A 54,922-nucleotide genomic window follows, 5' to 3' on the forward strand; every position below is an offset into this window, starting at 1 on the left:
CCGCCGCGACGAGGAGCACGGAACCGGCGACGGCGGCGATGCGCCCCCGGCGGAGGGGTTTCCTGGGCTTCTTGACGGGGGCGATGGATTCGGGCGCGACGGGTTCGGGCGCGATGGATTCGGGCGCGGGCTGCTGAACCGGCTTCTCCTCGCGCTCCTGAACAAGCTCCTCGACGCGTTCCTGGACGGGCTGCTCGCTCATCGGTTGCTCGTCGGTCACAGCCGCTCCATCTGCCGCTCGGCCAGGTCCATGATCTTGGCCTTGGGAATCGGCTTGGTGTCGTAGATCCAGATCTCCATGGCGATGTCACCGCGCCAGGCGTGCGCCTCGGCCTCGTACATCGGGAGGTAACCGGGCTTCGTGTCCGGCTTGGTGTGGACGTAGGCCATGCCGTCGCCCGTCCCCGGGACGGCCCAGACATGGGTGCCGCTCTTCGTGTTCGCCCAGTAGCGGCCCTCGGCGGCGGCGTCGGAGGCGCCGAGTTTCTCCTCCTGCCGGTACTGGATGAGGCGGACCTCCACGCTGTACGTGCTGCCCACCATCCAGCCGGTGGCAGTCGCACGCCGGAACTCGGCGCTGATCAGGTCGCCGAAGGCGTTGGCCGGCTTGGTGTACTCCTCCGCGTAATCGGCGATGCCCATCCAGCCCTTGTCGCCCGGCACGTACGCGGCGTCCCTCGTCCCCTTCGGCCGCTTGACCAGCAGCTTGCGCAGGTCGTCGTCGGTCTTCACCCGGCGGTCCTGTGCGGCGGACAGGGGTTCGGGACCGGCGCCCCTGGCCTGGGCGACCACGGGCTGCGAGAGCGACGGCAGCTTGGTCGGCTCCCGGTCGGCCTGGATCAGAAAGCCGGCACAGGTACCCCCGACCAGCCCCAGCACGGCGGCCGTGGCGATCAACAGGGCCGTACGCCCCCGCCGACGCACGCGAGGCGCTTCCTCCCGGATCTCCTCCTGGAGCTCCTCCTGGGTCTCCCCCTGGGTCTCCTCACGGATTTCCTCAGGGATCTCCTCGCGGATCTCCTCATCCATCTCTTCGACTTCCACGACATCCCCCCACGGAACGCGACGCACGGATTCCGTATCCGCGCGCACAGGAGACCCATGGGAATCTCACGGGGTTGTAAGGGGCATGATCACGATTCGGACTCTCCCCGAACGCTCCCGGACTACCATGCGGCCATGGCGAAGAAGCTCGTGATCAAGGTGACGGCGGGGGCCGATGCCCCCGAGCGCTGCTCGCAGGCGTTCACGGTCGCGGCGGTGGCCGTGGCGAGCGGGGTCGAGGTCTCCCTGTGGCTGACCGGCGAGTCCTCGTGGTTCGCGCTGCCGGGCCGGGCCGCCGAGTTCGAGCTGCCGCACGCGGCGCCGCTGCCCGATCTGATCGACTCGGTCCTGGCCGCGGGCCGGCTCACCCTGTGCACCCAGTGCGCGGCGCGCCGGGACATCACGGAGAAGGACGTCATCGACGGCGTACGCATCGCGGGCGCCCAGGTGTTCGTCCAGGAGGCGATGGCGGACGAGACCCAGGCGCTCGTCTACTGAAGGAGCCGCGCGCGCCCTCCTACGGGCGGCGCTTCTTGCCGTCGAGCTCGTCCCACCACTCGTCGGACTTCTGATCCCCGGACGGGTCGTCCCACCAGCGGTCCTCGGGCCCCCGCCGGTTGGCGACCACCGCGGCGAACGGCGGAATCACCATCGCCACCACACACATCCCCACGGCCACGGGAATCGACCAGATCCTTACGACTCCCCAGGCCAGGACGAAAAGACCGATGCACGTCCCCATCATGGCGAAGTAGACGTGTCGCCGTCGTGCGTACATACCTCAAGCGTAGGCCCGTACATGCCGAAGGGCCGCACCCCGAGCGTCCAACCCTGGGGTGCGGCCCTTCGGCCACTCAGAGGTGCCGTCAGACGGCGATCGCGACCTCGGCGAGGCCGCCCGTCTGGGCGACGACCGTGCGGTCCGCGGTGCCACCGGGGACCAGGGCGCGTACGGTCCAGGTGCCCTCGGCCGCGTAGAAGCGGAACTGGCCCGTCGCGGAGGTGGGGACCTCCGCCGTGAACTCGCCGGTCGAGTCCAGCAGGCGCACGTAACCGGTGACGGGCTCGCCGTCGCGGGTCACCTGGCCCTGGATGGTGGTCTCACCGGGCTTGATCGTCGAGGCGTCGGGGCCGCCGGCCTTCGCTCCACACATATTTCGATTCCGTCCTTCAGGCCTTGAGGGTTACTTGTTGGCGCCGAGCTCGATCGGGACGCCGACCAGGGAGCCGTACTCGGTCCAGGAACCGTCGTAGTTCTTGACGTTCTCCACGCCGAGCAGCTCGTGCAGCACGAACCAGGTGAGCGCGGAACGCTCACCGATACGGCAGTACGCGATGGTGTCCTTGGCGAGGTCGACCTGCTCGTCGGCGTAGAGCTCCTTTAGCTCGTCGTCCGACTTGAAGGTGCCGTCGTCGTTGGCGTTCTTCGACCACGGGATGTTGCGGGCGCTCGGGACGTGGCCCGGACGCTGCGACTGCTCCTGCGGAAGGTGCGCCGGGGCGAGCAGCTTGCCGCTGAACTCGTCGGGCGAGCGGACGTCGACCAGGTTCTGCGAACCGATGGCCGCCACGACGTCGTCACGGAAGGCGCGGATCGCGGTGTTCTGGGCCTTGGCCTTGTAGTCGGTCGCGGCGCGCTTCGGGACCTCGACGACCAGGTCGCGGGAGTCGAGCTCCCACTTCTTGCGGCCACCGTCGAGGAGCTTGACGTTCTCGTGGCCGTACAGCTTGAAGTACCAGTAGGCGTAGGACGCGAACCAGTTGTTGTTGCCGCCGTAGAGGACCACCAGCGTGTCGTTGGCGATGCCCTTCTCCGACAGGAGCTTCTCGAAGCCCTCCTGGTCGATGAAGTCACGGCGGACCGGGTCCTGGAGGTCCTTGGTCCAGTCGATCCGGATCGCGTTCTTGATGTGGTTCTTCTCGTACGCGGACGTGTCCTCGTCGACCTCGACGATGGCCACGCTCGGGTCGTCCAGGTGGTCCTGGACCCAGTCGGCGTCGACCAGGACGTCGCTGCGGCTCATGCTGTTTCTCCTCCGGGGCAGTTGCGGCGGGGCGGTGCGTTAGACAGAGGGTGCGCGGTCATGCCTGTCGAGGCTGCGCGGCGCGCACGGGGTCCCTGACGAAGAGAGGCCAGGGGAGGGCGGACGGACGAATGTCCCGCTCAGAAGGTGCGACAGAGCATGGCGGCGACGCGGCACAGGTCTACTGCCCGCCGCTTCGTGAGATCCGCCTGTCGCTTCATGGGTCCGATCGTAGGGACGGACAGGCGGGCATGTCACCGGTGTGTCGGATGCTGAGATGCGATCGTCCGGGATGTGAGACGCCTTCACTACCGGGGCGGCCCCCGCGGGGATTCCGGGTGCCCGTGTCCGTCATGACGCCGACCGCACATCTGCGGTACGGACGGGCACGTCTCGCCCCTCGGACAGCGCCCCGGCCGCGGTCTCCCTGCCCTCCGGCCTCTGCCGTCTGCCCTCCGGCCGCTGGCCCTTCTACCCGACCAGCTTGACGTTCGAACCCTTCACGGAGACGTCCACGCCGTTCGCCGCCGCCTGGACCGTGTCGAGCTGGATGCCGCCCGGCAGCTCGCCGATCTTCTGCTCGAAGTCGGTGATCGCGCGCACCCGGTTCTCGGCGAGGGCGACGCCCAGCTTGGGGAGGGAGTCGGCGTGCACCTTGACCGTGTTGCCGCCGACCACCGTGACGGTGCTGAGCACGGAGACCGGCTGGGGCACCTTGGTGCCGCCGATGCTGACCTCGACCGCCACCTTGATCTTGCCGTTGCCGCCGTCGGAGAGGCCGACGACGCGGGCGGTGACCTCGGGACCGACCTGCGTGGGCTGGGACTTGGCGGTCTTGAGCAGCTCGGCGTACCCGATGGACGCGGAGCCGGTGGCGCTGTCGGCGGTGGCGGAGCTGTAGTCGCCGTTGAAGGTGACGCCGTGCATCTCGGCGTTCAGGTCGTCGATACGGATGGTGCCGGTGCCGCCCGCACTGCCCGCGCCGCTCGTCGACGCCTCGTAGTCCTTGATGCCGATCTTCACGTCGTCGAGTTCGCCACCGACGACCTGGGTGAGGAAGGGGAAGCCCTCGATGGACACGTCCGGCGTGCCGGCCAGGCCCTCGGTGCTCTTGATCCGGTCCGCAGCCTTGTTCTCCGCGAAACCGACCGCCACCCGGTCCGCGATCACGAACAGGCCGCCCAGAATGACGGTGACGATCAGGATTATTCGCAGTGCACGCATGCGCGGTGTTCCCCACCTCGAACGGATCCGGACGACCGAGTGGCCCTCCCTCGCGAACGTAACCCCGAAGGGCCCCGCGACGGGGGCCCTCCGAAGTAGTTGTAGATCACCTGTGACGAACAGCCACCGGCCCGGTTTCTAGCCGAGCGCGCGGCCCAGCAGGTACACCGCGGGGGCCGCGGCGGCCAGCGGCAGGGCCACGCCCGCGGTGAAGTGGACGAAGCGGGACGGGTAGTCGTAGCTGGCGACCCGGTGGCCGATCAGCGCGCAGACCCCGGCGCCGAGGCCGAGGAAGGCCCCCTTGCTGCCCAGGTCCGTCATCCCGCCGATCGCGATACCGGCGCCCGCGGCGGCCAGCAGCGCCACCACCACGGAGGCCGCGGTGGGCAGCGGCAGGGCGCGGGCGAGGATCGCGACGGCGACCGCGGCGGCGCCCACCGTGACGGCGTCCGGCTCGGCCGCGAGGTGCCCGGTCGCGATGATCGCGAGCGCCGCCGAGGTGACGGTCGCCATCAGGCCGTACATCCGGGTGTCCGGGTCGGCGTGGCTGCGCAGTTGCAGGACGAGGGTGAGCAGGACCCACACGCCGAGGGTGCCGAGGATCGCGGCGGGCGCGTTCTCCCGGCCCGCCGCGAGGAGCGCGACGTCCGCGGTGACCGCGCCGAGGAACGCCAGCGCGATGCCCTGACGGGCCGGCCACATCCCGTTCAGGCGGAACCAGCCCGCCGCGGTGACGGCCTGGAGGAGGACGAGGGGGACGACGAGGGCGTACTGCCCCATCGCCGCCGTCCCGGAGAGCAGCAGCCCGAGCACCGCGGTGAGCGCGGCGGGCTGGATGCCGGGTTCGATGATCGGGGAGCGGCCCTCGGCGCGGGCGCGCTGGGCGTCGGTGACGCGGGCGTTGCCGGTGATGGTCGGGGGGCCGTAGCCGGAGGCGGTGTCAGGGGTGACCGCGCCGGTGCCGGTGCCTGTGCTGGTACTGGTGCCGGGCGCCTGTTGGACGGGGGGCTGGTACGCGGGAGTCCACTCCGGTGCCGGTGCGGGTGCCGGCGTCGGCGTCGGTGCCTCCTGCGGCAGCGGCTGCCCGACCGTGCCGTACGTCTGCGGCTCGGGGTACGCCTGGTAGCCCTGCGGCGGCAGATACGTCGTGTCCGCCGTCGGCATCGGAGGCTGCACCTGGGTCTCCCAGGTCTGCCCCTCCCACTGCTGGGTGTGCTGCTGCCACTCGGGCTGCTGCGGCGGCTGTTGCTGCTGAGGCTGCCCCTGCCCCTGCCGCTGTTGCTGCTGAGGCTGTGGATACGGGTCGTACCCCTCGTAGGGACCCTCGTACCGGCCCTCGTACGGCTGGTCGCTCATCGTCTCGCTCACCCTCCTGCGAACGGCGGGAGCACCTCGACCGTGCCGCCCTCGGCCAGCCGTACGGTCTCATGTTCGCGCGTGCCCACGGGGTCACCGTCGATGAGGAAGGAGCATCGCCGCAGCACGCGGACGAGTTCGCCGGGGTGTCGCACGCGGGCCGCGTCGAGCGCCTCGGCGAGCGTGCCCGCGTCGTACGGCTCCTCCGCGACACCCGCCGCGGCCTTGGCGGCGGCCCAGTAACGCACCGTGCCCTTTGCCATCTCTTTCCTCAATCGGTGTTTTCCGTGACCACGGATCAGTCATCGGTGGTTGGTCATCAGTGGTTTCTGTGAACACGGTCAGGCTAGCCCGCCGCCGCGACGGCCCACGCCCCGATACGGCCGAGCAGCTCGTCGTCGGCCGCGTGCTCGGCGTGGCCCATACCGTGCTCGATCCACAGTTCGGCGTGGCCGCCGGAGGCGGCGGCGAGCATCCGCGGGTGGTCGACCGGGAAGTAGCCGTCCTGGTCGCCGTGGACGATCAGCAGCGGAGTGGGCGCGATGAGCGGGACCGACTCGACCGGGGAGGTCGGCACCGGGTCCCAGTCACGGTGGTGGATCCGGGTGCGCAGGCCGTATCGGCCGACCGCGCGGCCCACCGGCCGGGTTACCAGCCAGTGCAGCCGCCGCATAGGGGCCGTACCCCGGTAGTACCAACGGGCGGGTGCGCTCACCGAAACCACGGCGTCCGTACGCGCCCCGGTGCGCCCCTCGTGCTCCATCTCCGCGCCCCGGTCCGGGCCCCCCTCGGAGTCACCGTCCGGGCCGCGGTGCAGCGCCGCGTGCCGCAGCACCACCGAACCGCCCATCGAGAAGCCGACGGTGGCCACACGCGTGTGCCCGAGTTCGCGGGCCCAGGCCACCGCGGCGGCCAGATCGTGGACCTCGCGGTCACCGACCGTGGAGCTGCCGCCGGAGGCGCCGTGACCACGGAAGGAGAAGGTGACCACCGCCGCGTGCCGGGCGAGAACGGCCGCGGCGTGACGCACGTGCGGACGGTCCAGATCGCCCGTGAAGCCGTGCGCGACGACAATGACCACATCGTTCAAGCCAGTGGCCGAGTCACCAGAAGGCCGCGTTCCAGGGTCGTACGCCGCGTCGATCGTCACCCCGTCGACCGTGTGCAGAAACCTCCGCAAAGGGGCGCGCGCGGGCGTCTCAAGGGGTGGACGATCGGAAGATCCCGTCGCTTGACCTGCCGGACCTGAGCTCATGTGGGCTATTCTGCTGGGCAGAGGACTCGGGCAGCGAAGCCCCCGGGTCCTTTTGTGCTTTCTGAAGCGTTGTATACGAAGCGGGAAACCGCAGGTGTACGAAGCCCACGAACGCACAGAACGTGCGGCGACCCCCCGTGGGCCGTCCGGCGACTCCCAGGGGCGCGGGAGCCGCACCGTAGGAAGCAGTGCCGCAAACGTCCTCGCAGGGACCGAGGAGGAACCAGACGTTATGGGCGAGCGAACCTTGCATGACCGTAGGACGACCCAGGCAGGTGGGGCGCGATGAGTTCTCTGCTGCTCCTGACCAATGCTCTTCAGCCGTCGACGGAGGTGCTTCCCGCTCTCGGCCTGCTCCTGCACAACGTGCGAGTGGCTCCGGCGGAAGGCCCCGCTCTCGTCGACACCCCCGGCGCCGACGTCATCCTGATCGACGGCCGGCGCGACCTCCCGCAGGTGCGCAGCCTGTGCCAGCTGCTGCGCTCGACCGGGCCCGGCTGTCCGCTGATCCTCGTCGTGACGGAGGGCGGCCTCGCGGCCGTCACCGCCGACTGGGGCATCGACGACGTGCTCCTGGACACCGCGGGACCGGCGGAGGTCGAGGCGCGGCTGCGGCTGGCCATGGGCCGCCAGCAGATCGTCAACGACGACTCCCCGATGGAGATCCGCAACGGCGACCTCTCGGTCGACGAGGCGACGTACAGCGCCAAGCTCAAGGGCCGGGTCCTCGACCTGACCTTCAAGGAGTTCGAGCTCCTCAAGTACCTCGCGCAGCACCCGGGCCGTGTCTTCACGCGCGCCCAGCTGCTCCAGGAAGTCTGGGGCTACGACTACTTCGGCGGTACGCGGACGGTCGACGTCCACGTGCGACGGCTGCGCGCGAAGCTCGGACCCGAGCACGAGTCGCTGATCGGTACCGTCCGGAACGTCGGTTATCGATTCGTTACACCTGAGAAGGTGGACCGCGCCGCGGACGAGGCGAGGGCCAGGGCGGCCCAGCCAAAGCCGGAGGATGCGGACGAGACGGCGCACCTGGACGCCGTCGAGGTGGTCGAGGCGGCGGCGGAGGCGCAGTAGGCGATAACGGAGGCGCAGCAAGCCTCCGTACGCCCTGCCCAGCGGCGGGTCCATCCGCGTAGACTCCGCGCGTGGCCAAGGTGACGAGGGACGATGTAGCGCGACTGGCGGGTACGTCCACCGCTGTTGTCAGCTATGTCATCAACAACGGACCGAGGCCGGTTGCCCCGGCCACGCGCGAGCGCGTTCTCGCCGCGATCAAGGAACTGGGGTACCGGCCCGACCGGGTCGCCCAGGCCATGGCCTCGCGGCGGACCGAGCTCATAGGCCTGATCGTGCCGGACGCGCGCCAGCCCTTCTTCGGGGAGATGGCGCACGCGGTCGAGCAGGCCGCCGCCGAGCGCGGAAAAATGGTGCTCGTCGGCAACTCCGACTACATCGCCGAGCGCGAGGTCCACTACCTGCGCGCCTTCCTCGGTATGCGGGTCTCCGGGCTGATCCTCGTCAGCCACGCGCTCAATGACAACGCTGCCGCGGAGATCGACGCGTGGGACGCCCGCGTGGTGCTGCTGCACGAGCGCCCCGAGGCCATCGACGACGTCGCCGTCGTCACGGACGACATCGGCGGCGCCCAGCTCGCCACCCGCCACCTCATCGAACATGGCTACGAATATGTGGCCTGTCTCGGCGGCCTCGCGGAGACCCCGACCGTCGGCGACCCGGTCTCCGACCACGTCGAGGGCTGGCGGCGCGCGATGCAGGAAGCCGGGATCCCCACCGAGGGGCGCCTCTTCGAAGCGCCGTACAACCGCTACGACGCCTATCAGGTCGGCCTCCAGATCCTCGGCGGTCCCGACCGTCCGCCCGCCATCTTCTGCTCCACCGACGACCAGGCGATCGGCGTGCTGCGCGCCGCGCGTGAGCTGCGCATCGACGTGCCGGGGCAGCTGGCCGTGGCCGGTTTCGACGACGTCAAGGAAGCCGCGCTGACGGATCCGCCGATGACGACGATCGCCTCCGACCGGTCGGCGATGGCGCGGGCCGCGGTGGATCTCGTACTGGATGACGGGTTGCGGGTCGCGGGGTCGCGGCGCGAGCGGCTGAAGGTGTTTCCGTCGCGGTTGGTCGTCCGGCGTTCTTGCGGGTGCGAGTAGCTCCGCTGGTGGGGCGGATTTTGCAGGTCGTTTTCAGAGTGCAGATGAGCGGGGGCTGAGCGCGCCCACGCGGCGGAGCCGCATATGTCACGGCCCCGCGCCCCTGAAAACCTGAAAGCAAGCACGCGCCGGCCCCGCGGGTTGCGGGGCCGGCGCGCTTTTTTGTGATCGCTCAGAACAGCAGGTTGTACTGGTTGAAGCCGCTGCCCAGGCCGATCCGTGAGCCGAAGAGGCTGCTGGAGGCCTTGTTCGTGCCGGGGTAGAGCCAGAGCTTGCCGGCGGAGTCGCGGGTGATGAGGTCCGCGATGCCGTCGCCCGTGACGTCGCCGTTGGCGACGTACGAGGTGAAGGTGAAGCCCGTACGCGCCTGGATCCGCGCCGCGAACGGGGTCTTCTCGACCTGCGTGCCCCGGTAGAGGTACAGGACGCCGGAGCTGTTGCGGACCAGCAGGTCGGCCCTGCCGTCGCCGGACAGGTCGCCGTGGCCGAAGATCTTCACGTTCTTCCAGGCCCTGTCCACGACCTTGACCTTGCCGTAGAACTGGCCGTTGCCCTTGCCCGGGTAGAGGTAGACCGAGCCGTCGGCGTCCACCGCGACCAGGTCGGGGCGGGCGTCACCCGTCATGTCGCCGGGGATGGCGTACGACTTGTAGCCGCCCCACACCGTGCTGATCTGCATCCAGTCGTACTCGCCGGACGTGTGGTTCAGGTAGCTGCGGTACAGCTTGCCGTCGCCCTTGTCCCGCATGATCAGGTCCTGGTAGAAGTCCCGGTCCAGGTCGGCCTGGAGGACCCAGCTGGCGTTCTGCCAGCCGCTGCCCTGGTAGGCGCGGGTGGCGAGCGAGGTGCCCTTGCTGTCCTGCTGGAAGAGGCCGCCGGACGGCGTGCGCTCCAGCAGGTCAGCCTTGCCGTCGAAGGTCATGTCCGCGTCGTCGATGCGCGGCTGGGCGGCCCAGGTGTACGAGGACACCTTGGTGAACACCGGGTAGGCGCCCTTCGCGGTGCAGCCCGCGACGCCCCACGAGACGATGCCGACGACCTTGCCGCCGACGATGACGGGACCGCCGGAGTCACCGTTGCAGGGGCTCTTGGTGCCCTCGTCGGTGCCGGTGGCCGGGGTGCCCGCACAGAACATCGCGCCCTCGACGAAGTCGTCCTCGCCGAGGACCGACTGCATCGCGGAGTTGCAGGTGGAGTCGGCGACCAGCGGCAGGGTCACCTTGCGCAGGTTCGCCGACAGGTCGGCTCCGTCGGCGCCGGAGGTCAGGCCCCAGCCGTAGACGGTGGCGGAGTTGCCGGCCTTGTAGGAGGCGCTGTCACCGGCGGCCACCAGCCGCTGCCACTGCTGGTCCAGCGGGCGGTCGAGCGTGAGGACCGCGATGTCGTTCTGGACGGTCGCGGAGTTGTAGCGCGGGTGGTTCCACTGGCGGTAGACGCCCGCGACCGTGCCGCTGGTGTCGTCCAGCAGTCCGGTGGCGCCGGCCACCACCGCGCCGTTCTTCACCCAGTCCAGGCCCGCGACGCAGTGGGCCGCCGTCAGGACCTTGTTCGGGGCGACGAGGGTGCCGCCGCAGAAGTAGCCGACGCCGGCCGTGCTGTCGTAGTAGGAGAGCTGGACCATCCACGGCGCGGAGGAGATCGTCGTCTCGGTGCCGCCGATGATGAAGGGTGTCTTCTTGGGGGTCGTGTCCGGGGTCGCCCGGTCCTTGACGGCCGCGGCGACCCGGCCGCGCAGCTCCTTGTCGGAGACGGTCGGCTTCGCGGGCTGGGACTGGTTCACCTCCGGCAGCGAGGGTCCGTCCGCCGCGGTGGCGGGCTGCGCCGCGAAGGCGCCGGCGCAGGTCAGCGCCAGCGCAAGAGCGGCCGTCGGCAACGCCGTGGCGGGGCGTCTCCAGCGGTCGCGCAGGGCACGTATCACTCAGGGCTCCTGGTGTGGGTGCGTGTGGATTCCATGACGTAGGAGGCCCGAGAAGGGCGTACGACGCACCGGCCCGATCGACGGCGGCGGTCGACGGCCCATGGCCGGCAACCGCCTGCATCGATCCAGGCACACCGCGGAGCCCCCCTCCGGCGCGGAGATCGTAGGCCTCATCCGCCCCAGAACACATGTACTACACAGCAGACAGACAAGTATTCGTCCGTCGCCTTCCGTGACATCACCCCCACGCAACCCGCTGTTTCCCGGATTTCAGCGGGCCCGGGCGCCTTTATATCGGGCATACGAGGTTCTGTCGGGCTTCTCAGCGGGCACTCAGGGAGCTCTCATGATCGGGGGACAAGCTTTTTCCATGACCGAGAGCTTCCGCCGCAGCGGCGAGTACCCCCAGGGCGACGACCACCAGGCGACCGACCCCATGCGGGCGGCGTACCCCCAGCAGCAGCCCGTCTCTTCCTCTCCCGTGAACCCCGAGTGGCCCCCGCCGCCGGCGTACGAGCCGGTCGCTCCGGTCGCCGTCGAGCCGGGTACCACCGTGTGGCCGGGCTCCGGTCAGGGTGGCGACGGCGGTCACGGCGGAGGCGGCGCCTACGCCGGCTACCCCGAGCCGGACGCCGTCTCCTCCACCGCGGTACTCCAGGCGCAGCCGCTCCCGGCCGCGCCGGCCCCCGCGCCGAAGAAGCGCGCGAAGGGCACGATCGCCCTGCTCGCCGCCGTGGCGATAGTCGCGGCCGCCATCGGAGGCGGCACCGCGTACGGCATACAGGAGCTGACCGGCAAGGACACCGCGTCGAGCAGCACCAGCACCACCGTGGTGCCCGCCGCCAAGAAGGGCACCGTCGCCGGTGTCGCCCAGGCGGTCAGCCCGAGTATCGTCGAGATCAGCGCGACCTCGAACGCGGGTTCGTCCACCGGCGCGGGTGTGGTCATCACGTCCAGCGGCGAGATCATCACCAACAACCACGTCATCTCGGGCGCCTCCGAGATCAAGGTGCAGCTGAGCAGCGGCAAGTCGTACACCGCGAAGGTGGTCGGCACCGACAGCAAGAAGGACCTCGCGCTCATCAAGCTCGAGAACGCGCCCTCCGGCCTGAAGGTCGCCACGCTCGGCAACTCCGACGGCGTCCAGGTCGGCGACGACGTCGTAGCGATCGGCTCCCCCGAAGGACTGACCGGCACCGTCACCAGCGGCATCGTCTCGGCGCTCAACCGTGACGTCACCGTCTCCACGGACGAGAGCCAGGGCCAGCAACAGCAGCAGGGCGGCGGCAGCGGCCAGTGGCCGTTCTCCTTCGGCGGCCAGCAGTTCAACGGCGACACCGGTTCCTCGACGACCACGTACAAGGCCATCCAGACCGACGCGTCCTTGAACCCCGGCAACTCCGGCGGCGCCCTCATCGACATGAACGGCAACATCGTCGGCATCAACTCCGCGATGTACTCGGCCGCCAACTCCTCGTCCAGCTCGTCGAGCGCGGGCAGCGTCGGCCTCGGTTTCGCCATCCCGATCAACACCGTCAAGTCGGACCTCGCGAGCCTGCGGGCCGGCGGTTCCGACAGCTGAGTCCTTCTCGGCCAAGTCCTTCTCGGAGGTTGAAATGATCACTCGCGTCTCCCACGGCATCGAAGGCACCGACCCCGCCGGTCTCGACCTGGCCCTCTCCGTCGCCCGTGAACTGCACCGACCGGCGCCCCGGGCTCCGGAAGTGACGGTCCCGCAGCCGCAGATGACGGTCCCACAGCCGCAGATGATGGGCCTGCACACCTCCGCCGATCACCCGCACCGCCGCAAGGTCCCGCTGAGCCGCCTCAGCCGCCTCAGCCAGCTGAGCACGCTGGGGGTCTGAGCCGACGAGCGCTCCGCGTTGCCTGAGCCGGGCCGAGGAGGCTGAGCGGACCAAACAGGCCGAGGAGGCTGAGCGGGCCGAGCAGACCGAGGAGGCTGAGAAGGCCGAGCAGGCCGAGCAGGCCGAACGCGCTGCAAGCCTGAGCCGTCGAACAGATCCGGCCGATCACTGCCGATCTCGCCGATCCACGTCGATCCTCGTTGATCCCACCCGATCCCCGCCGATCCTCGTTGATCCCACCGATCCCGACCGATCCACGTCGATCTCCGTCGATCTCCGTCGATCCCGACCGATCCCCGCCGATCTCCGCCGATCTCCGCTGATCCTTTCTGCCTCGGTCGGAACGTGCGAGGCTGAAAGCGTCCGGCCCCGTCCCACCGCACCCCTAGGAACCCACGCCCATGAGCCCCGCCGAAGGCGACCGTGAAACCCAGCGCATCCTGATCGTCGACGACGAGCCGGCCGTGCGCGAAGCACTTCAGCGCAGCCTCGCCTTCGAGGGATACGACACCCAGGTCGCGGTCGACGGAGCGGACGCGCTGGAGAAGGCGACCGCGTACCAGCCCGACCTGGTCGTCCTGGACATCCAGATGCCCCGGATGGACGGCCTGACGGCCGCCCGCCGGATGCGCGGGGCGGGCACGACGACCCCCATCCTCATGCTGACGGCCCGCGACACCGTGGGCGACCGCGTGACCGGCCTCGACGCGGGTGCCGACGACTACCTGGTCAAGCCGTTCGAGCTGGACGAGCTGTTCGCCCGGGTCCGGGCACTGCTGCGACGCAGTTCCTACGCGACCGCGACGGTCGGCACCCCGGACGACGACGCGCTGACCTTCGGCGACCTGCGGATGGACCTCGCGACGCGCGAGGTCACACGCGCGGGCCGGGCGGTCGAACTGACCCGCACCGAGTTCACCCTGCTGGAGATGTTCCTGGCCCACCCGCGCCAGGTCCTCACCCGCGAGCAGATCCTCAAGGCGGTCTGGGGCTTCGACTTCGAGCCCTCCTCCAACTCCCTCGACGTCTACGTCATGTACCTGCGCCGCAAGACCGAGGCGGGCGGCGAGCCGCGCCTCGTGCACACGGTGCGGGGTGTGGGGTACGTCCTGCGGTCGGGCGGTGCCGAGTGATGAGGGTGGTACGCCGGTACCGGTCACTGCCGATCCGGTCACGCTTGGCGCTGTTGGTGGCGGCGGCGGTGGCGTTCGCGGTGGCGGCGGTTTCGGTGACGTGCTGGTTCATCGTGGAGAAGAAGCTGTACGCCCAGGTCGACGACTCTCTCTGGTCTCAGCGAAAGTCCCTGCCGTACCCCGTGGTTCAGAGCGCCCTCAAGAACTGCGGCCAGGCCCCGAAAGCCAACAGCACTGACTACCGCGGACAGTCCGATTCGTACGCTCAGGTGGTCCAGGCAGACGGCACTGTCTGCGTCTTCAACGGCTCTGCGGGCACGGTGAACATCACCAGCAGCGACAAGGACCTGGCCAAGAACGCGAAGTTCGGCGCCGTCACGATCCGGAACGGCACCGACAGTGACGGCAACGACGTACGAGTGCTGACGACGGCACTCGTTGTCAACGGTGATCCCCAGGCACTGCCCGACACCCGCGTGTTGTACGGAAATGCCGCCTTCATCGTCGCCGTACCTCTGAAGAGCACCGAGGCCACCCTCAACGACCTCGCCCTCGTCCTCCTCCTCGTCTCCGGCATCGGAGTCGTCGGTGCCGGAGCCGCAGGGCTGGCGGTCGCCCGCGCCGGCCTGCGCCCGGTCGACAAGCTCACCGAGGCCGTGGAGCACGTGGCGCGCACGGAGGACCTCTCCATCCGTATCCCCGTCGAGGACGACAGCGAGGACGAGGTCGCCCGTCTCTCCCGCTCCTTCAACTCGATGACGTCCGCCCTCGCCAACTCCCGCGAGCTGCAACAGCAGCTGATCGCCGACGCAGGCCACGAGCTGCGTACGCCGCTCACGTCGCTGCGTACGAACATAGAGCTCCTCACCCGCAGCGAGGAGACGGGCCGCCCGATCCCCCCGGCGGACCGCAAGGCACTGCTGGCGTCGGTGAAGGCGCAGATGACGGAGCTGGCGTCGCTGATCGGCGACCTGCAGACGCTGTCGCGTTCGGACGCGGGCCAGTCGGGCGACCGCATCCAGGTCGTCGACCTCCAGGAAACGGTCGAGGCGGCCCTGCAGCGGGCCCGCCTGCGCGGCCCCGAGCTGACGATCACGGCGGACCTCCAGCCCTGGTTCGTACGGGCGGAGCCGTCCGCGCTGGAGCGGGCGATCGTGAACATCCTCGACAACGCGGTGAAGTTCAGCCCCGAGGGCGAGGCCATCGACGTCATCCTCAAGGCCGGCGAACTGACCGTCCGCGACCACGGCCCCGGCATCCCCTCCGAGGAACTCCCGCACGTCTTCGACCGCTTCTGGCGCTCCCCGAGCGCGAGGGCCCTCCCGGGCTCGGGCCTGGGCCTGTCGATCGTCGCCCGTACCGTGCAGCAGTCGGGCGGCGAGGTGTCCCTGCAACCGGCCCAGGGCGGCGGCACGGTGGCGACGCTACGACTGCCGGGCGCGCCCACACCTCCGCCCGAGCTGGCTCAGGGCGGGGCCGGGGATCAGTAGAAGCCGAGCATTCCTGGTGAGTCGATGTCGATGGCGAGGAATCCTGGCGGGTAGTCGTCCTCCCGGCCCGTCAGGATGATGGACATGCCGCCGGTCTCCAGATGCGGCGTCGCGACGTAGATGGCATGACAGGTGTCCGCGCCGCCCCATCCATCGCGAACCATCCCTCCGACCAGGGTGGCCGCCGTCTGGCCCAGCGGGTCGACGAGGACCCCCGGCAGCGCGAGCAGCTTGCTCGCGGCTCCTGCGTCAGCCTCTTCCGCTCGCATGAGGCACAGGGCTGGGATGTGGAGCCAGTCGCCAGGCGTGTGCGCAACGTTGTCCACCAAGCGGTGCAGCGCGACGTGCCCCTGCGTGAGTGCCGTGGCCGCGCTGGTGTCGAGGATGATCACGCAACGTGCCCTCGGAGGGCGTGGGCCTTCTCCGCCGCCATCGCGTACACATTGGCCAGCACGTCCGGCCCGTTGTCGAACTCCTCGTCGGTAAGGGTGCAGCCCATGCGCTCCCGCAGGACTTTGCGCGTGGCCGCCACGCGTTCGGCGATCTGCTCAGCGGTCGGCTGCTCGGCCGCGAGTTGCTCGACGAGCTGCCCAAGGGTCACACCGCGGTCCTTGGCAACCTGAGCCAGGTGGTCGCGGACTTCCTTGGTCACCTGGATGGTCGTGTGCTCCGCCATGGAATCACCATAGCCCCACCATTATCGACCGACAGCCCGCCTCACTCGAACGAGACGCCGCCAAACGCGTCTACGTTTTTGACCGCCCCCACGAAAGGCGCCCACGCCCCGCCCCCGAGCACCAGCACGGGGCCCTGCGGGGCTTTACTGTCACGGACGGGCACGAGACCGGGGTAGCCGTCGGCGACCTCGACGCAGTTGTTGGCTCCCCCCTCGCTGTAGCTCGACTTGCGCCACGCGGCGGTGCTGAGGTCGGGGGTGTACTTCATGATCTGTGCTCCTCCAGTACGTCCCTGATGAACGTCAGCGAGTCCGACGGGGACAGCGCCAGATCCCGGAGCCGATCGTAGGACAAACGGTGGCTCAGGACAGCCTCCGGATCGTCGGTCAGCACACCACCGGCGTTGCCTTCCTTGTAGGCAACGGCACTTCCGTCCTTCTGCCACAGCAACGTCACCGAGCCGTCCATGTGGAGGTGTGCCCCGGTGGCGAAGGGAAGCACCTGAAGGGCGACGTTGGGCCACATCGCCACGGCCTCGATACGAAGCAGTTGGTCGTCCCAGGTCTTCGCGGTGGCCGCGGGGCGACGGAACGCGTACTCGTCGATGATGAAGCGGACGTAGGGTGCTGGGTCCCGGTGGAGCAGCAACTGCCGCCCCATGCGCGCGGCCACCTGCTCCTCGATCGCCTCGTCCCGCTCCTCCGTTGTCTGGGGCCCGGACACCACCTCGCGGGCGAAGTCCTCGGTCTGCAGCAGTCCGGGCACGCCCGGTGTGAACGCGTGCATGACCCGAGCCGCCGCCTCCAGCCGCATGAACTCCTTGTACTTGTCCAAGAAGGCGTCGTACCGCGCCACCTTCCACAGCTGAACCAGCAGGTCACCCGACCCGTAGTAGCGGTCGAGATCCTCCATGACGACCATCTTGGACAGCCGCTTACCCGACTCCAGACGGCTCAGATAGCTCTTGTCGTACCCCGTCACGTCGGCCAGCTGCCCCAGCGACTTCCCGTCCTTCTCCCGCAGATACCGAAGCGTCCGCCCCAGCCCCGCAAGCCCCGATTCCCCATCCCCGTCAACGCGTTCGCCCACGTCACCCCTCCCCGTTGCCTGGGCGCCCGGACAACGCCCATCCCCTTCCGCAGCGTACGCGTCGACTGTGACGATGAGGACACGAACGGTAATCACCGCTCGTCAGGATGACCGTCACGACAAACCCCCGCAGCCGATAGCAGGTCGGCCCGGGGGCGTGGCCGACGCCGCAAAGGAGCGCCGACATGACTGAACGTATCGCGGGGTTCTGCGAGTTACTACTTCTCGCACTCGTGCACGCATTGCTTCCCGCCCGAGGCCGCCACCGAGCGGTTCCGACCCAACTGCCGGACGCAGGCAGGCCTCCGGCCCCCTCCACCCCCGTACACCGCCCCGTCGACGTATGGCCCTTCGAGCGGGACACCCACCTCGTACGCCCGTATCTCCTCACGCCGGAAGAGCGCCGTGCGCGGCGATCGCAGCGGGAGCGCCGACGTGCCCTCTGGCTGGCCGTGCACGGAATCGACGCCGGACCTCGCCGTATTCACGGAGTGGAGGTGTCCGCGTGAACAGCGCTGCGGGAACGCCCGAACGGCTGCGACTCCTGCCGTGGACGACCCCCGAAGGCAAGCCCTGCTACCTGAGCACCGACAGCGACGGCAGCCGCCTGTCCCTGCTCGCCGACGACATCGAAGCGGCCCAGCTGGACTCCGGCGAGCAGGTACTGGCCGGAGCCAAGGCCGTCCTCGCCGACCCCAAGGCCGGCGAGCGCGCGCTGCGCTTCGCGCTCACCCGGGCGACGGAGTCCCTGACGGACGTCCTACGCGTCGCGGTCAGCCGGGGCGAACGCATCACGGGGACGAACCATGACCAGAGCGGCAAGGTCGTACTGGAGCGCGTTCACCATGTGTCGACGCTGGAAGGCGAGGTCGAACACGTGGGTGAGCAGCACCTCGCGCCCGTGGCAGGAGACCCAGGCCGATAACACCTGCGCCACTGATCACCTCCCCGCCGCCCCTCCTCCCCCTTTTGCCCCCGGAGGGCCGCCGCGGCAACCTTTTCTCCCTCGGTGGCGACTGCCTCGTGACGGACCCCCTCCACAGCACTCGAACGGGACCACCACGTGACTGAGATCCGCAAGGCGCGCCACCGCAGACGCAGAACCGCCCTCGTCGTCGGTGTGCCGCTGGCCCTGACCGCCGCCGGGGCGATGGCGTACGGCACGGTGTTCGGACTCTTCGGCGACGACGCCCAGCCGAAGGCGTCCGCCGCGACGAACACGCCGGCCTGGGCCACCGAGGCCGCCGACGGTTTCGCCTCCGTCCACGCCATGGGGCAGAACGGGACCTATGGCGGACGCGACGGCAGGACCGTCACCGTAAGAACCCTCGCCGACCTGGAGAAGTACGCGACCGCCGCCGACCCGTACGTCATCGTCGTCGCCACGGCGATCACGATGGACCCGGTCGGCAAGGAGATCAAGGTCGCGAGCAACAAGACGATCATCGGCTCCGGCACCTCCGGCCAGATCGTCGGCGGCGGCTTCTTCCTCGGTCAGGGCGTGCACAACGTCATCATCCGGAACCTGACCATCCGCGACGCGTACCAGGGCATCTGGAACGACAAGGAGCACGACTTCGACGGTGTCCAGATGGACGGCGCCCACCATGTGTGGATCGACCACAACGACATCCGGCACATGGCCGACGGGCTCATCGACAGCCGCAAGGACACCACGTACCTGACGGTCTCGTACAACAGGCTGAGCAACGAGAACAAGGCCTTCGGCATCGGCTGGACCGCCAACACCACCGCGGACATCACGATCCACCACAACTGGATCCGCGAGACCGAGCAGCGCAACCCGTCCACGGACAACGTCGCCCACGCCCACCTCTACAACAACTACCTGGAGGACCACGCGGGCACCGCCATCACGTCCTCGTACGGCAACTACGCGCGCGGCAAAACCACCATGGTCCTGGAGAACAGCTACTTCCAGGGCATGAACAACCCGGTCATCCGGGACAGCACCGCGACCCTCGTGCAGCGCGGCAACGTCTTCTCCGGCACCACCGGCCGCAACGAGAGCGGCGGCAGCGGTACGCCGTTCGACCCGAAGACGTACTACAGCTACACGCTCGACAAGGCCGCCGACGTGCCGGCACTGCTCAAGGCCGGGGCCGGGCCGCGGAGTTCGCTCGGTACCACCGCTCCCGCTACCGCCGCCACCGGCAAGACCCTCACCGTCGCCCAGGACGGCTCCGGGCAGTACAGGACCGTGCAGGCCGCCGTCGACGCCGTACCCGTGAACAACACCGCGCGCGTCACGATCTCCGTCAAGCCGGGCACGTACCGCGAGACGGTGAAGGTCCCCTCGAACAAGCCGCACCTCACCCTCCAGGGCTCGGGCGGCAGCCGCAAGGACACGGTGATCACCTTCGCCAACGCGGCCGGTACGAAGAAGGCCGACGGCTCCACGTACGGGACCACCGGCAGCGCCACCGTCGCCGTCGAGGGCGACGACTTCCAGGCCCGCAACCTCACCATCGCCAACGACTTCGACGAGGCGAGGAACCAGAGCGTGCTCGGGCACCAGGCCGTGGCCCTGCGCACCGGTGCCGACAAGGTCGTGCTCGACGGTGTCATCGTCAGCGGTGACCAGGACACCCTGGAGATGGAGACCCCCGGCTCGGACAAGCTCGGCCGGGTCTACATCACCAACTCCTACATCACCGGCAACGTCGACTTCGTCTTCGGCCGCGCCACCGCCGTGATCAACAAGTCGGTCATCAACCTGAAGAAGCGCTGGGACGGCTCGTCCGCCGGTTTCGTCACCGCGCCCAGCACCCAGGCGAACCGCAAGGGCTTCCTGATCACCCACTCCACGGTGACCGGCGATGTCGCCGCGGGCTCCTTCTCCCTCGGCCGCAACTGGCACGCGGGCGGCGACGCCACCCTCAGGCCGCAGACGACCGTCCGCGACTCCACCCTCAGCGCCGCGATCCGGTCGAACCCGTGGTCCGACATGGGCGGCTTCTCCTGGAAGAACGACCGCTTCACCGAGTACGGGAACACCGGTGCCGGCGCGGGCGCCGCGAGCGGTGAGCGGCCGCAGCTGACGGACGCGCAGGCCGCCGGACAAACGGTGAAGGCCTGGCTCGGCGACTGGACGCCCGCCGCCTCCTGACGACCACCGGGACTTCGTGACGTCCATCGCTGCTTCGTGACGTCCATCGCTGCCTCTTGACGTCCATCGTTGCTTCTTGACTCCCCGGGAGGCCGGGGGGCCTCCTGGGGAAGGCCGGGTCTTCCCGGCCGGGGAGGCTGGGCGCGGACACCGCCCAGCCTCCCCACACCCCTCTCCAAGCCCTCCCACAGCACCCCGTTACACGTTGGAGGGATGGCGCGGAAGATCCTGCTGGCCGATGACGACGAGGCCGTACGTGAGGGGCTCGACCGGTTGCTCAGGTTCGAGGGATACGAGACCGTCCTCACCGGGGACGGCCGCGAGGCCCTCGAACTCGTGGCCGGGGTGGACGACCGGCCCGACCTGGTGCTGATGGACGTCACCATGCCCGGCCTCGACGGGCTGGCCGCGACGCGCCGGATCAGAGCCTCCGGGTCCACGGTCCCCATCCTCATGATCACCGGCCGGGACGCGGTCGGCGACCGTATCGTCGCCCTCGACAACGGCGCCGACGACTACCTCATGAAACCCTTCGCCACCGAGGAACTCCTCGCCCGGGTCAGGGCCTTGCTGCGCCGCAGCCCGCAGCCGAAACAGCGCGCTCCCCGTCTCGACGACCGGCTCGCCTTCGCGGACCTCGCCATGGACCGGCCCACCCGCACCGTCACCCGCCGCGACCGCCCCCTCGACCTGACCAGGACCGAGTACGCCCTGCTGGAGTATCTGCTCCGGCATCCCGCCAGGGTCCTCAGCCGCGCCCAGATCCTCAAGGAGGTCTGGGGCTTCGACTTCGAGCCGACGTCGAACACGCTGGACGTGTACGTGATGTACCTGCGCCGGAAACTGGAGAGCCGCGGCGAACCGCGGCTCATCCACACCGTGCGGGGGCTCGGCTACACGCTCCGCGCCGCCAAGTAGTCGAGTTCCGGCGTCGCGAGCCGGGCGTACGCTCCGCCCCACGCCATCAGCTCGTCGTGCGTGCCCGCCTCCACCAGCCGGCCGCCGTCCACCACCAGGATCCGGTCTGCGTCGGGGGCGAGGCTCAGATCGTGCGTGATCATGATGGTCGTACGGCCCGCCATCAGGCGCCGCAGCGGCTGCACCACCCGGCGTGCGGCGATCGAGTCGAGCCCGGCGGTCGGCTCGTCGAGGACCAGGACGGGCGCGGCGCGCAGCATCGCGCGGGCGATCGCGATCCGCTGGAGCTGGCCGCCGGACAGGGTGGCCGTGCCGGGCGCGATCTCGGTGTCGTACCCGTCGGGCAGCGCGCTGATGAAGTCGTGCGCGACCGCGTCCGTCGCCGCCCGCTCGATGTCCACCTGGGACGCGCCCGGCCTGCCGCACTCGATGTTCTCGCGGATCGTGCCGTGCAGGATCAGCGTCTCCTGGGGCAGTAGCGCCACGTTCTCGCGCAGGAACTCCAGGGACATGTCGGGCAGCGGGACGCCGTCCAGGCAGACCACGCCGGCCGTGGGGTCGTAGAAGCGGGTGAGGAGTTTGGAGAGCGTCGACTTTCCGGCGCCGCTCGGGCCGGTGACGATGACGAGTTCGCCGGGTCCCGCGGTGAAGGTCACGTCGTGCAGGGACTCGCGGTCGGCGCCGGGGTAGCGGAACGACGCGCCGTGGAAGCTGACCCAGCCGTGTACGGGCCAGTCCCGGACGGGGTCAGCGGGTTCGGTGACGGCGGGTTCGGTGTCCAGGATCTCCTGGATGCGTTCCGCGCCGGCGGTGGCGGCGGTGAGGGTGAGGCCGAGCTGGCCAAGATTGCGGATCGGCGGATACAGGTACCCGAGGAACGCGGCGAAGGCGAGCAACTGGCCCAGCGACATGCGCCCCTTCGAGATCTCCCAGGCTCCGAGACCGATCACCGCGAGCACGCACAGCGTCTCGACGACCTCGACGAACTGCTCGTACATCTCGCTCGCCCGTGCCCCGCGCACCGACGCCCGCATCCAGGCGCGCGCCTCGCGGTCGAGCCGCTTCTCCTCGGCGCGGCGGCGGTTGTAGGCCTGAGTGAGGACCACGTTGCCGAGGGACTCCTCGACGACCGAGGTGATCGCGCCGTCGGCGGCCCGCTCCTCCTGGGAGGCGGTCTTGATGCGGCCGGCGAACCGGCGGGCGGAGACGAGGAAGAGGGGGGCGAGGAGGAAGGTGACGAGGGCGAGGTCCCAGCGCAGCCAGAGCGCGGCGGTGGCGTAGAAGACGGCGGAGAAGGCGGCGGAGACCGTGCCGACGACACCCGACACGACCATCTGCTCGATGGCCTCGACATCGCCGGTGAGCCGTTCGACCAGGTCGCCCTGGCGGTGCTTCTGGAAGAAGTCGGGCGGCAGGTCCTGGACGTGCCGGAAGACACTCGCCCGCAGGCGCAGGACGAATCTCTCCGCGGTCCACACGGCGAGCGAATTGCCGAGGTAGCCGACGATCGCGCCGATCACAGCGACACCCAGCCAGGCTCCGGCCGGCCCCCAGAACGCGGAGAGCGAACCGGCCTTCAGGGCGTGGTCCGTGAGCTGTGCGAAGAGCAGGATCGAGGCCGTCTCGGCGAGCGCGGCCACGACCACGCAGCCGATGATCAGCAGCAGCCATGTGCGGTCGCCGCGTGTCAGCGGCCAGAAGCGTGCGAATGCCTCCCGTACTTCCCGCATATCAAATCAACTTCCCTTTCAGGTCCGGAACATGGCCGAGGCGGGGCCACCGGAAACCGATAATTCCCGGGGACCCCGCCTCACGCGGACTGCTACTGGCCCTGACGGCTGACCGGGCGCTTCTTCGGAGCGACGGCCTTCTTCGCCACCGGAGCCGACTCGGCGGGCTGACGCTTCGCGACCGGGGCGGCCTTGTGGTGCTTCTTGACGGGGGCGATCTTGTGGAAGCTCATGGGTTTCCCTCTCGTAGCTTTGACTGATCCGCTGGTCGCGGGTGGATCTGTTGATCGGGGGTGGATCTTGCTTACTTGTTGCCGACAGGGCGGCGCCCGGGCTTCTGCGCCACCGGGGCCGGCTTGGCGGGCTGGCGCTTCGCGGGCTTCTTCGGGGCCGGGGCCGGCTTGTGGTGCTTCTTGACCGGGGCGATCTTGTGGAAGCTCATGGGTGTCTCCTTGTTCCCTGCGGGTGAATTCCCTTTGCCGTTTGCGCTGTTCGCTTTCGACATGGAAAACACTACGGGACCCCGGACCCTGAAATCGCCAATTCGACTGAGACCTCAATGAATTACGGCTGAAACAAATTTTCAGATGGACCGTGGAACCAATCCTCTACTCACACAGAATTTAGGCCGATCACACAGAATTTAGGCCGCAAAAAAGCGGGGCCGGTACGCATCCGCGTACCGGCCCCGCCCGTTCCGTGAGGGACTACCGCACGACCGTGATCCGGTCCGCCGTCGGCACCGGGTACGGCGCCGCGGCCGAGGAGTTGGCCGTCAGGTAGGACTCGAAGGCCGCCAGGTCGTCACCGCCGACCAGGACGTTCGTGCCCTTGCCGAGCTCGGCGAAGCCGTCGCCGCCGCCCGCGAGGAAGGAGTTCATCGCGACGCGGTAGGTGGCGGCGGGGTCGATCGCCGCGCCGTTGAGCTTGACCGAGTCGGCGACCACCCGCGCCGCGCCCGTCTTCGTCAGGTCCAGCGTGTAGGTCAGGCCCTTGGAGATCTGCAGGATCTTCGGCGCGGCCTCGTTGGCCCCGCTGACCTGCTGCTGGAGTGCCGTGATCACCTGAGCGCCGGTGAGGTTCACCAGGTTGACGGTGTTGGCGAACGGCTGGACCGTGTACGCCTCCCCGTACGTCACCACTCCGTCGCCCTCACTGCCGCTCGCCGCGTAGGTGAGCCCGGCGCGGATGCCGCCCGGGTTCATCACCGCGAGGTCGGCCTCGGGATCGACGGACTTGGCGTACGCGAGCTGCGCGTCGGCGATCATGTCGCCGAGCGGGGACTCGTTACCGGTGTTGCCGATCTCGCCCGCGATGTAACCGATGGGACGCGAGGCGATCGGAGCGGAGAGCGTCTTCCACTTGCTGATCAGGGACGTCATGTCGGCGGCCTTCGCCACGTCACGGGTGACCACGTGGTTCGCCGACTTCACCGCCGTACGCGCGATGTCGCCCGTCCAGCGGTCGTACGTGAGCGTCGTGTCCGTGTAGAGGCGCCCGAAGGACGAGGCCGACGTCACCATGCGGGGCTTGCCCGACGGGTCCGGGATGGTGCACGCGTACGCCTGGTGGGTGTGGCCGGTGACCAGGGCGTCCACGGCCGGCGTGACGTTCTTGGCGATGTCGACGATCGGCCCGGAGATGCCGTCACCGGCGCCGGGGCTGTCGCAGTCGTAGTTGTACGCCGTCGACGCGGGCGCGCCGCCCTCGTGGATCAGCGCGACGATCGACTTCACGCCCTGGCGCTGGAGCACCTTGGCGTACTTGTTGATCGTCTCGACCTCGTCGCCGAACTTCAGTCCCTTGACCCCGTCGGCCGACACGATGTTCGGGGTGCCTTCCAGCGTCACGCCGATGAAGCCGACCTTGACGCCGTTCTTCTTCCACACCCAGTAGGGCTTGAGAATCGGCTTGCCGGTCTTCTCGTCGGTGACGTTCGCCGCGAGGTACGGGAAGTCGGCGCCCCGGAACTTCGCCTTCTTGTCGTAGCAGCCGTCCGTAGGGTGGCAGCCGCCGTTCTGCAGGCGGGCCAGCTCCTTGGCGCCCTCGTCGAACTCGTGGTTGCCGACGCTCGTCACATCCAGGTCGAGCTTGTTCAGCGCGTCGATCGTCGGCTCGTCGTGGAAGAGCCCGGAGATCAGCGGGGAGGCGCCGACCATGTCTCCGGCGGCGGCCGTGATGGAGTACTTGTTGCCCTTGCGGGCCTCGCGCAGATGCGTGGCGAGGTACTCGACACCGCCCGCGTCGATCGACTTCGTCGTACCGTCCGCCTGAAGCTCCGTGACCCGGCCGGACGACCCGGCCGGCGGCTCCAGGTTGCCGTGCAGGTCATTGAAGGACAGCAGCTGTACGTCCTGGTAGCGGCCGCTGCCGGGGTGGTGGTGCGGGGTCGACCTGTCCTGCCCTGCGCTCGCGGGCATCGCGGCGGCCAGGGCGCCGACGGTGGCCAGCCCAGCGGCGGCGGCGAGGATGCGATGGGTACGTCTGTGCCGGGGCGTCGGCAGCATGGGTTCCCCCCTGTGGGACGGCTGTGGTTTTACGCGCACTTTAGAATCAACGCGCGTAGCGCAACAGGGGGTTCGGGGTTACAGACTGGTTGCCATCGCCTCACCACCACCTGACGGAAGCCCCTCCTCACCCCGCCACGAGCCACATCGACGCCGCGCAACTCCTTGTCCGCAAAACACCGCGCCGTACCCTCGTATCCATGACCAGCGACGACACCGCGCCCCACGCCCTCACCCGCTCCATCGAGACCCACACCGCGCTCTCCCCGGCCCAGGCCGAGGACGTGCTCCGGCTGCTCGCGGAGGCCGCCCGGGCCGACGGGCAGCAGGCGGTCTCCGAGCAGGGCCGGCTCCAGCTGAAGGGCGGCGCCCGCGAGGGCGTGCGCCATCTGCTGCTGACCCTCGGCGAGGAGCTGATCGGGTACGCGCAGTTGGAGGACACCGACCCGGTGGAGGCCCCGGCCGCCGAACTGGTCGTGCACCCGGCGTACCGCGGCCACGGCCACGGTCGGGCCCTGGGCTCGGCCCTGCTCGCCGAGTCCGGCAAGCGGCTGCGCGTGTGGGCGCACGGCGGTCACTCCGCCGCCCGGCATCTCGCCCAGGTCCTCGGCCTCACTCTCTTCCGCGAACTGCGCCAGCTGCGGCGGCCGTTGACCGACCTCGACCTGCCCGAACCGAAGCTCGCGGACGGCGTGAACGTCCGCACCTTCGTGCCCGGCCAGGACGACGCGGCCTGGCTCGCCCTGAACGCCGAGGCCTTCGCCCACCACCCCGAGCAGGGCTCCCTCACCCAGCGTGACCTGGACGACCGCAAGGCGGAGGTGTGGTTCGACCCGTCCGGGTTCTTCCTCGCCTTCCGCGGCGACGAACTCGTCGGCTTCCACTGGACGAAGGTCCACGCCGAGGAGGGCCTCGGTGAGGTGTACGTCCTCGGAGTCCGCCCCAGCGCCCAGGGCAGCGGTCTCGGCAAGGCCCTCACCACGATCGGGCTCCGCCACCTCGCCCGGCAGGGTCTGCCCACCGCCATGCTCTACGTCGACGCCGACAACAAGGCAGCCCTCACCGTGTACGAGCGGCTCGGCTTCCGCACGCACGAGACGGACCTCATGTACCGCAGCGAGTCCTGACCGTCGGTCCGGTGTCCTTGCCGGTCCGGTGGCCTTACGGGTCCGGTGTCCTTACCGGTCCGGTGTGTCTCGGTCCGTGGTGTCCTTGCCGGTCCTGTCCGGTGTCCCCGCCCGTCCGTGCCCGCGTCTTCGTGTCACCGGTGAGCGAAGACGGCGGGTCGCCACCTCCGTAGGGGTTCCGCGCAGGACCACGCCCCGGCCAGCGCCGCCGCGACCAGGACCACCGCCCATGTCTGATGGGCGCCTTCCCAGCGCGGGGCGGACGGCGCGGGGAAGAGCGTCCACCGCTCGGGGAGCAGCAGGGATGCCAGCACCGCCAGGGCCAGGAGGCCGACGCACACCGCGCCTCCCGGCTCGGCCCGGTTGGTGAACCGCACCATGACCGCCGCGGCCGCCGGCGCGAGCAACGCCGTGGCGGCGGCCTCCAAGGTCGCGGCGCCCACCGGCGGCCGGGCCTGCTCCGGTATGAGGAACAGCGCCGCGGTCCACCAGAGCACGGCCGACGGGGCGACGAGCGCCACCCGCAGGCCGACCCGCACCGGACGCCGGGTCGGCACTGCCGCGGTGATGTGCCGGGCCGGATCGTCCAGCAGGAAGGCCAGGCCCAGAGCGAAGGTGAGCGCGACGGCCCGCAGGAGGTTGAGGCCGGCCCACGTGTCGAGCCGGAGGGAGAACAGCCGCGGGATCGCGGCGAACAGCAGCCCCAGTCCGGCACCGGTCACCAGCGCCCGCCGGGGGAGGCTGCGCCAGAGGGGACGGAGGAGGGAGCAGGCCACGGTGTGCGGGCGCCCCCGGGACGGGGTGCCTTCGGCACTCTCCGCGCTTCCGGTCGTACCTGTGTCGTCGAGCACGGTCACTCCTCGCATGTCTTGACGCTCAGCGCGCCCGGACCGGTCGGCGCCCGCACCCCCAGCAGCTGCGCCACCTGGGCCGTCGTCGTCTTGGGGGACGTGAGCTCCGCCCAGTGGGCCTTCACCTTGGGGATGACGCTGTAGCGGGGCTTCTGCAGCAACTCCTTGATCACCTCTGTCTGCGCGGCGTTCATGGAGAGCGAATTCGTGGGCTCGAGAGCGACCCCTCCGCCGGTGATGGAGTCGTCGATGCGGACATGGCGCAGCATGGTCAGCGGCTGGGGCTCCGAGCCCAGCGCCAGCCACATGATGATCACCGCGCGGGCGTCGCACACGTCGACGCTGGACGTCTCGTCCCCCGTCACCAGAACCGAGGCCACCCCCACGGCGAACTCCGGAATCCGGTTGCCGCCCCAGCGCGTGCCGACGGTCACGACTCCCGGCGCTTTGGCCGGCTCCAGCGCGGAGTCGCCCTCCAGGCCGGAGCGGGCGTCGACCCGCTGGCGCACCGTCAGCCGCTCGGCCGAGGCCGGGCCGCCCGCGAGGGACTGGACGCGTTGGACCACCTCGGCCCAGTCGGCGGTCTGGCCGGTCCACTCGGGGTAGGCGCAGTACGTCGACCTTTCGTGCGCGACGCAGGTCTGCACCTTCTCCGGGGTGGCGGACGCCTTCGCGCGGGCCGCGATCAGCGCGGCCGAGTCACCCGGGGCCTGCCCCGCTATGCCCTGGGCCATGGCCGCGAGGGCGAGGACCGTGATCATCTTGATCCTGGGCGAACGACCGCCGTTGATCAGCAGGGCGAGGCACAGCAGCAGCGCGGTGAGCCCCACCAGATACAGGACGTGCCAGGCGGCCGGGCGGCCCAGCAGGTCGGAGGGGAACGGGTGGGCGCCTTCCTCGGTGACCACCGGTGCCAGCCATTGCACCCAGTGCGTGCCCTGTGTGCTCGCGGCCACGAGGGTCGTGAGGACGTACATACCGATGACGAAGGGCGGGACGGCGAGCGCGAAGGGGATCGACCGTGCGACCAGGACGCCGAGGGCTGCGGCGAGGAGTATCGACAGGGGGCCCACGAGCAGTTCGGCGAGCGAGCCGTGGCCGACCGCGCCGGGCTTCAGGGCCGCCCAGGTGAACTCGAATCCCACGACCAGCGCGGTGAACGCCGCGAACGGCACGGCCGACAGGGCGTGGGCCAGCGAGCGCCGCCACGGCTCCATGACCAGCACGTCGAAGTGCAGGTCGGTGCCGTGCCTGCGGGAGCGGAGCACGGCGCGGTTGATGCTGACGAACAGCACGAGGGCGAGGAGCAGGGGGGCGGTCTGGGTGGAGCGGTCGACATCGTGGAGGACCGGAAAGTCGTCCATGCCCTCCCGGCCGTTGAACATTCCCCAGCCGGTGTAGGCGACGTAGAGGAGGAGGAAGACGAGCACCGGGATCTGCATCAGCAGTTCGCGTGCCTCGAAGCGGGCGAGGGCGATGACGGCCCGCGTCCTGTTCTGGTGCAGGTCCTGGGCGGGCGGCTCCACCCCCGTGGGGGCCGCCTCGTCCACGACCGTGCGGGTCACCAGCTCGCTCATGCCGCCACCTCCGCCGGCTCGCCGTCGAGAGCGAGCAAGTAGCCGTCTTCCAGGGTCGGTTCGAGGAGGTCGGCGCCCTTGGGCGGGTCGCCGACATTGCGGAAGGAACCCGTGCCCGTACGCCAGCCGGCTCTCGCGCCGGGGTCGCGGGCCGTACTGCTCCACACCCGCCCCGCCGCCCGCGCGGTCAGCTCGGCCGGGGTGCCCTCGAAACGGATGCCGCCGCGGACCATGACGATCACGCGGTGGCAGAGCATCGCGACGTCCTCGGTCTGGTGGGTGGAGAGCAGGACCGTGCGTCCCATGCCCGCCTCGGCGATCATTTCCCTGAACCGCATGCGCTGTTCGGGGTCCAGGCCGACGGTCGGCTCGTCCAGGACGAGGAAGCCGGGGTCGCCGACCAGCGCGGCGGCCAGCCCGACCCGCTGACGCATACCGCCCGAAAGCCTCTTGATGCGCTTGCCCCGCACGTCGGAGAGGTCGACGGCCTCCAGCACGCGCCGCACCTCCCGGTGCCGGGCGGAGCGGTCCGTCAGTTCCTTCAGGATCGCCACGTAGTCGACGAACTCGAAGGCCGAGAAGTCCGGGTGGAACGCCGGGGTCTGCGGCAGATAGCCCAGCGCGCGCCGCACGTCCAGGCGGCCGGAGGTGGTGCGGGGGTCGTGCCCGAGCACCGTGAAGGCTCCCCGGTCGGCGGGCACGGCGGTGGCGAGCACCCGCAACAGGGTGGTCTTCCCGGCGCCGTTGGGCCCGAGCAGCCCGGTCACGCCCTCACTCAGGCGCAGGGAGACGTCGTCGAGGGCGACGGTCCCTCCGTACCGGAGAGTGAGCCCGGAGGCGGAGACGGTGGGGGTCATGCGGCGCTCCTGTCGGAGAAGTCGGTGTGGTCGGCGAAGAAGGCGTGCGAGGGGGAGAAGTCGAACCGGTCCCGTACGAGGTAGAGCAGCCCGGCGGCCAGTACCGCGACCGCGCCGGCGACGCCCTGGCCGAGTGCCGTGAACGGCGCGAGCGTGCCGCCGTCGGCCTTCGCGTGGGCCACCATCAGCAGCGCGACCCACGCTCCGCCGACCAGGCAGGGCGGCAGGACCGGGCCCCAGCGGGCGGTCAGTGCGAGCCCCGTCCCGGTGAGGGCGAGGGCGGGCAGCAGCCAGGCCAGCGCGCGCAGCCCGTACGCGGGGAGCGCGAGGGTCGCGAGGCCGTTCAGAACGAGGCCGGTGGTGAGCACCGCCACCGTGCGGATCATCAGCAGCCGGAATCCGTGGAGGGGTGACACCACGGCCATCTCGTACGTCGGGTCGAGCACCGGTCCGTAGGACAGCGCGACCCCGGCGAGCGGGAGCAGGGGGGCGAGGGCGAGGAACAGCGTGGGCGAGGCCGCGACCCGTCCGGCGTCGGTCGCCACCACGGCCATGAGGAGCACGAGGGCGACCGCGGCCAGCCAGGAGCGGCGCAGCACGGGCGTGGCCGCCAGCAGCCGTGCCGTGTGGTCGGCGACGCCGATCCGCACCAGCAGCGACTCGAGCAGCCGTGGTCGTGGCGCGTCCAGCTCGGCGTCGAGCCGCTCCCATCCGGCGTCCAGGACGACCGGATCGCTCACGGTGGCGAGCGCCTCCCGGCAGGGCGCGCACGCCACGAGGTGGGTGTCGACGGACCAGAGCCGGGGCGGCGCCAACTCGCCCCGCGCATAGGCCCGGAGGTCCTCGGCGTCCGCGTGCCACCGCCCGTCCTGGGAACCGTCGGCGCCGGACGCGGTCCGACCGGCGTCACTCGCGCCCGCACCGGGCGCGCTCCGACCGGCGGCCGCGTCCTCGTCCCACCCGCTCATGTTCTCTCCACCTCCACCCATGTCCCGGCGGTCTCCGCCGATGGCCTCGTCATCTCCGCCGCTCATGCCAGCTCCTCCCGCAGCTGCTTGCGCGCCCGCAGGGCCCGCGTCTTGACCGTGCCGGGTGGAATGCCGAGCAGGACGGCCGCTTCCCGGGTCGTGAGTCCGTCGATCACCGTGGCCTGGAGGACCGCGCGCAGCTCGGGCGAGAGCCGTATCAACGCGCCCGCGAGGTCGCCGTGCTCGACCCCGGCCAGGACGCGCTCCTCGGCGGAGGCCTCGTGGCGGTGGCGGAAGCGGGCCAGCGTCTGGCGCAACCGGCCGCGCGCGCCGTCGCCGCGCAGCGTGTCGATCAGCCGCCGCGAGCCGATGCGCCACAGCCAGCCCGCCGCGTCACCCTCCTCCCGGTAACTCGCGGTGCCGCGCCAGATGGCGAGGAAGGTCTCCTGCACGACGTCGTCGACGACCCCGGCATCGGCGCACCGGCCGCGCAGCCGCGCGGTCAGCCACGGCGCATACCGCCGGTACAGCTCCTCGAAGGCGCGACGGTCCGTGTCCGCCGCGATGGCCCGCAGCAGCTCCCCGTCGCTTCTCGTTTCCCTCACATCCCCTCATCGGACGAGCCCCGCCGATCGGTTCACGCATCCGGCATCGAATTTTCCGGACTCGCCTCCGCGATGTTCGAACTCGCCTCCGCGATGTCCCCGCTCGCCTCCGCGATGTCCGGGCTTGACTCCGGACACCCTCATCAACCACCCTTTCACTACTCAATTAGTGAAAGGGTGGTTATCCGAGTGGTCGAGTACCGCATCGACCGGCGCAGCGGTGTCGCCACCTACGTCCAGATCGTCCAGCAGACCAAACAGGCCCTGCGCCTGGGCCTGCTGGAACCGGGCGACAAGCTCCCCACGGCCCGCGAGGTCGTGGAGGCCACGGCGATCAATCCGAACACCGTCCTGAAGGCCTACCGCGAGCTGGAGCGCGAGGGTCTGGTCGAGGCCAGACGCGGCCTCGGCACCTTCGTGAAGCGCTCGCTGGGCGCCGCCCCCGCCGACTCGCCCCTGCGCGCCGAGCTCGACGACTGGGCGGCCAGGGCCCGCGAGGCCGGGCTCGATCACGACGACATGGCGGCGCTCTTCACCGCCGTACTGGAAAAGTTCAGCAAGGGAGACAAGGAATGAGCGACACCGCCATGGAGGCGGCCGGCCTCGGCAAGCGGTTCGGGCGGCGCGGCGGCTGGGCACTGCACGAGTGCTCCTTCCGGCTCCCCGTCGGACGCGTCTGCGCCGTCGTCGGACCCAACGGCGCGGGCAAGTCGACCCTGCTGGCCCACGCCGCCGGACTGCTCGCCCCCACCGAGGGCTCCCTGACCGTGCTCGGCAGCCACCCGGCCGCCGCCCGCGAACGCATCGCGTACGTCGCCCAGAACAAGCCGCTGTACACGCAGCTCACGGTGGCCCAGACGCTGCGCCTGGGCCACGAGCTCAACCCCGACCGCTGGGACGCTTCGGTCGCCGAGCGGATCACGTACGAGAACGGCGGGCTGGACCCGAAGGCCAAGGTCCGTACGCTCTCCGGCGGTCAGCGCACCCGCGTGGCGCTCGCCCTGGCACTCGGCAAGCGGCCCGAACTCCTGCTCCTGGACGAGCCGATGGCCGACCTCGACCCGCTCGCCCGTCACGAGCTGATGGGCACGCTGATGGCCGAGGCCGCCCAGTACGGCACGACGGTCGTGATGTCCTCGCACGTCGTCGCCGAGCTGGAGGGCTCCTGCGACTACCTGCTGCTGATAGGCGGCGGCCAGGTGCGACTGGCGGGCGACCTGGACGACCTGCTGGCCGCGCACACCCTGACCACCGGGCCGGTCCGTGACCTCGCTCCGCACACCGTGGTCGAATCCCGCACCACGGGGCGCCAGTTGACCGCCCTGATCCGCCCTCAGGGCCCGGTCTCCGGCGGACTCGACGCCCGCGTCACCACGCCTTCCCTGGAGGAACTGGTCCTCGCGCACCTGCGCAACCCCGAGGCTCCCGCGCTGATCCTCGCCTCCGCCCGCACCGCCGCCCAGGAGTCCGCCGCATGACCACGCTGACCGCCTCCGGCCGCACGCCGGCGCCCGCCCGCCGCCCGTCCGCCACGCGCGGCATGGTCCGCACGGTGCTGCGACTGCACCGCCCGGCGCTCTACATCTGGACCGGTCTGTTCGTCGCGCTCGCCGTCCTGTTGCTGTGGCTGTACGGCCCGGGGACGGACGCGGCCGCCGCGGCATGGCGGGCGTACGACCGCTGCACGAAGCCCACCTGCGCCTATGACCAGGACGCGATCCTCAGGTACAAGTCGTACAGCCTGTACGCCTCCCTCGCACTGACCTTCCTGCCGTTCCTCGTCGCGGCCTGGGCGGGCGCCTCGCTGATCGGCCGCGAGATGGAGTCAGGCACCGCGCAGCTCGCGTGGACCCAGTCGGTGTCCCCGGCCCGCTGGCTGGCGGTGAAACTGGCCGTGCCGGCCGCGCTCGTCACCGTCGGGACCAGCGTGCTGGTGGTGCTGCACCGGCAGATGTGGGCGCGCGGCCAGGGCCGGATCGACACCGCCAAGGGCTGGACCGACCCCTTCGTCTTCCACGCCAACGGCCCCACCACCGTCGCCGTCGCCCTGTCCGGCCTGGCCGTCGGCGCGCTCGCCGGCACCAGGCTGCGCGGTTCCCTGAGCGCCCTCGTCGTGTCGGTGGTGTGGACGGTCGGCGTCCGGGTCGCCCTCGGATTCGGCCTGCCGTACCTGTGGCCGACGGTGCGGACGGTCACCGGCCTGACCCAGGACGGCCCCACCAGCCTCGGGATCACCGTCCACGCCGGTCTCCTCACCTCGACCGGGGCCCGGCTGCCTGACCCGCTGTGCGGCAGCAGCCACAGCACGGAGTGCAGCACCCTGTACCACCGGCTCGACGCCGTCAGCTTCTACACCGACTCCCACCCCCAGTCCCACTACTGGCCCCTCCAGCTGATGGCGACCGGCCTGGTGCTCGTCCTCACCGCGCTCGTTCTCCTCGTCGCCTTCCGGCTGCTCAAGCGCGACACCGGCAGCGCCCCGCGCACGAAGGGAGCCGCCCTGTGAGCACCGCGGGTGCCGTCGGCGGCCTGCCGTGGACCGTCGTACGCGTGCACCGCACCGCGCTGATCGTCTGGGGCTCGTTCGTCGTCGCCGTCATCGGATTCCTGGCGTGGGCGACGGGGGTCACGGCCGACGCCGCCCGGGCGGAGGCCTTCCACTGTCTCCACTCCGACACCTGTGAGGTCACGGCCACACTCGAGTACGGCGCGATCCTCCGATACACCGCCACCGGTCTGTGCTACTCCTTCTACGCCGTCGCCGCCTGGGCGGGCGCCGCGCTGATCGCCCGTGAACTGGAGTCCGGCACCGCGTGGCTCGCCTGGACCCAGTCGGTGTCCCCCGTACGCTGGCTGACCGCCAAGCTCGCCGTGCCCGCACTGGTGATCACGCTCAGCGGCACGGTGCTCATGGCGGCGTACCGCTGGAGCTGGTCGAACAGACCGGCCCGGGTCATCGGCGACTGGCCCGCCACCGCCGTCTTCGTCGCCCGCGGCCCGGCGATGGTGGCGTACGCCCTGTGCGCCCTGGCCGTGGGCGCGGTCACCGGTCTGGCGCTACGGCGCTCGCTGCCCGCTCTGAGCGTCTCGTTCGCCATGATGCTGCTGCTCAGCCAATGCCTGGACCGGTACCGCGCGGACCTGTGGCCCACGGTCACCCGTACCGGCGCCGCGTTCTACAACCAGCCCAGTCCCGTCTGGCAGCTGGAGTCCGGGGTGTTCGTCCACGGGAAACGAGTCCCGGACCCCAGCTACGGGAACTGCGAGGGCACGACCGCGGAAGCCAAGCGGTGCCTGGCCGAGCACGGTGTCACGGGCCGCTATTCCGTCGACCACCCCGCCTCGCACTTCTGGCCCCTCCATCTGGTGGAAACCGGCATCGTCCTCGCCGTGACCGCCGCGGCCACCGCCGCCGCCTTCCGGCTGCTGCACCGCCGCACCGCCTAACTCCCCCCGTGCCAGGGCCGCGTACGCCCCCCACGGGGGGTGGGGCGTACGTCGCTCCCGGGCATGTAGACGTCCCGGAGCCGCTCCCCGATATCCCGCACGTCATGTCGCCGTAACCATCGATTCAGACGGGCTTGCGACGCTCACCCAATGAAACCCGCCGCGCCAGAGCCGTCGCCTCCACCGGAGGGCGAGACCTCTCCGACGACGGGGAGCAGGGCGGTACCGGGGACGCGGAACGGGAACATCCGCCTCACCCCGTTGCCGCTCGCGCTCTCCGACGCGCCGGTCTCGCTCCCGGCGCGGAAGAATGGTTCCATGAACCAGACCAGCGCCCAGGCACCGGTGCAGCACCCGCAGCCCTCCGTCGGCTCCATCGCCGCGCACCGCCCGCACACCGTGGCGGCGAACGTCTCGGACCTCGAGCCCGACATCGACGCCGACCTCGACGCGTACGAGGACTCGGTGCAGGACGGCATCATGTTGCCGCAGGGCCGGTTCCTGGACCGCGAGCGCAGCTGGCTGGCGTTCAACGAGCGGGTGCTGGAGCTCGCCGAGGACCCGAGCACGCCCCTGCTCGAACGGGCGAAGTTCCTGGCGATCTTCGCCAGCAACCTGGACGAGTTCTTCATGGTCCGGGTGGCCGGACTGAAGCGCCGCATCGCGACCGGCGTGGCCACCAAGTCCGCCTCCGGCCTGCAGCCCCGCGAGGTCCTGGAGATGATCTGGGCCCGCTCGCGCGAGCTCATGGCCCGGCACGCGGCCTGCTACCAGGAGGACGTCGCCCCCGCACTCGCGGAGGAGGGCATCCATCTGGTCCGCTGGAGCGAACTGACGGAGAAGGAGCAGGCCCGCCTCTTCACCCTCTTCCGGCACCAGATCTTCCCGGTCCTGACCCCGCTGGCGGTCGACCCCGCGCACCCCTTCCCGTACATCTCGGGTCTGTCCCTGAACCTCGCGGTCGTCGTACGGAACCCGGTCAGCGGCCACCGGCACTTCGCGCGCGTCAAGGTCCCGCCGCTGCTCTCCCGCTTCCTGGAGGCCTCCCCCAACCGCTACGTCCCCATCGAGGACGTGATCGCGGCACACCTGGAGGAGCTCTTCCCGGGCATGGAGGTCCTGGAGCACCACACCTTCCGGCTGACCAGGAACGAGGACCTGGAGGTCGAGGAGGACGACACCGAGAACCTGCTCCAGGCGCTGGAGAAGGAACTCATGCGGCGCCGCTTCGGGCCGCCGGTGCGCCTGGAGGTCGAGGAGTCCATCGACCGGTACGTCCTCGATCTCCTCGTACGGGAACTGAAGATCTCCGAGGCGGAGGTGTACCCGCTGCCGGGTCCCCTGGACCTCACCGGCCTCTTCGGCATCGGCGCCCTCGACCGGCCCGAGCTGAAGTACCCGAAGTTCATCGCGGGAACGCACCGCGACCTGGCCGAGGTCGAGTCGGCGTCCGCGCCCGACATCTTCGCCGCCCTGCGCGAGCGCGACGTCCTGCTGCACCACCCGTACGACTCCTTCTCCACCTCCGTGCAGGCCTTCCTGGAGCAGGCGGCGGCCGACCCGGACGTGCTGGCCATCAAGCAGACGCTGTACCGGACCTCGGGCGACTCGCCGATCGTCGACGCGCTGATAGACGCCGCCGAGTCCGGCAAGCAGGTCCTCGTCCTCGTCGAGATCAAGGCGCGCTTCGACGAACAGGCCAACATCAAGTGGGCCCGCAAGCTCGAGGAGTCCGGCTGCCATGTCGTGTACGGACTCGTCGGGCTGAAGACCCACTGCAAGCTGTCGCTGGTCGTCCGGCAGGAGGGGGAGACGCTCCGGCGCTACTCCCACGTCGGCACCGGCAACTACCACCCGAAGACCGCCCGGCTGTACGAGGACCTCGGCCTGCTCACCGCCGACCCGCAGGTCGGCGCGGACCTGTCCGACCTCTTCAACCGGCTCTCCGGCTACTCGCGCCGCGAGACCTACCGCCGTCTGCTCGTCGCCCCCAAGTCCCTGCGTGACGGGCTGATCGCGCGGATCAACAAGGAAGTCCAGCACCACGTCGCCGGACGCCCCGCCTACGTCCGCATCAAGTGCAACTCGATGGTGGACGAGGCGATCATCGACGCGCTGTACCGCGCGTCCCAGGCCGGAGTGCCCGTCGACGTGTGGGTGCGTGGCATCTGCGCGGTCCGGCCGGGCGTCACCGGCCTGTCCGAAAACATACGCGTACGGTCCGTGCTCGGCCGGTTCCTCGAACACTCCCGTGTCTTCGCCTTCGGCAACGGCGGCGAGCCCGAGGTCTGGATCGGCAGCGCGGACATGATGCACCGCAACCTGGACCGGCGGATCGAGGCGCTGGTCAGGATCACCGACCCGGCACACCGCGCAGCCCTCAACCGGCTGTTCGAGACCGGGATGTCCGACACCACCGCCTCCTGGCACCTGGGCCCGGACGGCGAGTGGACCCGGCACTCGACCGACGCGGACGGCCAGCCCCTGCGGAACGTCCAGGAGATGCTCATAGACGCCCGGAGGCGCCGGCGTGGCACAGCAACACCTTGAACCCCCCACCGACTCCCCGGCCGGGCCCATGTCAGGAGACGCCCTCGCGGGCTACCTGAGGGCCCAGGCCACGGAGTTCCTCCGCTCCCTGCGACAGCACCGGGAGAACGGCACCGACGCGGGTACCACCGCCCGGGCGAAGCCGAGAACGGAGTCGCGCGCCGAGACGCGGGACGTGTCACGAGCGGGGGACAACGGCTCCGGGGAATCGGTCGACGCGGCGCGCGCCCTGCGCCGCTCGGCCCGCCGCATCAGCGGCACCCTGCACACCTTCCGACCGCTGCTCGACGCGGAGTGGTCGGAGGGCATGCGGCCCGAACTGGCGTGGCTCTCGGGCACCCTGGCACGTGAACACGCCTACGCGGCCCGCCTGGAGCGACTGATCGGCGCGCTGAACCGGCTCTCCGGCGCGGCCGGCTTCCCGGCACAGTCCGCACAGGCCACCGGGGCGCCGGCCAAAGGCAGTCTGACCGTCGGCGCCGCGAAGGCGGGCGCGCTGCTCGACCGCCAGCTGACGCTGGCCCGCACCCGGGCCCACTCGGCCGCGCTGCAGGCGCTCGGCTCCTCCCGCTTCCACGCCGTCGCGGACAGCGTCGCCGTGCTCGCCAGCGAGGTGCCGCTCACCCCGGCGGCCACCACGGCCGACCTGCGCCCCCTGGCCGCCGCCGCGACGGACCGGCTGACCGACGCGGTCGCCGCGCTGCCGCTGGTCACCGCGGGCCACCCGTACAACGCCGAGGCCCTCGTGCACGGCCTCTCCGCGGACACCGCGCCCCATCCCCAGGACGCGCCCTGGCACCAGGTCCGGCTGCTGCTGCGCCTGCACCGCTACGCGTGCGAGGTCCTCTACGGAGAGGACGCCCCCATCGACGTACGACTGCTCCGCGCGGGTCAGGCCCTCAACCGGCACCGGGACGCGGCGGAGGCGGCCGCGGCCGCCGCGTCGGCGGCCCGCACCCCGCGCATCGCCCCGGCCACCGCGTACGCGCTCGGCGTGCTCCACGCCGACCAGCGGCACGAGGTGGAGGCGGCACGGTTCGCGTTCCAGCAGAACTGGCAGAAGGAAACCGTGCGCACCCCGTGAGGGAGGCCTGATGACCGAGGACACCTTCAAGGCGGTACGGGCGGCGGGCTGCGTCCTGTGGCGCCGCTCGCCACTCGGCGGTGAGCGGGAGATATGTCTCGTCCACCGGCCGAAGTACGACGACTGGTCGCATCCGAAGGGCAAGCTCAAGCGCGGCGAGGAACCGCTCGCGGGGGCACTGCGGGAGGTCCAGGAGGAAACGGGGTACACCGCCGTGCCCGGCACGGCCCTGCCCACCCTCCGTTATCCCGTCGCCGGCCGCCCCAAAGAGGTCCGCTACTGGGCTGCCGAGGCGACGGACGGCCACTTCACTCCGAACGACGAGGTCGACCGCATCCTGTGGCTCTCCCCCGCCGCGGCCCGCGACCGTCTGACCCAGCCCAGGGACGCCGATCTGGTGGACGCCCTACTGAGCGTGCTGCACCTCACTTAGCCGGACCTCCCAGCCATATACGTACACATCCGGTCACATGCAGTGACAACGATCGGGATCCCACCGTGTCCTCGACGTAAGCGTTCCGTGACCTCACCGCACCGCCCACAGGGGTTCACCCTCCGTTCACTTACGGCCATCGACGCCTTCACCTGATCTGCCTAATTTCGGCCTTACCCGGTGCGGAACGCCTCCTGCGTGTGGCCTCCGCATCACACAGACCTCGCACGCCGCCAACCAGACGGCGGCTCCTGGAAGGAACACCCCAACAGTGAAGCTTCAGCGCAAGAACCGGCTTCGCGCCCTTTCGCTCGGTGCTGTCGCCGTCTCCGGCGCCCTGGCCCTCACGGCGTGCGGCTCCGACGACACCGGCACCAAGAGCAACGCCACGGGCGGCGCGACGACGGGCTCCGCCAGCTCGATCAAGTGTGACGACGCCAAGGGCCAGCTGCTCGCCGACGGCTCGTCCGCGCAGAAGAACGCGATCGACGCCTGGGTCAAGGAATTCAGCGCCGCCTGCTCCGGCGTGCAGATCAACTACAAGGGCGGCGGCTCCGGCGCCGGCGTCACCGCGTTCACCCAGGGCCAGGTCGCCTTCGCCGGCTCCGACTCCGCGCTGAAGCCCGAAGAGGTCACCGCCTCCAAGAAGATGTGCACCAGCGGCGGCCAGGGCATCGACCTCCCGATGGTCGGCGGCCCGATCGCGGTCGGCTACAACGTCCCGGGCGTCGACAAGCTGGTCCTGAACGCCTCCGTGACCGCCAAGATCTTCAACGACCAGATCAAGAACTGGAACGACGCGGCGATCGCGAAGCTGAACCCGGGCGTCAAGCTGCCCGACCTCAAGATCCAGGCGTTCCACCGCTCGGACGAGTCCGGCACCACGGACAACTTCACCAAGTACCTGATCGCCGCGGCCCCCTCCGACTGGAAGTACTCCGGCGGCAAGGCCTGGCAGGCCAAGGGCGGCCAGTCCGCTCCGCAGTCCTCCGGTGTCGCCCAGCAGGTCAAGCAGACCTCCGGCGCCATCGGTTACATGGAGCTGTCGTTCGCCAAGGACGGCATCAAGGCGGCCAGCATCGACACGGGCGCCAGCGCCCCGGTCGAGGCCACCGTCGAGAACGCCACCAAGGCCATCGCGGACGCCCAGGTCATCGGCACGGGCAAGGACCTCTCGCTCAAGCTGAACCGCGCCACCAAGGCCGACGGCGCCTACCCGATCACCCTGGTCACGTACGAGATCGTCTGCGACAAGGGCAACAAGTCGGACACGCTGGCCGCCACGAAGGCGTTCCTGACCTACATTGCGAGCGAGGACGGCCAGAAGGTCCTCTCCTCCATCGACTACGCGCCGATCCCGGCCGACATCATCGCCAAGGTCCGCACCACCATCGCGGGCCTCAGCTGACCTAAGCGTGCGGCCCGGCCCCGGTTCGGGGCCGGGCCGCACCGTCCGGTGCACCGCCGCCAGGAGCCGCACACCAAGTACGGCTCTGCAGACCGGAGATCCCGATGGACATATCTACACAGAACACAGACGCACCTCCCCCCACCTCCCAGCCTTCCGCGGCCGTCCAGAAGCGCGCGAGCCGCGGCGCCACCCGACCCGGTGACCGGATCTTCCTCGGTCTCTCCCGCGGCTCGGGCATCTTCCTGTTGGTGATCATGGCCGCCATCGCGGTCTTCCTCACCTATCGCGCCTCGCTCGCGATCAGCAGGGACCACGGCAACTTCCTCACCACCTTCGAGTGGAACACCAACATCCTCCCGCCGGTCTTCGGCATCGCCGTCCTGGCCTTCGGCACGGTGGTCTCCTCGATCATCGCCATGGCCCTGGCGGTCCCCGTCGCGGTCGCCATCGCGCTGTTCATCACGCACTACGCGCCGCGCAGGATGAGCGGCCCGGTCGCCTACGTGATCGACCTGCTCGCCGCCGTGCCGTCCATCGTCTACGGCCTGTGGGGCGCCCTCGTCCTGGTGCCGCACATGAACGGCCTCTTCGGCTGGCTGGACAAGTACTTCGGCTGGACCGGCATCTTCAGCTGGCAGGGCGGCGCGCCCCGCTCGATGCTCACCGTCAGCATCCTGCTCGCGATCATGATCCTGCCGATCATCACCAACGTGAGCCGCGAGGTCTTCCGCCAGGTCCCGCAGATGCACGAGGAGGCCGCGCTGGCCCTCGGCGCCACGCGCTGGGAGGTCATCCGCATGTCGGTGCTGCCCTTCGGCCGCTCCGGCGTCATCTCCGCGTCGATGCTGGGTCTCGGCCGCGCGCTCGGTGAGACCATGGCCGTCGCCACGGTCCTCTCGCCGACCTTCGACATCAACGCCAGCCTGCTCGACCCGGGCGGCGGCACCTTCGCACAGAACATCGCCAGCAAGTTCGGCGAGGCGACCGCGGACGGCCGTGACGCGCTGATCGCGTCCGGTCTGGTCCTCTTCGTCATCACCCTGCTGGTCAACGGCGCGGCCCGGGTCATCATCGCCCGTCGCGCGGAGTACTCGGGGGCCAACGCATGAGCCACTCAGCACCCGCCATGGACAAGCGCCCCAGCACCCTGCGCGGCGCGACCCTGCCGAAGTGGTCCCCGTGGGCGATCGCCGCCGGCGCCGTCGTGCTCGCCGTGGTCGTCGGCCTGGTCGGCGGTCTCGACAGCAAGGTCCAGTGGGGCCTGATCGCCGGAATCCTCTTCGTTCTCGGTACGTACGGCATCGCCGCGCGCGTCGAGGGCCGCCGGCAGGCCAAGGACCGCGTCGCGACCAGCCTCGTCTGGGTCTGCTTCCTCATCGCGGTCGTCCCGCTGGCCTCCCTGATCTGGACCACCGTCAAGCGCGGTGTGAAGGTCTTCGACGTCTACTTCCTGACCCACTCGATGGGCGTGGTCGCGGACTCCGAGCCCGGCGGTGGCATCTACCACGCCATCATCGGCACGCTGGAGCAGGTCGGTCTCGCCACCCTGATCGCGGCGCCGATCGGTGTACTCACCGCGGTCTACCTGGTGGAGTACGGGCGCGGCAGGCTCTCCACGGCCATCACCTTCTTCGTCGACGTGATGACGGGCATCCCCTCGATCGTCGCCGGTCTGTTCATCCTGAGCCTGATGCTCATCCTGGACCTGCAGCCCTTCGGCTTCGCCGGTTCGCTGGCCCTGGCCATCCTGATGATGCCCGTCGTGGTCCGCTCCACCGAGGAAATGCTCAAGCTCGTACCGAACGAGCTGCGCGAAGCCTCCCTGGCGCTCGGCGTGCCCAAGTGGCGCACGATCCTCAAGGTGGTCCTGCCGACCTCGATCGGTGGCATCACGACCGGTGTCATGCTCGCCGTCGCACGCATCACGGGCGAGACCGCCCCGGTGCTGCTGCTGGTGTGGGGCACGAACTTCATCAACACCAACCCGTTCTCCGGGGCGCAGGCCTCGCTGCCGCTGTACATCTATCAGCAGTACGCGAACAGCGCCGGTTCGAACGCGGCGTACGACCGTGCCTGGGCGGCTGCGCTCGCCCTGATCGCCTTCGTGATGATTCTCAACATGGTGGCCCGCGGCATCGCCCGCTGGAAGGCACCGAAGACAGGTCGCTGACGCGGCCATATCAGCGACCAGCAGCATCCCCCTCGAAAGAAGCAGTGATTGACATGGCCAAGCGAATCGACGTAAGCGGTCTCACCGCCTACTACGGCTCCCACAAGGCGATCGAAGACATCTCGATGACGGTCGAGCCGCGCTCGGTGACGGCGTTCATCGGCCCCTCCGGCTGCGGCAAGTCGACGTTCCTGCGCACGCTCAACCGTATGCACGAGGTCACCCCCGGCGGCCGGGTCGAGGGCAAGGTCCTCCTCGACGACGAGGACCTGTACGGCCAGGGCATCGACCCCGTCGCCGTGCGCCGCACGATCGGCATGGTCTTCCAGCGCCCCAACCCCTTCCCCACCATGTCGATCTTCGACAACGTGGCGGCGGGTCTGCGTCTGAACGGCTCGTACAAGAAGTCCGAGCTGAACGACGTCGTCGAGAAGTCCCTCAAGGGCGCGAACCTCTGGAACGAGGTCAAGGACCGCCTCAACAAGCCCGGTTCGGGTCTGTCCGGTGGTCAGCAGCAGCGTCTGTGCATCGCGCGGGCGATCGCGGTGGAGCCGCAGGTCCTCCTCATGGACGAGCCCTGCTCGGCCCTCGACCCGATCTCGACCCTCGCCATCGAGGACCTGATCGGCGAGCTGAAGGAGCGCTTCACGATCGTCATCGTGACGCACAACATGCAGCAGGCCGCGCGCGTCTCCGACCGCACCGCGTTCTTCAACCTGGCCGCGGTGGGCCAGCCGGGACGTCTCATCGAGATCGACGACACGGAGCGCATCTTCTCCAACCCGTCGGTGCAGGCCACGGAGGACTACATCTCCGGCCGCTTCGGCTGAGCCGTTTCCCCCATACCCCTCGCGGTGCTGCATGGCGGTGCCACCGCGAGGACGAGAAGGGCCCGCCCCTGGCTCCCGGGGGCGGGCCCGCTCGTCTTCGACGAGGACCAAAGGCGAGGTGGGGCCGGAGAATCTTCCGGCTGCGGGCCGACGCGGGTTGCTCGCGCGGTTCCCCGCACCCCCAGAAGCGGGGCTTCGCCCCGCACATCCCCCGCCGCCCGATGCGTTCGGCCGCGGGCCCGGTGGGGGCTCGGCGCACGGTTCCCCGCGCCCCCGAAGCCGCACCCCGGCCCCCGATGCGGGGGTCCAGGGGGCGCAGCGCCCCTGGCAGGGTTGAAGGGGCGGAGCCCCTGGGGATGGGTCGGGTAGGGGCGGCGGGGCGAGAGACGTCGGGGCGGCCGGCGTCCTACAGGAACGCCAGGTCAACAACCCAGAAGCTGGCGGCAGCCACCAGCGCCGCCGCCGGCATCGTGATGAACCACCCCAGGACGATGTTCTTGGCGACACCCCAGCGAACCGCGTTCACCCGCTTCGTCGCCCCGACACCCATGATCGCCGAAGTGATGACATGCGTGGTCGAGATCGGCGCCTTGAAGAGGAACGCCGTGGCGAACATGATCGACGCCCCCGTCGTCTCCGCGGCGAACCCCTGCGGCGGATCCAGCTCAATGATCTTGCGCCCGAGCGTCCGCATGATGCGCCACCCACCGGCGTACGTCCCCAGCGACAGCATCACCGCACAGACGATCTTCACCCACACCGGAATCGGATCGTCCGACTTCTGGACGTCGCCGATGACGAGCGCCATCACGACGACACCCATCGTCTTCTGGGCGTCCTGAAGACCGTGCCCGAGCGCCATCCCCGCCGCGGACACCGTCTGCGCGATACGGAACCCCCGCTTGGCCTTGTGCGGATTGGCCCGCCGGAACAGCCACATGATCGCGCACATGACCAGATAGCCGACGATCAGACCGACGACCGGCGACAGGAACATCGGGATGATGACCTTGTCCACGACCCCGGACCACAACACCTTCGTACCGCCCGCGAGCGCGGCCCCCACCAGTCCCCCGAACAACGCGTGCGAGGAGGACGACGGAAGCCCGAAGTACCAGGTGACCAGGTTCCAGACGATCGCCCCGACGAGCGCGGCGAAGAGGATCCCCATCCCCTTCGACCCCTCGGGCGTCGCGATCAGCCCCTTGCTGACGGTGTTCGCCACCCCGCTCCCGAGGAACGCACCGGCGAGGTTCATCACCGCGGCCATGGCGAGCGCGGCCCGCGGGGTCAGCGCCCGCGTGGACACCGACGTGGCGATGGCGTTCGCCGAGTCGTGGAAGCCGTTCGTGTACGTGAATCCGAGCGCGACCAGAATGGTCACGACCAGCGCAAAGGTGTCCACGAAGTTCAGGACTCCTTGACGGCGATGGTCTCCACCGTGTTCGCCACATGTTCGAACGCGTCGGCCGCTTCCTCCAGCACATCCACGATCTGCTTGAGCTTCAGGACCTCGATGGCGTCGTACTTGCCGTTGAAGAGATGGGCGAGCAGCTTGCGGTGGATCTGGTCGGCCTGGTTCTCCAGCCGGTTGACCTCGATCCAGTACTCGGTGAGGTTGTCCATCGTCCGCAGGTTCGGCATGGCCTCGGCCGTCAGCTCGGCGGCCCGGGCCAGTACCTCGATCTGCTGTTCCACGCCCTTGGGGAGCTCCTCGACCTGATACAGCACGACCAGGTCGACGGCCTCCTCCATGAAGTCCATGATGTCGTCGAGGGACGAGGCCAGGTTGTAGATGTCCTCGCGGTCGAACGGCGTGATGAAGGAGGAGTTCAGCTGGTGGAAGATCGCGTGAGTGGCGTCGTCACCGGCGTGTTCGGCGGCCCGCATGCGCTCTGCGATCTCGGCCCGGGCGGAGGCGTCCGCCCCGAGCAGTTCCATCAGGAGTTTCGAGCCCGTGACGATGTTGTCCGCGGAGGCGGAGAACATGTCGTAGAAGCTCGTCTCCCTGGGGGTCAGACGAAAGCGCACTTGGGGTCCTCGGGGTCCTTTTGTTCGGTCAGGCTGATGCTAGGCGCATCATCCGGCCACGGCTAACCGGCCGTCCCCCAGTGTCGCCCATCAGGCACAGTGATCAGCACAGGGTCCGGTCCCGGCATCCGGCAAGGGCCCTATACCCAGCAAAGTTCGTTACCATATACCCACCAGGGGTATATATACCGGACCATCAGGAGGACGCGATGACGACCACCGAGGCCGGCGCGACGGCGCCCTCCGACGAGGCCAAAACGGTTCAGGAGGTCCCGGACATTTCGAACATCGAGGCCCCCGTCGACACCGCGGACGTCGGGAGCGACGGAGCCGGGAGCGAGGACGTCGTGAGCGGGGGAGCCGAGACCGGAGGCGTCCAGGCCGGAGGCGTCGTGACCGACCACGACCGCGGCATCCACGGCTACCACAAGCAGAAGGCCGAACACCTCAAGCGACTGCGCCGCATCGAGGGCCAGATCCGCGGTCTGCAGCGGATGGTCGACGAGGACGTCTACTGCATCGACATACTCACCCAGGTCTCCGCCTCCACGAAGGCCCTCCAGTCCTTCGCGCTCCAGCTCCTCGAGGAACACCTGCGCCACTGCGTCGCGGACGCGGCCCTCAAGGGCGGCGAGGAGGTCGACGCGAAGGTCGAGGAGGCCACGAAGGCGATCGGCCGCCTGCTGCGCACATGACACAAACGCACGGGGACACCGAAGTGCGCACGCGAAGCGGGCCTACTCCCCCGTGCCGCTCCCCCGGGTGCGCTCTTCGGTCACCTTCAGTACCTCGTCGATGCTCTCCAGGCTGAGCCGCTCCTCGTGGGCGGCCGAGGCCGCGATGATCAGGTCGCCGCACAGCTCGATCTCGGCGAGGGCCACGTGGTCCTGAACTGCCGTACCGCCGACCGGAGCCACGCGCATCACCTCTTCCTGCCGTCACCGACTTCCTAGAGTAGGGAGCGGCCTACACACCGCGCATGGCACGGAAGGGCCATTTCCAGCCCCCAACTCCACCTCGTCCACGCACCGGCAGCCACCCCGGCGGACGGGCGTCTACGGCTCCGCGATCTTCCCCGCGAAGATGTCCTCGGGTTCCGGAAGCCGTACGTGGGCGGGGACCCCGAAGTCGTACAGCAAGGTCGTCGAGGCGACCGCGACGGTGCCCTTCTGCCGCCCGTTGATGAAGCTGAACCGGTTCCGGAGCTTGCGGACGCGCCCCTGGTCGTCGAGGTAGGCGTCGAACGGGACTTCGGCGGTGGCGAACCCTTTCGCCGCCGCCGCGAGTGCCTTCCGGTTCCCCCGCGAGGCGCCGCGCGCCGCGATGTCCAGGTCGGCGGTCCCGCGATAGTGCCGCACCGGCGTCCCGGCCACCTCCGTCCTCCCCAGGTACGTCGCCGTCCGCGCCCCCCGCAGCAACTCCGCCGCGGCGAACGGGTCGGTGGCACCGCCGGTCACCAGGTTCCCGTCGGAGAGGGTGGCCGTGTCGACGCGCACCCATTTGTCGGCGGGGACACCGGCGCCGCGGTTCTTCATGAACAGGGCGCCCGGGGCGAGGAGTTCGGTGATCGGCCGGTGCTCGACGGCGCCCGCGGGATCCTGCGGCAGCAGCACCTTCAACTGCCCCAGCTGGTTCTTGAAGTCGTAGACACCCTGGCCGCGGATGGTGACCCGGGTCCCGCCGGTGGCCATCTCCATCGACGTACGGGTCTTGGCGCTGCCCGCGCGCTCCAGTGTGGCGGCGGCCCGGTGCAGTACCTCGACGGAGGTGATGCCCTCGCGCGCGTCCTCGGCACCGGCCCGGCCGACGGAACATCCGCCGACGCAGACCATGAGCCCCGCCATCGCGACCGCGACGACGCCCGTGCCCGTCCGACTCTGCTGCTGCGCCACCATCGTCCGCCGACCCCCAGCCGGTCCGTCCCGGGCCTCCTGTCGTTCCGGTTAACGACGGGTAGGGACGGCCGTCACGCGGCGGCGATTCATTTGCTTGCCTTGGGTAACGTTGTCACTGTGGCGCAACCGGAGGAGACCCATCCCGTCCAGGAACACCGAACGACGACGGTCGAGCAGGGTCGCTTCTGTCTGGCGCGCTGCACCTGCGGCTGGCGAGGCCCGGCCCGCCGCGCCCGCAGCCTGGCCCGCACCGACGCCGAGGGCCACATGCAGAACACACCGCTCGCGTAGCGCCCCGTAAGCCGCGTGACCAACCTCTCGCCCACCCTCAGCCGAAAAGGCCCAGGCCAGGTCCAAGATGGGGACGAGATCCGCGCGGGATCACGGTCATGTCCCGGTTCCGTCCCGCGCCCGCCCGCCGCGGAACCCCCAGGACCCGGCACACGTCTCGTCCCACGCACGGGAAGCAATGGGAGGCGCACATGCAACGGCGTACGTTCATCGGTGGCGGCGCGGCCGCACTCGCGGCGGCGGCCACGGCCGCGTGCAACGGCAAGGGCAGCGGGGGCAAGGCGGCGGCCACGGACACGGCCGGCACCTCGATACGCACGGCCACCACCGGCACGGGCACGAGCAGCACGGGCAGCGGCGTAGCCGCCCATGCCGCCGCCAACTGGACGGCTCTCGCCAAGGACCTCGACGGGCCGCTGGTCCGCCCCGGCGACCGCAGCTGGTCGACGGCCCACCTGCTGTACAACACCCGCTTCGACTCCCTGAAGCCCACCGCCGTCGTGTACGTCGCCCACGCGGACGACATCCGTACGACCATGGCCTACGCCCGCGCCCACAACATCCCGCTGTCGATCCGCAACGGCGGCCACTCCTACGCGGGCTGGTCCTCCGGAAACGGCCACCTGATCCTCGACGTGTCCAAGCTCAACACCATCCGGGCCTCCGCGAACGAGGCGGTGGTCGGCGCCGGATCCAAGCTGATCGACGTCTACCGGGCGCTCGCCGCGAAGGGCGTCACGATCCCGGCCGGTTCCTGCCCGACCGTCGGCGTCTCCGGTCTGACCCTCGGCGGCGGCCACGGCGTGGTGTCACGGGCGTACGGCCTCACCTGCGACAGCCTCACCCAGGCGACGCTGATCACCGCGGACGGCAAGCAGCTCGTGGCGAACGCGAGCGAGAACAAGGACCTCTTCTGGGCCCTGCGCGGCGCCGGCAACGGCAACTTCGGTGTCGTCACCGAACTGCGCTTCAAGACCCACGCCGCCCCGCAGGCCGTGTCGGCGTACATGACGTGGCCCTGGGCGAAGGCCGCCGCCGTGGTGAAGGCCTGGCAGGAGTGGGGTCCCAGCCAGCCGGACGAGATCTGGTCCTCGCTCCACCTGGAGAACGGCGGCGGCACGCCCACCGTCGCCGTCGCCGCCTTCTCCCTGGGCACCTACGGCGAACTCCAGAACGCCGTGGACCGCCTGGCCACCAAGATCGGCGGCCCCGCGCGCAGCGTCTCGCTCAAGAAGCACTCCTACAAGGAGTCGATGGAGGCGTACGCGGGCTGCTCTTCCTTCCCCACCGAGGCTCAGTGCCATCTGCCGGGCTCGACGCCGGGCCGCTCCCCGCAGGGCTCCCTCAGCCGCGATACGTTCGCGGCCCGCTCGGACTTCTTCGACCGGTCCATCTCCGCGGCCGGCATCCAGACGCTGCTGCAGCAGATCTCCTCGGTCCGCGGCGGCGCGGGCAGCATCGCGCTCACCGCGCTGGGCGGCGCGGTCAACCGGGTCTCGCCGACCGCGACGGCCTTCGTGCACCGGCGTTCCCGGATGCTCGCCCAGTACTTCGCCTCCTGGGGTGCCGGCGCCTCCGGCACCACGGTCCAGTCCTGGCTGGTCTCCGCCCACTCGGCGATGGCCGCCCACGCCTCCGGTGCCGCCTACCAGAACTACACGGACGCGACCCTCACCAACTGGCGCAAGGCGTACTACGGCGACGCGGCGACCCGCCTGGCGGCCCTGAAGAAGCAGTACGACCCGAACCGCTTCTTCTCCTTCCCCCAGTCACTCTGACCCGGGGACCCACCACCGCCCCCGCCGCTCAGCGGAGCGCCTATGCGGCGAGGTCCGGCTCCTCGGGGCGCTCCGCCCGCGCCCCGGGAATCAGCGCCTCCTGTCCCGCACGCCCCACGCTCCGCGCCCGGATCAGCCATCCGGCGCGCGGCGAGTGCTCCACGGCCTTCATCACCGGGGTCAGCAGGGCCATGGCGAGCGGGGACAGCAGCAGGGCGACGGCGGTGCCGAGGGCGAAGCCGCCGATGACGTCCGTCGGGTAGTGCACGCCCATGTAGACCCGGCAGAAGCCTTCGAGCAGCGCGATACCTATCCCGACGAGCCCGAACCTCCGGTTCGCGACGAACAGCCCGACGCCGATCGCCATGGTGAGCGTCGCGTGGTCACTCACGAACGAGAAGTCGGTCTTGCCACCGACCAGGACGTCGAGCCCCTGGTGGTCCACGAAGGGGCGGGGCCGCTCCACGAAGCCCCGTATCGGCACGTTCACCAGCACCGCGACGCCGGCCGCGAGGGGCGCCCAGACGAGCGCTGCCACCGACGGGGCGGCGTTCTCGTCGCCGCGCCGCCGCACGGTCCACCAGCACCACAGCACCAGCACAACCATGGCGAGCAGCAGCCCGTACTCTCCGACGAACTCCATGCCGCGGTCGAACCAGTGCGGCGCGTTCTTGGCGAGGCCGTTGATGTCGTACAGCAGGTCCACGTCGGGGTTCGAACCGGATTCGGCGAGTCCAGCCATGGTGCTGCGGCCCCTTCGTCGTCTTTCCGCGGGCGCAGCCTTTCGTGCGCCGCCCGATCCACCCCCGTGGTCGTAGATCGGCTCTACATCAACAGGAACGCACATTCCCCTTCAGTACGTTCCACCCTCCACCGAATGATCACGCAGACGTTATCGAAGAGAGATACATCGCCGCAGCTCAGGGGTGGGATCAAACCGTCGTCGGCAACGCTTTCGCGCCATCTTCGGTCACGCGCGTGGCGCCGAAGTAGTCGGGGGTGTCGATGGGGTCGAAGCGGATGACGGCACCCGTTCGCGGTGCGTCGATCATGTACCCGCCACCCACATAGATACCGACGTGCCGAATGGCCCGCGAGTTGGTGAGGTCGTCGGAGAAGAACACCAGATCGCCCGGGAGCAGTTCCGCGCGCGCGGGGTGCGGTCCGGCGTTGTACTGGTCGTTGGCGACGCGCGGCAGGGTGACTCCGACACTCTCGTACGCCGCCTTGGTCAGACCCGAGCAGTCGAAGCGTCCGCCCTGGTCAGCCGTTCCGTTGCCGCCCCACAGGTAGGGCGTGCCGAGCTTCTTCTGCGCGTAGTAGATCGCCGCGGCGGCCTGCTGCGAGGGATCCACCCGGCTCACCGGCCGCGCGAAGCTCTTCGCCAGAGTCGTGATCGTCTTCACATAATTCTGGGTCTCCTTGTACGGCGGCACTCCTCCGTACTTGATGACCGCGTAGGCCCCCGCGTTGTAAGCGGCGAGCATGTTCTCGGTGATGTTCCCGGGCGCGTCCTTCACATAGGACGCGAGCTTGCAGTCGTAGGAGGCGGCCGACGGAATCGCGTCATTCGGGTCCCATACGTCACGCTTGCCGTCCCCATTGCCGTCGATTCCGTGCGTGGCCCAGGTGCCGGGGATGAATTGCGCTATGCCCTCGGCCGCCGCCGGACTCTTGGCGTTCGGGTTGAATCCACTCTCCTGATACAGCTGTGCGGCGAGCAGCGCCGGATTGATCGCGCCGCACAGATTGCCCCACTTCTGTACGAGCGTCTGGTACGCGGCCGGCACGGCGCCCTTGGCGAGCCCGACCGATCCGCCGCCGACCCCGTTGGCGAGGTTCCCGGCCACCATGTAGACGCCGACGACCAGCGCCGACATGAAAGCGAGCCCCACCCCGGCGACGGCGGTCACCGCGACCCACGTCTTACGCACCGTCAACCGCCCCTCGCCGCCCGGGAGTCCGCCGGACGTCAGTCTAGAGGCGACCCCTGTGCGAGGAAACGATCACACACGACAAGAAACGGGGGCGCGAAGTGCGCCCCGAACCCCGCCCGTACGCCCCGAACCCGCCCCGTACTCCCCGAACCCGCCCTGCACGCTTCGAACCCGCCCCGCGCGCCCCTAACCCGCCTTGCGCGCCGCCTTGTACAACTTCGCGGCCTCACTCCCGAGGACGACGCTGAACGAGACGTCGTCGGTGTCCCCGCCCGCCTCGTGGCCGCCGATGACCCCGACGACCGCCCCGTCGCCGTTCACCCAGGGACTGCCGCTGGTGCCGCCGGCGAAGGCGGGGCACTCGATGCGCTGCTGGGTGCGACTGTGGGCGGTCGGTTTGTTCGTACAGATGAGCGGCGCGTCGAGGGTGCTGGGGTAGCCGGTGACCGTGACGGCGGTGGCCCCGGTCTCCCGCCCCGTGGCGAGGGCGTTCCCGCCGACGACGTCCTCGATGCCCTTCGCGCCCCGCTTGGCGACCTCGGCGAAGGCGACGTCACTGTCCTCGTCCTGACCGCCCGTCCAGGCGTCACCGACGAAGGTCTTCTTGACGTCCCAGATCCCGTACGGCGCCTTGCCGTCCCGATAACCCGGGACAAACCGCAACTTTCCGCCCCCGTCAAGGCAGTGCGCGGCGGTCACCAGGAGGTCCCGCCCCTCGCTGTGCACGACCGAGGCGGTGCAGAAGTGTCCGCTCAGGCCATCACCCGCGCCGAACAAGGCGCCCACGCGGGCGCTCGCCTTGTTCGCGTCGGCCTGCACGGTCACGCCGAACGGCCCGGGGCCGTCATCGGCGGACGCCACGGACGCGGACGTGACGGCGAGCGTCACGACCACGACGAACAAAGCGTTCCGCCGGTTACCAGGGGGACGAGTGGTGCGCTTCATCGGTTCATACTCTGGCCCACGAAATTAAGAAAAATCCTGGAACCACACTGAGAATCTCCTATGAGTCACCGGTGGGAGCCAACGGAGTCACAACGGCAGGTCCACCGTACGGCCCATCCCCTGCCCTCGCACGCACACTCGACACTCCAAACTGCCCACAGCCTGTGGACGAACACGGCGAACGGTAAACACATTCACCGACCGGTAGGGATCGGGTTCACTATCATTCGTGCGGGCGACCGGCGACAGCCAGGAGACGGAGGAGCCCATGAGGAGCAACCCGACGGGTCGCCAACTCCGCTTCGGCGCGGAGCTGCGCAAACTCCGGGAGCGCGCGGGCCTGACCGCCACCGGGGCCGGTCAGCTCATGGGCATCAAGCAGACCCAGGTCAGCAACATGGAGGCCGGGCGCGTGGGCGTGAGCGCCGAGCGGGTGCGCGCGCTCGCCGGCCACTACCGCTGCTCGGACAAGGCCCTCGTCGACGCGCTCAGCACCATGACCACCGAGCGCTCGCGCGGCTGGTGGGAGGAGTACCGCGAGATCCTGCCCGCCGCCCTGCTGGACCTCGCCGAGATGGAGCACCACGCGGAGCGGCTGCGCACCGCGGTCACGATGCACATCCCGGGCCTGTTCCAGACGACCGATCACGCCCGGGAGCTGTTGCGGCACGTCGTGCCCGAGCTCTCGCCACCGGAGATCGAGCACCGGGTGTCGTTCCGCGTCAAGCGCCAGACCGTCCTCTTCGCAGACACCCCGACCGCCCTGGTGGCGGTCGTCCACGAGGCGGCCCTGCGCATGCGGTTCGGCGGTCTCACCGTGGCCACGTCCCAGTTGCGGCACCTGCTGGACATGAGCGAGCGGGACCACATCACCCTCAGGGTGCTCCCGTTCGCCACCGGATGCTTCCCTGGTTCCGGCCAGTCGGTCTTCTACTTCAGCGGACCGGTCCCCCCACTCGACACCGTGTGCCTCGACCAGTCCCACGGCCCGGCGTTCCTCGACGCCGAGGCCCAGTTGCGGAGGTACCGCGCCCTCCTCGACCGGATGGAATCGGTGTCCCTCGCCCCGGAGCACTCGCGAGACTTCCTCCACAAGCTGATCCACGACCTGTGAAAAGGACCGAGACACTCAGGGCCGCCCCGCCGCCTTCCATACCCTCCGCCTCACCCCTCTTCCACACCCTCTGCCTCACCCCTAAGGAAGCCCCCCGTGGCTGACGTCCCCCCGGACCTCGACTGGGTCCGTGCCGCCCCGGACGACGCGACCGGCCCCGGCCCCTGGCTCGAACTCGCCTTCGGCGCCGACGACCTGGTCTACATCCGCGAAACCGGCGACCCCGCCAACATCGTCACTACCACTCAGAAGAAGTGGGACGCCTTCGTCCTGGGTGTACAGGCGGGCGAGTTCGACCACTTCGTAGAAGGACTGGAGGACGAGAGATCTTAGGGACCACGACAACACGCCGCACCCTGCTCACCGCGGCCACCACCACCGCCGCCACCCTCGCGCTCGGCGCGGGACCGGCGTACGCGGAGGATCCCCGGCAACGGGACACCCGCGCCAGGCTGCGAGAGCTGGAGGCACGACACGGCGCGAGGATCGGCGCGTTCGCGTACAACCTGAGGACGAAGGCCACCGTGCGCCACCGCGCGGCGGAACGCTTCCCCGGCTGCTCGGTGTTCAAGACGCTCGCGGCGGCGGCCGTGCTGCGGGATCTGGACCGGCACGGGGAGACACTCGCCCGGCGCATCCACTACACGGCGGCGGACCTGGCCGGGTACTCACCGAAGACGGGCGAGCCGGAGCACCTGGCGGGCGGCATGACCGTCGGGGAACTGTGCGACGTGGCGATCCGCTACAGCGACAACACGGCGGCCAACCTGCTGCTCCGCGAGCTGGGCGGCCCCACGACGGTCACGCGCTTCTGCCGCTCGCTGGGGGACCCGAAGACCCGCATGGACCGCTGGGAGCCGGAGCTGAACTCGGCGGAGCCCTGGCGGGTGGAGGACACGACCACCCCGGCCGCCATCGCAGGCACCTACGCCCGGCTCGTCCTCGGCGACGCGCTCCACTACCGCGACCGTGACCGCCTGACGACGTGGCTGCTCGGCAACACCACCAGCGGCGACCGTTTCCGGGCGGGCCTGCCCGAGGACTGGACGATCGCCGACAAGACCGGCACCGGCGACTACGGCACCAGCAACGACGTGGGCATCGCCTGGACCCCGGACGGTGCCCCCGTGGCCCTCGCCGTCCTCAGCACCAAACCCGCGCGGGACGCCGCCGCCGACAGCCCCCTGGTCGCCGCCACGGCCTCGGTCCTGGCCGCGGCCGTGGGCTGACGCGAGCCCCCGAGGCAGTCGCCCCCCCCCGGTCGTCACTAGGCCGGCGCCGCCCCCGTGTATGCCGCGTTCGTGCGATCGCGGCCCCACGGGCGGCGGCTCCCGCCGTCACCACCTATGCCTCGCCCGATGCACAGCCGAGCCGCGAAGCGAGTCAAGCCGACGTCAACTTCCAGCCAACGAGGGGCCATTGAGGGGTCACCCGATCACCCGGGTTCGGTAAGGCGGAAGTCAGAATTCCAGATCACTCTTGTTTGTCGC

At 70.0% G+C, this 54,922-nt stretch carries 59 protein-coding genes and 1 pseudogene (1 of these 60 only partly in view); 29 read left to right on the forward strand and 31 right to left on the reverse strand.

What is annotated here, in order from left to right; translation table 11 throughout:
• Together ACZ7M2_RS20800 and ACZ7M2_RS20805 are read right to left on the reverse strand one after the other, a co-directional pair.
• A protein-coding gene (locus tag ACZ7M2_RS20800) for a hypothetical protein (protein WP_471596470.1) crosses the window boundary here: on the reverse strand, positions 1-220 show its beginning. Its footprint begins 698 nt before the window's first position; 220 of the gene's 918 nt are visible here — the first part of the coding sequence; it begins with the start codon at positions 218-220; its stop codon lies beyond the left edge, outside the window.
• Positions 217-1,044, reverse strand: a complete 828-nt coding sequence (locus ACZ7M2_RS20805) for a hypothetical protein (protein WP_471596471.1) — start codon at positions 1,042-1,044, stop codon at positions 217-219. The genes ACZ7M2_RS20800 and ACZ7M2_RS20805 overlap by 4 nt, the downstream gene beginning before the upstream one ends.
• A 135-nt stretch (positions 1,045-1,179) precedes the next feature.
• Between ACZ7M2_RS20805 and ACZ7M2_RS20810 the strand changes: the two genes are divergently transcribed.
• Entirely contained in the window at positions 1,180-1,542 is a 363-nt protein-coding gene (locus tag ACZ7M2_RS20810) for a DsrE family protein (protein WP_101407995.1), read from the forward strand.
• A 19-nt stretch (positions 1,543-1,561) separates the two neighbouring features.
• On the opposite strand, the gene ACZ7M2_RS20815 is transcribed toward ACZ7M2_RS20810, so the two are convergent.
• The 8 genes from ACZ7M2_RS20815 to ACZ7M2_RS20850 all read right to left on the reverse strand — a co-directional run bounded on the left by ACZ7M2_RS20815 (position 1,562) and on the right by ACZ7M2_RS20850 (position 6,903).
• Positions 1,562-1,822 (reverse strand): DUF3099 domain-containing protein, encoded by a 261-nt coding sequence (locus tag ACZ7M2_RS20815; protein WP_403689619.1) that lies wholly within the window; start codon positions 1,820-1,822, stop codon positions 1,562-1,564.
• Between the two features lie 88 nt (positions 1,823-1,910).
• The gene (locus tag ACZ7M2_RS20820; RefSeq protein ID WP_054232391.1) at positions 1,911-2,198 is read right to left on the reverse strand and encodes a DUF1416 domain-containing protein; all 288 of its coding nucleotides are present in this window, start codon (positions 2,196-2,198) and stop codon (positions 1,911-1,913) included.
• Between the two features lie 30 nt (positions 2,199-2,228).
• Positions 2,229-3,068, reverse strand: a complete 840-nt coding sequence (locus tag ACZ7M2_RS20825; RefSeq protein ID WP_471596472.1) for a sulfurtransferase — start codon at positions 3,066-3,068, stop codon at positions 2,229-2,231.
• A 140-nt stretch (positions 3,069-3,208) separates the two neighbouring features.
• On the reverse strand, positions 3,209-3,289 hold the full coding sequence (locus tag ACZ7M2_RS20830; RefSeq protein WP_350310325.1) for a putative leader peptide: 81 nt from the start codon (positions 3,287-3,289) through the stop codon (positions 3,209-3,211).
• A 250-nt stretch (positions 3,290-3,539) separates the two neighbouring features.
• Complete coding sequence (locus tag ACZ7M2_RS20835; RefSeq protein WP_471596473.1) at positions 3,540-4,292, reverse strand: LmeA family phospholipid-binding protein; 753 nt, start codon at positions 4,290-4,292, stop codon at positions 3,540-3,542.
• A gap of 138 nt (positions 4,293-4,430) precedes the next feature.
• Complete coding sequence (locus tag ACZ7M2_RS20840) at positions 4,431-5,648, reverse strand: hypothetical protein (protein ID WP_471596474.1); 1,218 nt, start codon at positions 5,646-5,648, stop codon at positions 4,431-4,433.
• 8 nt (positions 5,649-5,656) lie between these two features.
• Positions 5,657-5,911 carry a MoaD/ThiS family protein gene (locus ACZ7M2_RS20845; RefSeq protein WP_054232388.1) on the reverse strand — a complete coding sequence of 85 codons (255 nt, stop codon included), beginning with the start codon at positions 5,909-5,911 and terminating at the stop codon, positions 5,657-5,659.
• A gap of 83 nt (positions 5,912-5,994) precedes the next feature.
• Positions 5,995-6,903, reverse strand: a complete 909-nt coding sequence (locus ACZ7M2_RS20850; RefSeq protein ID WP_352043999.1) for an alpha/beta hydrolase — start codon at positions 6,901-6,903, stop codon at positions 5,995-5,997.
• A 285-nt stretch (positions 6,904-7,188) separates the two neighbouring features.
• Between ACZ7M2_RS20850 and ACZ7M2_RS20855 the strand changes: the two genes are divergently transcribed.
• Together ACZ7M2_RS20855 and ACZ7M2_RS20860 are read left to right on the forward strand one after the other, a co-directional pair.
• Positions 7,189-7,980, forward strand: coding sequence for a response regulator transcription factor (locus tag ACZ7M2_RS20855; protein ID WP_352043998.1), 792 nt, complete (start codon positions 7,189-7,191; stop codon positions 7,978-7,980).
• A gap of 71 nt (positions 7,981-8,051) precedes the next feature.
• The gene (locus ACZ7M2_RS20860) at positions 8,052-9,074 is read left to right on the forward strand and encodes a LacI family DNA-binding transcriptional regulator (RefSeq protein ID WP_352043997.1); all 1,023 of its coding nucleotides are present in this window, start codon (positions 8,052-8,054) and stop codon (positions 9,072-9,074) included.
• Positions 9,075-9,246: 172 nt separating this feature from the next.
• Here the strand turns inward: ACZ7M2_RS20860 and ACZ7M2_RS20865 are convergent, their stop codons facing one another.
• Positions 9,247-10,992: a trypsin-like serine protease gene (locus ACZ7M2_RS20865; RefSeq protein WP_471596475.1), complete on the reverse strand. Its 1,746-nt coding sequence runs from the start codon at positions 10,990-10,992 to the stop codon at positions 9,247-9,249.
• A gap of 370 nt (positions 10,993-11,362) precedes the next feature.
• On the opposite strand from ACZ7M2_RS20865, the gene ACZ7M2_RS20870 reads away from it, so the two are divergent.
• From ACZ7M2_RS20870 to ACZ7M2_RS20885, 4 genes are all read left to right on the forward strand, one after another.
• On the forward strand, positions 11,363-12,574 hold the full coding sequence (locus ACZ7M2_RS20870) for a S1C family serine protease (RefSeq protein WP_471596476.1): 1,212 nt from the start codon (positions 11,363-11,365) through the stop codon (positions 12,572-12,574).
• A 34-nt stretch (positions 12,575-12,608) separates the two neighbouring features.
• The gene (locus tag ACZ7M2_RS20875; RefSeq protein ID WP_471596477.1) at positions 12,609-12,857 is read left to right on the forward strand and encodes a hypothetical protein; all 249 of its coding nucleotides are present in this window, start codon (positions 12,609-12,611) and stop codon (positions 12,855-12,857) included.
• Between the two features lie 401 nt (positions 12,858-13,258).
• Complete coding sequence (locus ACZ7M2_RS20880; protein WP_266433129.1) at positions 13,259-13,990, forward strand: response regulator transcription factor; 732 nt, start codon at positions 13,259-13,261, stop codon at positions 13,988-13,990.
• On the forward strand, positions 13,987-15,480 hold the full coding sequence (locus ACZ7M2_RS20885) for a sensor histidine kinase (protein WP_471596478.1): 1,494 nt from the start codon (positions 13,987-13,989) through the stop codon (positions 15,478-15,480). Before ACZ7M2_RS20880 ends, ACZ7M2_RS20885 begins: the two co-directional genes overlap by 4 nt.
• Here ACZ7M2_RS20885 and ACZ7M2_RS20890 read toward each other — a convergent pair.
• Genes ACZ7M2_RS20890 through ACZ7M2_RS20905 form a run of 4 tightly spaced genes read right to left on the reverse strand, consistent with a single transcriptional unit; the run spans position 15,474 to position 17,246 of the window.
• Positions 15,474-15,872, reverse strand: coding sequence for a hypothetical protein (locus ACZ7M2_RS20890; protein ID WP_471596479.1), 399 nt, complete (start codon positions 15,870-15,872; stop codon positions 15,474-15,476). The genes ACZ7M2_RS20885 and ACZ7M2_RS20890 overlap by 7 nt on opposite strands.
• On the reverse strand, positions 15,869-16,156 hold the full coding sequence (locus ACZ7M2_RS20895) for a hypothetical protein (protein WP_471596480.1): 288 nt from the start codon (positions 16,154-16,156) through the stop codon (positions 15,869-15,871). The genes ACZ7M2_RS20890 and ACZ7M2_RS20895 overlap by 4 nt, the downstream gene beginning before the upstream one ends.
• 41 nt (positions 16,157-16,197) lie before the next feature.
• Complete coding sequence (locus ACZ7M2_RS20900) at positions 16,198-16,425, reverse strand: DUF397 domain-containing protein (protein ID WP_471596481.1); 228 nt, start codon at positions 16,423-16,425, stop codon at positions 16,198-16,200.
• On the reverse strand, positions 16,422-17,246 hold the full coding sequence (locus tag ACZ7M2_RS20905) for a helix-turn-helix domain-containing protein (RefSeq protein WP_471596482.1): 825 nt from the start codon (positions 17,244-17,246) through the stop codon (positions 16,422-16,424). Before ACZ7M2_RS20905 ends, ACZ7M2_RS20900 begins: the two co-directional genes overlap by 4 nt.
• A gap of 185 nt (positions 17,247-17,431) precedes the next feature.
• Here ACZ7M2_RS20905 and ACZ7M2_RS20910 point away from each other — a divergent pair, with 185 nt between their 5' ends.
• The 4 genes and pseudogenes from ACZ7M2_RS20910 to ACZ7M2_RS20925 all read left to right on the forward strand — a co-directional run bounded on the left by ACZ7M2_RS20910 (position 17,432) and on the right by ACZ7M2_RS20925 (position 21,294).
• Positions 17,432-17,755, forward strand: coding sequence for a hypothetical protein (locus ACZ7M2_RS20910; protein ID WP_471596483.1), 324 nt, complete (start codon positions 17,432-17,434; stop codon positions 17,753-17,755).
• Positions 17,752-18,039: pseudogene (locus tag ACZ7M2_RS20915) on the forward strand (hypothetical protein); the annotation flags it as partial. The gene ACZ7M2_RS20910 and the pseudogene ACZ7M2_RS20915, both read left to right, overlap by 4 nt.
• A 270-nt stretch (positions 18,040-18,309) precedes the next feature.
• The gene (locus ACZ7M2_RS20920; protein ID WP_471596484.1) at positions 18,310-20,376 is read left to right on the forward strand and encodes a pectinesterase family protein; all 2,067 of its coding nucleotides are present in this window, start codon (positions 18,310-18,312) and stop codon (positions 20,374-20,376) included.
• Between the two features lie 213 nt (positions 20,377-20,589).
• A complete protein-coding gene (locus ACZ7M2_RS20925; protein ID WP_471596485.1) occupies positions 20,590-21,294 on the forward strand; it encodes a response regulator transcription factor in 705 nt (234 codons plus the stop codon).
• Here the strand turns inward: ACZ7M2_RS20925 and ACZ7M2_RS20930 are convergent.
• From ACZ7M2_RS20930 to ACZ7M2_RS20945, 4 genes are all read right to left on the reverse strand, one after another.
• Positions 21,270-23,024, reverse strand: coding sequence for an ABC transporter ATP-binding protein (locus tag ACZ7M2_RS20930; RefSeq protein ID WP_471596486.1), 1,755 nt, complete (start codon positions 23,022-23,024; stop codon positions 21,270-21,272). The genes ACZ7M2_RS20925 and ACZ7M2_RS20930 overlap by 25 nt on opposite strands.
• 92 nt (positions 23,025-23,116) lie before the next feature.
• Positions 23,117-23,257 carry a hypothetical protein gene (locus ACZ7M2_RS20935; RefSeq protein ID WP_471596487.1) on the reverse strand — a complete coding sequence of 47 codons (141 nt, stop codon included), beginning with the start codon at positions 23,255-23,257 and terminating at the stop codon, positions 23,117-23,119.
• A gap of 71 nt (positions 23,258-23,328) precedes the next feature.
• Positions 23,329-23,466, reverse strand: coding sequence for a hypothetical protein (locus ACZ7M2_RS20940; RefSeq protein WP_167552123.1), 138 nt, complete (start codon positions 23,464-23,466; stop codon positions 23,329-23,331).
• Between the two features lie 265 nt (positions 23,467-23,731).
• The gene (locus tag ACZ7M2_RS20945) at positions 23,732-25,531 is read right to left on the reverse strand and encodes a bifunctional metallophosphatase/5'-nucleotidase (RefSeq protein WP_352043984.1); all 1,800 of its coding nucleotides are present in this window, start codon (positions 25,529-25,531) and stop codon (positions 23,732-23,734) included.
• A gap of 200 nt (positions 25,532-25,731) precedes the next feature.
• Here ACZ7M2_RS20945 and mshD point away from each other — a divergent pair, with 200 nt between their 5' ends.
• A complete protein-coding gene (gene mshD / locus ACZ7M2_RS20950) occupies positions 25,732-26,658 on the forward strand; it encodes a mycothiol synthase (protein WP_471596488.1) in 927 nt (308 codons plus the stop codon).
• Between the two features lie 134 nt (positions 26,659-26,792).
• Here the strand turns inward: mshD and ACZ7M2_RS20955 are convergent, their stop codons facing one another.
• From ACZ7M2_RS20955 to ACZ7M2_RS20975, 5 genes are read right to left on the reverse strand one after another with little or no spacing between them, the layout of a single operon-like run.
• Complete coding sequence (locus tag ACZ7M2_RS20955) at positions 26,793-27,509, reverse strand: ABC transporter (protein ID WP_471596489.1); 717 nt, start codon at positions 27,507-27,509, stop codon at positions 26,793-26,795.
• 2 nt (positions 27,510-27,511) lie between these two features.
• Positions 27,512-29,086: an ABC transporter permease gene (locus ACZ7M2_RS20960; RefSeq protein WP_471596490.1), complete on the reverse strand. Its 1,575-nt coding sequence runs from the start codon at positions 29,084-29,086 to the stop codon at positions 27,512-27,514.
• Positions 29,083-29,943: an ABC transporter ATP-binding protein gene (locus tag ACZ7M2_RS20965; protein ID WP_471596491.1), complete on the reverse strand. Its 861-nt coding sequence runs from the start codon at positions 29,941-29,943 to the stop codon at positions 29,083-29,085. Before ACZ7M2_RS20965 ends, ACZ7M2_RS20960 begins: the two co-directional genes overlap by 4 nt.
• Complete coding sequence (locus ACZ7M2_RS20970; protein ID WP_471596492.1) at positions 29,940-30,977, reverse strand: zf-HC2 domain-containing protein; 1,038 nt, start codon at positions 30,975-30,977, stop codon at positions 29,940-29,942. Before ACZ7M2_RS20970 ends, ACZ7M2_RS20965 begins: the two co-directional genes overlap by 4 nt.
• A complete protein-coding gene (locus ACZ7M2_RS20975; protein ID WP_060895010.1) occupies positions 30,974-31,516 on the reverse strand; it encodes an RNA polymerase sigma factor in 543 nt (180 codons plus the stop codon). Before ACZ7M2_RS20975 ends, ACZ7M2_RS20970 begins: the two co-directional genes overlap by 4 nt.
• 189 nt (positions 31,517-31,705) lie before the next feature.
• Between ACZ7M2_RS20975 and ACZ7M2_RS20980 the strand changes: the two genes are divergently transcribed.
• The 11 genes from ACZ7M2_RS20980 (at position 31,706) to pstB (ending at position 43,441) form a co-directional block, all read left to right on the forward strand.
• Positions 31,706-32,092 (forward strand): GntR family transcriptional regulator, encoded by a 387-nt coding sequence (locus ACZ7M2_RS20980; protein WP_352044452.1) that lies wholly within the window; start codon positions 31,706-31,708, stop codon positions 32,090-32,092.
• Positions 32,089-32,994 (forward strand): ABC transporter ATP-binding protein, encoded by a 906-nt coding sequence (locus tag ACZ7M2_RS20985; RefSeq protein ID WP_471596493.1) that lies wholly within the window; start codon positions 32,089-32,091, stop codon positions 32,992-32,994. The genes ACZ7M2_RS20980 and ACZ7M2_RS20985 overlap by 4 nt, the downstream gene beginning before the upstream one ends.
• Entirely contained in the window at positions 32,991-34,022 is a 1,032-nt protein-coding gene (locus ACZ7M2_RS20990; protein WP_471596494.1) for an ABC transporter permease, read from the forward strand. Before ACZ7M2_RS20985 ends, ACZ7M2_RS20990 begins: the two co-directional genes overlap by 4 nt.
• Positions 34,019-34,963: a hypothetical protein gene (locus tag ACZ7M2_RS20995; RefSeq protein ID WP_471596495.1), complete on the forward strand. Its 945-nt coding sequence runs from the start codon at positions 34,019-34,021 to the stop codon at positions 34,961-34,963. The genes ACZ7M2_RS20990 and ACZ7M2_RS20995 overlap by 4 nt, the downstream gene beginning before the upstream one ends.
• Positions 34,964-35,281: 318 nt before the next feature.
• Positions 35,282-37,513 (forward strand): RNA degradosome polyphosphate kinase, encoded by a 2,232-nt coding sequence (locus ACZ7M2_RS21000; protein ID WP_352043975.1) that lies wholly within the window; start codon positions 35,282-35,284, stop codon positions 37,511-37,513.
• The gene (locus ACZ7M2_RS21005; RefSeq protein ID WP_352043974.1) at positions 37,494-38,597 is read left to right on the forward strand and encodes a CHAD domain-containing protein; all 1,104 of its coding nucleotides are present in this window, start codon (positions 37,494-37,496) and stop codon (positions 38,595-38,597) included. The genes ACZ7M2_RS21000 and ACZ7M2_RS21005 overlap by 20 nt, the downstream gene beginning before the upstream one ends.
• Positions 38,598-38,607: 10 nt before the next feature.
• Positions 38,608-39,030 carry an NUDIX hydrolase gene (locus ACZ7M2_RS21010; RefSeq protein WP_471596496.1) on the forward strand — a complete coding sequence of 141 codons (423 nt, stop codon included), beginning with the start codon at positions 38,608-38,610 and terminating at the stop codon, positions 39,028-39,030.
• Positions 39,031-39,301: 271 nt separating this feature from the next.
• Complete coding sequence (gene pstS / locus ACZ7M2_RS21015; protein ID WP_471596497.1) at positions 39,302-40,438, forward strand: phosphate ABC transporter substrate-binding protein PstS; 1,137 nt, start codon at positions 39,302-39,304, stop codon at positions 40,436-40,438.
• A 104-nt stretch (positions 40,439-40,542) separates the two neighbouring features.
• Complete coding sequence (gene pstC / locus ACZ7M2_RS21020) at positions 40,543-41,550, forward strand: phosphate ABC transporter permease subunit PstC (protein WP_352043971.1); 1,008 nt, start codon at positions 40,543-40,545, stop codon at positions 41,548-41,550.
• Positions 41,547-42,611, forward strand: coding sequence for a phosphate ABC transporter permease PstA (gene pstA / locus ACZ7M2_RS21025; protein ID WP_471596498.1), 1,065 nt, complete (start codon positions 41,547-41,549; stop codon positions 42,609-42,611). Before pstC ends, pstA begins: the two co-directional genes overlap by 4 nt.
• Positions 42,612-42,664: 53 nt before the next feature.
• Positions 42,665-43,441: a phosphate ABC transporter ATP-binding protein PstB gene (gene pstB / locus ACZ7M2_RS21030; RefSeq protein ID WP_101404245.1), complete on the forward strand. Its 777-nt coding sequence runs from the start codon at positions 42,665-42,667 to the stop codon at positions 43,439-43,441.
• 406 nt (positions 43,442-43,847) lie between these two features.
• On the opposite strand, the gene ACZ7M2_RS21035 is transcribed toward pstB, so the two are convergent.
• Positions 43,848-44,846: an inorganic phosphate transporter gene (locus tag ACZ7M2_RS21035; protein ID WP_067371449.1), complete on the reverse strand. Its 999-nt coding sequence runs from the start codon at positions 44,844-44,846 to the stop codon at positions 43,848-43,850.
• Positions 44,847-44,851: 5 nt separating this feature from the next.
• On the reverse strand, positions 44,852-45,472 hold the full coding sequence (locus ACZ7M2_RS21040) for a DUF47 domain-containing protein (protein WP_054232360.1): 621 nt from the start codon (positions 45,470-45,472) through the stop codon (positions 44,852-44,854).
• A 209-nt stretch (positions 45,473-45,681) separates the two neighbouring features.
• Between ACZ7M2_RS21040 and ACZ7M2_RS21045 the strand changes: the two genes are divergently transcribed.
• Positions 45,682-46,167 (forward strand): metal-sensitive transcriptional regulator, encoded by a 486-nt coding sequence (locus ACZ7M2_RS21045; protein WP_471596499.1) that lies wholly within the window; start codon positions 45,682-45,684, stop codon positions 46,165-46,167.
• Positions 46,168-46,209: 42 nt separating this feature from the next.
• Here ACZ7M2_RS21045 and ACZ7M2_RS21050 read toward each other — a convergent pair whose 3' ends face one another.
• Together ACZ7M2_RS21050 and ACZ7M2_RS21055 are read right to left on the reverse strand one after the other, a co-directional pair.
• A complete protein-coding gene (locus ACZ7M2_RS21050; RefSeq protein WP_471596500.1) occupies positions 46,210-46,395 on the reverse strand; it encodes a hypothetical protein in 186 nt (61 codons plus the stop codon).
• Between the two features lie 132 nt (positions 46,396-46,527).
• Positions 46,528-47,367, reverse strand: a complete 840-nt coding sequence (locus tag ACZ7M2_RS21055; protein ID WP_471596501.1) for an SCO4651 family lipoprotein — start codon at positions 47,365-47,367, stop codon at positions 46,528-46,530.
• 117 nt (positions 47,368-47,484) lie between these two features.
• On the opposite strand from ACZ7M2_RS21055, the gene ACZ7M2_RS21060 reads away from it, so the two are divergent.
• Positions 47,485-47,658, forward strand: a complete 174-nt coding sequence (locus tag ACZ7M2_RS21060; RefSeq protein ID WP_352043966.1) for a hypothetical protein — start codon at positions 47,485-47,487, stop codon at positions 47,656-47,658.
• Between the two features lie 191 nt (positions 47,659-47,849).
• Positions 47,850-49,436: an FAD-binding oxidoreductase gene (locus tag ACZ7M2_RS21065; protein WP_471596502.1), complete on the forward strand. Its 1,587-nt coding sequence runs from the start codon at positions 47,850-47,852 to the stop codon at positions 49,434-49,436.
• A gap of 40 nt (positions 49,437-49,476) precedes the next feature.
• On the opposite strand, the gene ACZ7M2_RS21070 is transcribed toward ACZ7M2_RS21065, so the two are convergent.
• The 3 genes from ACZ7M2_RS21070 to ACZ7M2_RS21080 form a co-directional block, all read right to left on the reverse strand.
• The gene (locus ACZ7M2_RS21070) at positions 49,477-50,178 is read right to left on the reverse strand and encodes a phosphatase PAP2 family protein (RefSeq protein ID WP_471596503.1); all 702 of its coding nucleotides are present in this window, start codon (positions 50,176-50,178) and stop codon (positions 49,477-49,479) included.
• Between the two features lie 190 nt (positions 50,179-50,368).
• Positions 50,369-51,316 (reverse strand): C40 family peptidase, encoded by a 948-nt coding sequence (locus ACZ7M2_RS21075; protein WP_471596540.1) that lies wholly within the window; start codon positions 51,314-51,316, stop codon positions 50,369-50,371.
• Between the two features lie 243 nt (positions 51,317-51,559).
• A complete protein-coding gene (locus ACZ7M2_RS21080; RefSeq protein WP_471596504.1) occupies positions 51,560-52,318 on the reverse strand; it encodes a trypsin-like serine peptidase in 759 nt (252 codons plus the stop codon).
• 268 nt (positions 52,319-52,586) lie between these two features.
• Here ACZ7M2_RS21080 and ACZ7M2_RS21085 point away from each other — a divergent pair, with 268 nt between their 5' ends.
• From ACZ7M2_RS21085 to bla, 3 genes are all read left to right on the forward strand, one after another.
• On the forward strand, positions 52,587-53,432 hold the full coding sequence (locus tag ACZ7M2_RS21085; protein ID WP_471596505.1) for a helix-turn-helix domain-containing protein: 846 nt from the start codon (positions 52,587-52,589) through the stop codon (positions 53,430-53,432).
• Positions 53,433-53,528: 96 nt separating this feature from the next.
• Entirely contained in the window at positions 53,529-53,765 is a 237-nt protein-coding gene (locus ACZ7M2_RS21090) for a DUF397 domain-containing protein (protein ID WP_471596506.1), read from the forward strand.
• Entirely contained in the window at positions 53,759-54,661 is a 903-nt protein-coding gene (gene bla, locus ACZ7M2_RS21095; RefSeq protein ID WP_471596541.1) for a class A beta-lactamase, read from the forward strand. The genes ACZ7M2_RS21090 and bla overlap by 7 nt, the downstream gene beginning before the upstream one ends.
• Positions 54,662-54,922: the final 261 nt, after the last annotated feature.

Source organism: Streptomyces sp. NPDC111507 (assembly GCF_055638955.1).

What these genes read in the sequence shown, in the direction of transcription:
- ACZ7M2_RS20985 (WP_471596493.1), top strand. Translation starts at nt 32,089, where the DNA reads ATGAGCGACACCGCCATGGAGGCGGCCGGCCTCGGCAAGCGGTTCGGG.
- ACZ7M2_RS20925 (WP_471596485.1), top strand. Translation starts at nt 20,590, where the DNA reads ATGGCGCGGAAGATCCTGCTGGCCGATGACGACGAGGCCGTACGTGAG.
- ACZ7M2_RS20880 (WP_266433129.1), top strand. Translation starts at nt 13,259, where the DNA reads ATGAGCCCCGCCGAAGGCGACCGTGAAACCCAGCGCATCCTGATCGTC.
- ACZ7M2_RS20815 (WP_403689619.1), bottom strand. Translation starts at nt 1,822, where the DNA reads ATGTACGCACGACGGCGACACGTCTACTTCGCCATGATGGGGACGTGC.
- ACZ7M2_RS21045 (WP_471596499.1), top strand. Translation starts at nt 45,682, where the DNA reads ATGACGACCACCGAGGCCGGCGCGACGGCGCCCTCCGACGAGGCCAAA.
- ACZ7M2_RS20940 (WP_167552123.1), bottom strand. Translation starts at nt 23,466, where the DNA reads ATGAGCTTCCACAAGATCGCCCCGGTCAAGAAGCACCACAAGCCGGCC.
- ACZ7M2_RS21075 (WP_471596540.1), bottom strand. Translation starts at nt 51,316, where the DNA reads ATGTCGGCGCTGGTCGTCGGCGTCTACATGGTGGCCGGGAACCTCGCC.
- ACZ7M2_RS20830 (WP_350310325.1), bottom strand. Translation starts at nt 3,289, where the DNA reads ATGAAGCGACAGGCGGATCTCACGAAGCGGCGGGCAGTAGACCTGTGC.
- ACZ7M2_RS20850 (WP_352043999.1), bottom strand. Translation starts at nt 6,903, where the DNA reads ATGAGCTCAGGTCCGGCAGGTCAAGCGACGGGATCTTCCGATCGTCCA.
- ACZ7M2_RS21055 (WP_471596501.1), bottom strand. Translation starts at nt 47,367, where the DNA reads ATGGTGGCGCAGCAGCAGAGTCGGACGGGCACGGGCGTCGTCGCGGTC.
- ACZ7M2_RS21080 (WP_471596504.1), bottom strand. Translation starts at nt 52,318, where the DNA reads ATGAAGCGCACCACTCGTCCCCCTGGTAACCGGCGGAACGCTTTGTTC.
- ACZ7M2_RS20990 (WP_471596494.1), top strand. Translation starts at nt 32,991, where the DNA reads ATGACCACGCTGACCGCCTCCGGCCGCACGCCGGCGCCCGCCCGCCGC.
- ACZ7M2_RS20935 (WP_471596487.1), bottom strand. Translation starts at nt 23,257, where the DNA reads ATGAGCTTCCACAAGATCGCCCCCGTCAAGAAGCACCACAAGGCCGCC.
- ACZ7M2_RS20970 (WP_471596492.1), bottom strand. Translation starts at nt 30,977, where the DNA reads ATGAGCGGCGGAGATGACGAGGCCATCGGCGGAGACCGCCGGGACATG.
- mshD (WP_471596488.1), top strand. Translation starts at nt 25,732, where the DNA reads ATGACCAGCGACGACACCGCGCCCCACGCCCTCACCCGCTCCATCGAG.
- ACZ7M2_RS20820 (WP_054232391.1), bottom strand. Translation starts at nt 2,198, where the DNA reads ATGTGTGGAGCGAAGGCCGGCGGCCCCGACGCCTCGACGATCAAGCCC.
- ACZ7M2_RS21010 (WP_471596496.1), top strand. Translation starts at nt 38,608, where the DNA reads ATGACCGAGGACACCTTCAAGGCGGTACGGGCGGCGGGCTGCGTCCTG.
- ACZ7M2_RS20960 (WP_471596490.1), bottom strand. Translation starts at nt 29,086, where the DNA reads ATGAGCGAGCTGGTGACCCGCACGGTCGTGGACGAGGCGGCCCCCACG.
- ACZ7M2_RS20870 (WP_471596476.1), top strand. Translation starts at nt 11,363, where the DNA reads ATGACCGAGAGCTTCCGCCGCAGCGGCGAGTACCCCCAGGGCGACGAC.
- ACZ7M2_RS20875 (WP_471596477.1), top strand. Translation starts at nt 12,609, where the DNA reads ATGATCACTCGCGTCTCCCACGGCATCGAAGGCACCGACCCCGCCGGT.
- ACZ7M2_RS20900 (WP_471596481.1), bottom strand. Translation starts at nt 16,425, where the DNA reads ATGAAGTACACCCCCGACCTCAGCACCGCCGCGTGGCGCAAGTCGAGC.
- ACZ7M2_RS20810 (WP_101407995.1), top strand. Translation starts at nt 1,180, where the DNA reads ATGGCGAAGAAGCTCGTGATCAAGGTGACGGCGGGGGCCGATGCCCCC.
- ACZ7M2_RS20910 (WP_471596483.1), top strand. Translation starts at nt 17,432, where the DNA reads ATGACTGAACGTATCGCGGGGTTCTGCGAGTTACTACTTCTCGCACTC.
- ACZ7M2_RS21070 (WP_471596503.1), bottom strand. Translation starts at nt 50,178, where the DNA reads ATGGCTGGACTCGCCGAATCCGGTTCGAACCCCGACGTGGACCTGCTG.
- ACZ7M2_RS20835 (WP_471596473.1), bottom strand. Translation starts at nt 4,292, where the DNA reads ATGCGTGCACTGCGAATAATCCTGATCGTCACCGTCATTCTGGGCGGC.
- ACZ7M2_RS20930 (WP_471596486.1), bottom strand. Translation starts at nt 23,024, where the DNA reads ATGCGGGAAGTACGGGAGGCATTCGCACGCTTCTGGCCGCTGACACGC.
- pstC (WP_352043971.1), top strand. Translation starts at nt 40,543, where the DNA reads ATGGACATATCTACACAGAACACAGACGCACCTCCCCCCACCTCCCAG.
- ACZ7M2_RS20845 (WP_054232388.1), bottom strand. Translation starts at nt 5,911, where the DNA reads ATGGCAAAGGGCACGGTGCGTTACTGGGCCGCCGCCAAGGCCGCGGCG.
- ACZ7M2_RS20945 (WP_352043984.1), bottom strand. Translation starts at nt 25,531, where the DNA reads ATGCTGCCGACGCCCCGGCACAGACGTACCCATCGCATCCTCGCCGCC.
- ACZ7M2_RS20855 (WP_352043998.1), top strand. Translation starts at nt 7,189, where the DNA reads ATGAGTTCTCTGCTGCTCCTGACCAATGCTCTTCAGCCGTCGACGGAG.
- ACZ7M2_RS21050 (WP_471596500.1), bottom strand. Translation starts at nt 46,395, where the DNA reads ATGCGCGTGGCTCCGGTCGGCGGTACGGCAGTTCAGGACCACGTGGCC.
- ACZ7M2_RS20840 (WP_471596474.1), bottom strand. Translation starts at nt 5,648, where the DNA reads ATGAGCGACCAGCCGTACGAGGGCCGGTACGAGGGTCCCTACGAGGGG.
- ACZ7M2_RS21085 (WP_471596505.1), top strand. Translation starts at nt 52,587, where the DNA reads ATGAGGAGCAACCCGACGGGTCGCCAACTCCGCTTCGGCGCGGAGCTG.
- ACZ7M2_RS20895 (WP_471596480.1), bottom strand. Translation starts at nt 16,156, where the DNA reads ATGGCGGAGCACACGACCATCCAGGTGACCAAGGAAGTCCGCGACCAC.
- pstA (WP_471596498.1), top strand. Translation starts at nt 41,547, where the DNA reads ATGAGCCACTCAGCACCCGCCATGGACAAGCGCCCCAGCACCCTGCGC.
- pstB (WP_101404245.1), top strand. Translation starts at nt 42,665, where the DNA reads ATGGCCAAGCGAATCGACGTAAGCGGTCTCACCGCCTACTACGGCTCC.
- ACZ7M2_RS20825 (WP_471596472.1), bottom strand. Translation starts at nt 3,068, where the DNA reads ATGAGCCGCAGCGACGTCCTGGTCGACGCCGACTGGGTCCAGGACCAC.
- ACZ7M2_RS21065 (WP_471596502.1), top strand. Translation starts at nt 47,850, where the DNA reads ATGCAACGGCGTACGTTCATCGGTGGCGGCGCGGCCGCACTCGCGGCG.
- ACZ7M2_RS21000 (WP_352043975.1), top strand. Translation starts at nt 35,282, where the DNA reads ATGAACCAGACCAGCGCCCAGGCACCGGTGCAGCACCCGCAGCCCTCC.
- ACZ7M2_RS20965 (WP_471596491.1), bottom strand. Translation starts at nt 29,943, where the DNA reads ATGACCCCCACCGTCTCCGCCTCCGGGCTCACTCTCCGGTACGGAGGG.